The organism is Amycolatopsis sp. NPDC051061, assembly GCF_040682935.1.
Classification (GTDB): Bacteria; Actinomycetota; Actinomycetes; order Mycobacteriales; family Pseudonocardiaceae; genus Amycolatopsis.
The window spans coordinates 123,324-176,625 of record NZ_JBFBBZ010000021.1; the positions used below are offsets into that span (position 1 = coordinate 123,324).

The 53,302-nt window shown below is 71.2% G+C and carries 42 protein-coding genes (1 of these 42 running past the window's edge); 16 read left to right on the top strand and 26 right to left on the bottom strand.

Annotated features, from left to right (window positions below):
- A protein-coding gene (locus AB0N03_RS27235) for an RNA polymerase sigma factor (RefSeq protein WP_364377278.1) crosses the window boundary here: on the top strand, positions 1 to 507 show its end. Its footprint begins 888 nt before the window's first position; the window shows 507 of its 1,395 coding nt (coding positions 889-1,395); its start codon lies beyond the left edge, outside the window; its stop codon occupies positions 505 to 507.
- A 171-nt stretch (positions 508 to 678) separates the two neighbouring features.
- Here the strand turns inward: AB0N03_RS27235 and AB0N03_RS27240 are convergent, their stop codons facing one another.
- The 10 genes from AB0N03_RS27240 to malQ form a co-directional block, all read right to left on the bottom strand.
- The gene (locus AB0N03_RS27240) at positions 679 to 1,074 is read right to left on the bottom strand and encodes a hypothetical protein (RefSeq protein ID WP_364377280.1); all 396 of its coding nucleotides are present in this window, start codon (positions 1,072 to 1,074) and stop codon (positions 679 to 681) included.
- A gap of 198 nt (positions 1,075 to 1,272) precedes the next feature.
- A complete protein-coding gene (gene glgB / locus AB0N03_RS27245; protein ID WP_364377282.1) occupies positions 1,273 to 3,480 on the bottom strand; it encodes a 1,4-alpha-glucan branching protein GlgB in 2,208 nt (735 codons plus the stop codon).
- A gap of 4 nt (positions 3,481 to 3,484) precedes the next feature.
- Positions 3,485 to 4,858, bottom strand: a complete 1,374-nt coding sequence (locus AB0N03_RS27250; RefSeq protein WP_364377284.1) for a phosphotransferase — start codon at positions 4,856 to 4,858, stop codon at positions 3,485 to 3,487.
- A 5-nt stretch (positions 4,859 to 4,863) separates the two neighbouring features.
- Positions 4,864 to 6,672 (bottom strand): maltose alpha-D-glucosyltransferase, encoded by a 1,809-nt coding sequence (gene treS / locus AB0N03_RS27255; protein WP_364377286.1) that lies wholly within the window; start codon positions 6,670 to 6,672, stop codon positions 4,864 to 4,866.
- Positions 6,673 to 6,720: 48 nt separating this feature from the next.
- Positions 6,721 to 8,703 (bottom strand): maltotransferase domain-containing protein, encoded by a 1,983-nt coding sequence (locus AB0N03_RS27260; protein WP_364377288.1) that lies wholly within the window; start codon positions 8,701 to 8,703, stop codon positions 6,721 to 6,723.
- 282 nt (positions 8,704 to 8,985) lie between these two features.
- Positions 8,986 to 11,142, bottom strand: a complete 2,157-nt coding sequence (glgX, locus tag AB0N03_RS27265) for a glycogen debranching protein GlgX (RefSeq protein WP_364377290.1) — start codon at positions 11,140 to 11,142, stop codon at positions 8,986 to 8,988.
- Between the two features lie 51 nt (positions 11,143 to 11,193).
- On the bottom strand, positions 11,194 to 12,906 hold the full coding sequence (gene treZ / locus AB0N03_RS27270; RefSeq protein ID WP_364377292.1) for a malto-oligosyltrehalose trehalohydrolase: 1,713 nt from the start codon (positions 12,904 to 12,906) through the stop codon (positions 11,194 to 11,196).
- Complete coding sequence (treY, locus tag AB0N03_RS27275; RefSeq protein WP_364377294.1) at positions 12,903 to 15,188, bottom strand: malto-oligosyltrehalose synthase; 2,286 nt, start codon at positions 15,186 to 15,188, stop codon at positions 12,903 to 12,905. Before treY ends, treZ begins: the two co-directional genes overlap by 4 nt.
- Positions 15,185 to 17,305 (bottom strand): glycogen debranching protein GlgX, encoded by a 2,121-nt coding sequence (glgX, locus tag AB0N03_RS27280; protein ID WP_364377296.1) that lies wholly within the window; start codon positions 17,303 to 17,305, stop codon positions 15,185 to 15,187. Before glgX (AB0N03_RS27280) ends, treY begins: the two co-directional genes overlap by 4 nt.
- Before the next feature lie 92 nt (positions 17,306 to 17,397).
- Positions 17,398 to 19,350: a 4-alpha-glucanotransferase gene (gene malQ, locus AB0N03_RS27285; protein ID WP_364377298.1), complete on the bottom strand. Its 1,953-nt coding sequence runs from the start codon at positions 19,348 to 19,350 to the stop codon at positions 17,398 to 17,400.
- A 307-nt stretch (positions 19,351 to 19,657) separates the two neighbouring features.
- Here malQ and AB0N03_RS27290 point away from each other — a divergent pair, with 307 nt between their 5' ends.
- From AB0N03_RS27290 to AB0N03_RS27300, 3 genes are read left to right on the top strand one after another with little or no spacing between them, the layout of a single operon-like run.
- The gene (locus AB0N03_RS27290) at positions 19,658 to 19,837 is read left to right on the top strand and encodes a hypothetical protein (protein WP_364377373.1); all 180 of its coding nucleotides are present in this window, start codon (positions 19,658 to 19,660) and stop codon (positions 19,835 to 19,837) included.
- Positions 19,838 to 19,893: 56 nt separating this feature from the next.
- Entirely contained in the window at positions 19,894 to 20,058 is a 165-nt protein-coding gene (locus AB0N03_RS27295) for a LuxR C-terminal-related transcriptional regulator (RefSeq protein WP_364377371.1), read from the top strand.
- Between the two features lie 17 nt (positions 20,059 to 20,075).
- Positions 20,076 to 21,545 carry an amino acid permease gene (locus AB0N03_RS27300; protein ID WP_364377300.1) on the top strand — a complete coding sequence of 490 codons (1,470 nt, stop codon included), beginning with the start codon at positions 20,076 to 20,078 and terminating at the stop codon, positions 21,543 to 21,545.
- On the opposite strand, the gene AB0N03_RS27305 is transcribed toward AB0N03_RS27300, so the two are convergent.
- The 3 genes from AB0N03_RS27305 to AB0N03_RS27315 form a co-directional block, all read right to left on the bottom strand.
- On the bottom strand, positions 21,523 to 22,305 hold the full coding sequence (locus tag AB0N03_RS27305; protein ID WP_364377302.1) for a hypothetical protein: 783 nt from the start codon (positions 22,303 to 22,305) through the stop codon (positions 21,523 to 21,525). The two genes, AB0N03_RS27300 and AB0N03_RS27305, sit on opposite strands and share 23 nt — an antisense overlap.
- A 48-nt stretch (positions 22,306 to 22,353) precedes the next feature.
- Entirely contained in the window at positions 22,354 to 23,721 is a 1,368-nt protein-coding gene (locus tag AB0N03_RS27310) for a glutamine synthetase (RefSeq protein ID WP_364377304.1), read from the bottom strand.
- 528 nt (positions 23,722 to 24,249) lie between these two features.
- Positions 24,250 to 25,056: an EamA family transporter gene (locus AB0N03_RS27315; protein WP_364377306.1), complete on the bottom strand. Its 807-nt coding sequence runs from the start codon at positions 25,054 to 25,056 to the stop codon at positions 24,250 to 24,252.
- A gap of 342 nt (positions 25,057 to 25,398) precedes the next feature.
- On the opposite strand from AB0N03_RS27315, the gene AB0N03_RS27320 reads away from it, so the two are divergent.
- Entirely contained in the window at positions 25,399 to 25,575 is a 177-nt protein-coding gene (locus AB0N03_RS27320; RefSeq protein WP_364377308.1) for a hypothetical protein, read from the top strand.
- 139 nt (positions 25,576 to 25,714) lie between these two features.
- Here AB0N03_RS27320 and AB0N03_RS27325 read toward each other — a convergent pair whose 3' ends face one another.
- The 5 genes from AB0N03_RS27325 to AB0N03_RS27345 form a co-directional block, all read right to left on the bottom strand.
- On the bottom strand, positions 25,715 to 26,896 hold the full coding sequence (locus AB0N03_RS27325) for an ROK family protein (RefSeq protein WP_364377310.1): 1,182 nt from the start codon (positions 26,894 to 26,896) through the stop codon (positions 25,715 to 25,717).
- 11 nt (positions 26,897 to 26,907) lie between these two features.
- Positions 26,908 to 28,371 carry an ABC transporter permease gene (locus AB0N03_RS27330; protein ID WP_364377312.1) on the bottom strand — a complete coding sequence of 488 codons (1,464 nt, stop codon included), beginning with the start codon at positions 28,369 to 28,371 and terminating at the stop codon, positions 26,908 to 26,910.
- A 20-nt stretch (positions 28,372 to 28,391) separates the two neighbouring features.
- Positions 28,392 to 29,165, bottom strand: coding sequence for an ATP-binding cassette domain-containing protein (locus tag AB0N03_RS27335; protein ID WP_364377314.1), 774 nt, complete (start codon positions 29,163 to 29,165; stop codon positions 28,392 to 28,394).
- A gap of 143 nt (positions 29,166 to 29,308) precedes the next feature.
- Positions 29,309 to 30,448 carry a substrate-binding domain-containing protein gene (locus AB0N03_RS27340; RefSeq protein WP_364377316.1) on the bottom strand — a complete coding sequence of 380 codons (1,140 nt, stop codon included), beginning with the start codon at positions 30,446 to 30,448 and terminating at the stop codon, positions 29,309 to 29,311.
- Between the two features lie 770 nt (positions 30,449 to 31,218).
- Entirely contained in the window at positions 31,219 to 32,955 is a 1,737-nt protein-coding gene (locus tag AB0N03_RS27345; protein WP_364377318.1) for a DEAD/DEAH box helicase, read from the bottom strand.
- Between the two features lie 211 nt (positions 32,956 to 33,166).
- Here AB0N03_RS27345 and AB0N03_RS27350 point away from each other — a divergent pair, with 211 nt between their 5' ends.
- Together AB0N03_RS27350 and AB0N03_RS27355 are read left to right on the top strand one after the other, a co-directional pair.
- On the top strand, positions 33,167 to 34,330 hold the full coding sequence (locus AB0N03_RS27350; protein ID WP_364377320.1) for a YihY/virulence factor BrkB family protein: 1,164 nt from the start codon (positions 33,167 to 33,169) through the stop codon (positions 34,328 to 34,330).
- 89 nt (positions 34,331 to 34,419) lie between these two features.
- On the top strand, positions 34,420 to 37,572 hold the full coding sequence (locus tag AB0N03_RS27355; RefSeq protein ID WP_364377322.1) for an efflux RND transporter permease subunit: 3,153 nt from the start codon (positions 34,420 to 34,422) through the stop codon (positions 37,570 to 37,572).
- A gap of 117 nt (positions 37,573 to 37,689) precedes the next feature.
- Here the strand turns inward: AB0N03_RS27355 and AB0N03_RS27360 are convergent, their stop codons facing one another.
- On the bottom strand, positions 37,690 to 38,526 hold the full coding sequence (locus AB0N03_RS27360; RefSeq protein WP_364377324.1) for a hypothetical protein: 837 nt from the start codon (positions 38,524 to 38,526) through the stop codon (positions 37,690 to 37,692).
- A gap of 165 nt (positions 38,527 to 38,691) precedes the next feature.
- Entirely contained in the window at positions 38,692 to 38,934 is a 243-nt protein-coding gene (locus AB0N03_RS27365; protein ID WP_364377326.1) for a DUF3039 domain-containing protein, read from the bottom strand.
- A 67-nt stretch (positions 38,935 to 39,001) separates the two neighbouring features.
- On the opposite strand from AB0N03_RS27365, the gene AB0N03_RS27370 reads away from it, so the two are divergent.
- From AB0N03_RS27370 to AB0N03_RS27390, 5 genes are read left to right on the top strand one after another with little or no spacing between them, the layout of a single operon-like run.
- The gene (locus AB0N03_RS27370; RefSeq protein ID WP_364377328.1) at positions 39,002 to 39,790 is read left to right on the top strand and encodes a sporulation protein; all 789 of its coding nucleotides are present in this window, start codon (positions 39,002 to 39,004) and stop codon (positions 39,788 to 39,790) included.
- A complete protein-coding gene (locus tag AB0N03_RS27375) occupies positions 39,790 to 40,281 on the top strand; it encodes a TIGR03618 family F420-dependent PPOX class oxidoreductase (protein ID WP_364377330.1) in 492 nt (163 codons plus the stop codon). Before AB0N03_RS27370 ends, AB0N03_RS27375 begins: the two co-directional genes overlap by 1 nt.
- Complete coding sequence (locus AB0N03_RS27380; RefSeq protein ID WP_364377332.1) at positions 40,278 to 40,895, top strand: hypothetical protein; 618 nt, start codon at positions 40,278 to 40,280, stop codon at positions 40,893 to 40,895. Before AB0N03_RS27375 ends, AB0N03_RS27380 begins: the two co-directional genes overlap by 4 nt.
- Before the next feature lie 9 nt (positions 40,896 to 40,904).
- Positions 40,905 to 41,810: a pseudouridine-5'-phosphate glycosidase gene (locus AB0N03_RS27385; protein WP_364377334.1), complete on the top strand. Its 906-nt coding sequence runs from the start codon at positions 40,905 to 40,907 to the stop codon at positions 41,808 to 41,810.
- Positions 41,807 to 42,679: a carbohydrate kinase family protein gene (locus tag AB0N03_RS27390; protein WP_364377336.1), complete on the top strand. Its 873-nt coding sequence runs from the start codon at positions 41,807 to 41,809 to the stop codon at positions 42,677 to 42,679. The genes AB0N03_RS27385 and AB0N03_RS27390 overlap by 4 nt, the downstream gene beginning before the upstream one ends.
- Positions 42,680 to 42,687: 8 nt before the next feature.
- Here the strand turns inward: AB0N03_RS27390 and AB0N03_RS27395 are convergent, their stop codons facing one another.
- Both AB0N03_RS27395 and AB0N03_RS27400 read right to left on the bottom strand, forming a co-directional pair.
- Positions 42,688 to 43,002 carry a DUF3099 domain-containing protein gene (locus tag AB0N03_RS27395; protein WP_364377338.1) on the bottom strand — a complete coding sequence of 105 codons (315 nt, stop codon included), beginning with the start codon at positions 43,000 to 43,002 and terminating at the stop codon, positions 42,688 to 42,690.
- 37 nt (positions 43,003 to 43,039) lie between these two features.
- Positions 43,040 to 44,305, bottom strand: coding sequence for an amidohydrolase (locus AB0N03_RS27400; RefSeq protein ID WP_364377340.1), 1,266 nt, complete (start codon positions 44,303 to 44,305; stop codon positions 43,040 to 43,042).
- A gap of 28 nt (positions 44,306 to 44,333) precedes the next feature.
- Here AB0N03_RS27400 and AB0N03_RS27405 point away from each other — a divergent pair, with 28 nt between their 5' ends.
- From AB0N03_RS27405 to AB0N03_RS27420, 4 genes are all read left to right on the top strand, one after another.
- Positions 44,334 to 45,833: a methyltransferase gene (locus AB0N03_RS27405; protein ID WP_364377342.1), complete on the top strand. Its 1,500-nt coding sequence runs from the start codon at positions 44,334 to 44,336 to the stop codon at positions 45,831 to 45,833.
- Entirely contained in the window at positions 45,830 to 46,255 is a 426-nt protein-coding gene (gene dtd, locus AB0N03_RS27410; RefSeq protein WP_364377344.1) for a D-aminoacyl-tRNA deacylase, read from the top strand. Before AB0N03_RS27405 ends, dtd begins: the two co-directional genes overlap by 4 nt.
- 344 nt (positions 46,256 to 46,599) lie before the next feature.
- Positions 46,600 to 47,628 (top strand): sigma-70 family RNA polymerase sigma factor, encoded by a 1,029-nt coding sequence (locus tag AB0N03_RS27415; RefSeq protein WP_364377346.1) that lies wholly within the window; start codon positions 46,600 to 46,602, stop codon positions 47,626 to 47,628.
- Positions 47,629 to 48,107: 479 nt separating this feature from the next.
- Positions 48,108 to 49,763 (top strand): fumarate hydratase, encoded by a 1,656-nt coding sequence (locus tag AB0N03_RS27420; RefSeq protein ID WP_364377348.1) that lies wholly within the window; start codon positions 48,108 to 48,110, stop codon positions 49,761 to 49,763.
- 58 nt (positions 49,764 to 49,821) lie between these two features.
- On the opposite strand, the gene AB0N03_RS27425 is transcribed toward AB0N03_RS27420, so the two are convergent.
- The 4 genes from AB0N03_RS27425 to AB0N03_RS27440 all read right to left on the bottom strand — a co-directional run bounded on the left by AB0N03_RS27425 (position 49,822) and on the right by AB0N03_RS27440 (position 53,119).
- Entirely contained in the window at positions 49,822 to 50,508 is a 687-nt protein-coding gene (locus tag AB0N03_RS27425) for a hypothetical protein (RefSeq protein ID WP_364377350.1), read from the bottom strand.
- A 164-nt stretch (positions 50,509 to 50,672) separates the two neighbouring features.
- Entirely contained in the window at positions 50,673 to 52,076 is a 1,404-nt protein-coding gene (locus AB0N03_RS27430) for an MFS transporter (protein ID WP_364377352.1), read from the bottom strand.
- A gap of 66 nt (positions 52,077 to 52,142) precedes the next feature.
- A complete protein-coding gene (locus tag AB0N03_RS27435) occupies positions 52,143 to 52,580 on the bottom strand; it encodes an SRPBCC family protein (protein ID WP_364377354.1) in 438 nt (145 codons plus the stop codon).
- Positions 52,581 to 52,603: 23 nt separating this feature from the next.
- Positions 52,604 to 53,119, bottom strand: coding sequence for a hypothetical protein (locus AB0N03_RS27440; RefSeq protein WP_364377356.1), 516 nt, complete (start codon positions 53,117 to 53,119; stop codon positions 52,604 to 52,606).
- Positions 53,120 to 53,302 lie beyond the last annotated feature (183 nt).

Genomic DNA, 53,302 nt, shown 5'->3' on the forward strand with positions numbered 1-53,302 from the left:
GACCAGGCCCGCACCATCCGCATCCCGGTGCACATGGTCGAGGTCATCAACAAGCTCGGCCGCATACAGCGCGAACTCCTGCAGGACCTCGGCCGCGAGCCGACGCCCGAGGAGCTCGCCAAGGAAATGGACATCTCCCCGGAGAAGGTCCTGGAGATCCAGCAGTACGCGCGTGAGCCGATCTCGCTCGACCAGACGATCGGCGACGAGGGCGACTCGCAGCTCGGTGACTTCATCGAGGACTCCGAAGCGGTCGTCGCGGTCGACGCCGTGTCGTTCACGCTGCTGCAGGACCAGCTCCAGTCGGTGCTGCAGACGCTGTCCGAGCGCGAGGCGGGCGTGGTCCGGCTGCGCTTCGGCCTCACGGACGGCCAGCCGCGCACGCTCGACGAGATCGGCCAGGTGTACGGGGTGACCCGGGAGCGCATCCGGCAGATCGAGTCGAAGACGATGTCGAAGCTGCGCCACCCATCGCGGTCGCAGGTCCTGCGGGACTACCTGGACTGAGTCGTACCAACGGAAGAACCCCGTCACTCCGGTGGCGGGGTTCTTCCGCGTTCAGGCCCGGCCACGAACGGTAGCCGAGGCCACTGGCGTCCACAAAGGAGCAGCGCCACGAGGCCGAGCACAAGTCGCATGCCGGCAGCGTGCCCGGCGCGCGTACACGGTCCGTACAAGTCAGGGCACGGCCAGGCCGCGTTCTCGCAGGGACTCTTCGACGCGCAGGCGTTCGATCTCGCGGTCCATACCCTCGGGCAGCTCGGTGAGCCGGTGCGAAACGCCGATCTGGCGACAGGCCTGGATGAGCAGCTCGTCGTACGCCTGGCGCGTGCCGAGCCGGCGCGCGGCCGGGGTGCCGGACGGGTAGCCGGCGAGCAGCCGGTGCACCCGCCGCAGGTCCGCGGCGACGCGTTCGATCGGCGGGCCTTGGGGTTGCGGTGGATTCGCGCGCTTCTCGAGAAGCCATCGAAGCAGCCTCGGGGCGCGTAGCGCGCACCAGAACAGCACCGTGGGAGCGATGCAGACCACGGCGAACAGAATCAGGTTCGCGAGGACGCCTCCGGCGCCGGCCATGCACTGATGGTAAGCCCGCCAGGACACTCCGGCGGAGCCATTTTCCGTACCGGAACGGACGACACGCGTACTCAGCCGGACGACACGCGTGCGTGGACGGACGACACGCGTGATTGGAGGGTCAACTCGCGTGATTGAAGGGTCGACACGAGCACCGTCGCCGTGTCGACCCTTCAATCACGCGTGTCGACCTCTCGATCACGGGAGGTCGAGGGTCGGGGGCTCCTCTTCGATCAGCCAGAGCACCCCTGCCGGGGGGAGCTGGAGGACCGCCGAGGCCGGCTGGCCGTGCCACGCGTCCTCCGTCGCCTCCACCGCGCCCAGGTTCCCGACGCCCGAACCGCCGTACGCCTCCGCGTCCGTGTTGACGACTTCGCGCCAGCGGCCCGCGGCCGGCAGGCCGACCCGGTAGTCGTGGTGCGGCACCCCCGAGAAGTTCGCGACGCAGGCCAGCCGCGAACCGTCGGTCCCGATGCGCAGGAAGCTCAGCACGTTGCCGCTCGAGTCGTTCGCGTCGATCCAGCGGAAGCCGTCCGGCGAGGTGTCCTGGCTGAACAAGGCCGGCGAAGACCGGTACACCGAGTTCAGCGACCGCAGCAGGTCCTGCACCCCGCGGTGCAGCGGCTCGTCCAGCAGGTGCCAGTCCAGCGACCGCTGCTCCGACCACTCGGACGGCTGCCCGAACTCGCCGCCCATGAACAGCAGCTGCTTGCCCGGGTGCGCCCACATGAACGCCAGCAGCGAGCGCAGCCCGGCCGCCTTGTTCCACGCGTCGCCCGGCATGCGGCCCCACAGGGATCCCTTGCCGTGCACCACTTCGTCGTGCGAAAGCGGCAGCACGAAGTTCTCGCTCCACGCGTACACGAGCGAGAACGTCATCTCGTTGTGGTGGTACGCGCGGTGGATCGGCTCGTGCGACAGGTACCGGAGCGTGTCGTGCATCCAGCCCATGTTCCACTTGAAGCCGAACCCGAGGCCGCCCAGGTGCGTCGGGCGCGTGACGCCCGGCCACGCCGTCGACTCCTCGGCCACCATCACGACACCCGGGTGTCGCTTGTAGACGGTCGCGTTCAGCTCCTGCAGGAACTTCACCGCGTCCAGGTTCTCGCGGCCGCCGTACTGGTTCGGCAGCCACTCCCCTTCGTTGCGGGAGTAGTCGAGGTAGAGCATCGACGCGACCGCGTCCACGCGCAGGCCGTCGAGGTGGAACTCCTCGATCCAGTACAGCGCGTTGGCGACGAGGAAGTTGCGGACCTCGTTGCGGCCGAAGTCGAACACGAGCGTGCCCCAGTCGGGCTGCTCGCCGCGGCGCGGGTCCGCGTGCTCGTACAGCGCGGTGCCGTCGAACTTGGCCAGCGCCCAGCTGTCCTTCGGGAAGTGCGCGGGCACCCAGTCGACGAGCACGCCGATCCCCCGCTGGTGCAGGCGGTCGACGAAGTACCGGAAGTCGTCCGGGGAGCCGAAGCGCGACGTCGGCGCGTAGTAGGACGTCACCTGGTAGCCCCACGAGCCGCCGAACGGGTGCTCGGACACCGGCAGCAGCTCCACGTGCGTGAAACCGGTCTCGACCACGTAGTCGCCGAGCTGATCGGCCAGCTCGCGGTAGTCGAGCCCCGGCCGCCACGAGCCCAAGTGGACCTCGTAAGCGCTCATCGGCGCCGCGGCCCACTCGGTCGCCTCGCGCTGGGCGACCCACACGTCGTCGTCCCACATGTGCCCGGAGGTGGTGACGACCGACGCGGTCGCCGGCGGCTGCTCCGTGCCGAACGCCATCGGGTCGGCCTTCTCGCGCCAGTTCCCGTCGGCGCCGAGGATCCGGAACTTGTAGCAGGAGCCGGCGCCGACACCCGGCACGAACAGCTCCCAGACGCCCGACGAGCCGAGCGAGCGCATCGCGTGCCCGCGGCCGTCCCAGCCGTTGAAGTCGCCGATCACGCGGATGCCGCGGGCGTTCGGCGCCCAGACCGCGAACGACGTCCCCTCGACGACGCCGCCCGGCGTCTCATACGAACGGACGTGCGCGCCGAGCGCCTCCCAGAGCCGCTCGTGCCGGCCCTCGCCGATCAGGTGCAGGTCCAGCTCACCGACCGTGGGCAGCCAGCGGTACGGGTCGTCGGCGGTGACGGAGTGCCCGTCGTAGTCGATCTCCAGCCGGTAGTCGCCGGGGTGCTCCGGCACCGCGACGGCGAACAGCGCGTCGATCACCGGCTCCATCGGGTGCCGGTCCTCGCCGATGCGCAGGGCGACGGCCTTCGCGCCGGGCAGCAGCGCCCGGGCCACGAAGCCTTTGCCCACCGCGTGCACGCCCAGCACCGAGTGCGGGTCGTGGTGCGAGCCGGCGAGCAGCCGGTCGATGTCCGCGGCCGCCGGGGCCGCGGCCGGGAGGCCTTCCGGAACCGCGTTCACGGTGTCATCCCTCTCCGTCGGTGATCCGGGCGATCGAGGCGAGCGGCACGCCCAGCCAGTCCGGCCGGTTCGCGTGCTCGTAGCCCACCTCGTAGACCGCCTTGTCCAGTTCGAAGGCGCGCAGCAGCTCGCCCTGTTCGCGCGGGTCCGCCGCGACCGCGGCGTAGCCCTCGCAGAACGCCGCCCGGTTGCGCTGCGACCACTCCATCGCCCGCTCGGCCAGCGCCGGCTCGTCCGGCTGGCCCACCAGCATCTGCTGGGCCGCGTAGTCGAACGATCTCAGCATGCCCGCCACGTCGCGCAACGGCGACCGCAGCGCGTGGCGCTCCTCGACCGGGGCCGCCGGTTCGCCCTCGAAGTCGATCAGCAGCCAGCCGGTGACCGTGCGCAGCACCTGGCCGAGGTGCAGGTCGCCGTGGACGTACTGCATGGTCACCGAGCCGGGGGGCAAGGTGCGCAGCGTCTCGAACGCCGCCCGCAGCGCCGGGGCGTGCGCCGCCAGCGCCGGCACCCGGCCGGCGACCGCGTCGAGCCGGGAGACCATCGCCTTCATCGATCGCTCCAGCTCGTCGGCGTCGACCGCCTCGGTGCCGAGGGCTTCGGCCAGGTCCGCGTGCACCTCGGCCACCGCGCGCCCGAGCCGCTCGGCCTCGCCGGCGAAGTCGCCGCCGACCTCCTCGGCGTGCAGTTCGGACGCGGCCATCAGGTCGCGGACGCTGGTGGTCGCCATGGCCCAGCCGTCGACCGCGTCCGCGACGAACTGCTGGAGCATGCCGACCGTGGTCGGCTCGCCGTCGAGGTCGCCGGTGATCGAGCCGAGCGGCTGCGCGATGTGCTTGCTGCCGACGCCCTGCAGCGCGCGGTGCAGCAGCAGGTCCTTGTTCTTGCCCGGCGTCAGCTTCCGGAACAGCTTGAGGATGTACTGCCCGCCGTAGACCAGGGACGTGTTGCTCTGCTCCGACGTGATCGGGCGCGCGCGCAGGCCGGTCTCCAGCTCGATGCCCGGCTCGTGCTCGAACACGAGCGAGCCGACGCGGCCCTCGCGCGCCATGAGGTCCAGCAGCACACCGGTGACGTCGAGGTCGCCGGCCGCCTCGTAGGCGTTGAGGTCGCCGACGGCGCCGATCCAGCTGGTGGACGAGATCTCCGGCGGGTGCGTCCGCCGGCCCACAAGCAGCTGGTAGGGCTCGCGCCGGTCGTCCTGGGCGACCTCGACGACCACGTGCAGCAGCTGCGGGTCGCCTTCGACCAGCTCGGTCACGCCGAGCGGCCGGACGCCGGTCACCGGCCGGTCCTTGCCGGCGAACCAGCGCTGCTCCGGCAGCCAGTGCTTCAGGTCGCCGATCAGGTCGTCCACCAGCTCACGCGGGTCGGACAAGGGACTCACCTCGCTTCGCCTTCGTCTCCCGGGCTCGTCAGCTGGAACCAGTAGAAGCCGTGCCCCGGCAGCGTCAGCAGGTACGACAGGTCCCCGATGCTGGGGAACCGCACGCCACCGGTGAGCTCCACCGGCGTGCACCCGCGGTGCGCGGACAGATCCAGCTCCACCGGCTGCGGGAACCGGGAAAGGTTGTTCACGCAGAGCACGACGTCTTCGCCGCCGTCCGGGCGCAGCCACTGGCGCTTGTACGCCAGTACGCTCGGGTTGGACCCGCCGAGGTCGACGAACTCGCCTTCGGCGAACGCGTGGTGCTGCTTGCGCACCTCGATCATCCGCCGGGTCCAGTTGAGCAAAGAGGACCCGTTGTTCGACTGCGCCTCGACGTTCAGGCCCTGGTAGCCGTACACCGGGTCCATGATCACCGGCAGGTAGATCCGGCCGGGGTCGCAGGCGGAGAACCCGGCGTTGCGGTCCGGGGTCCACTGCATGGGGGTGCGGACCGCGTCGCGGTCGCCGAGCCAGATGTTGTCTCCCATGCCGATCTCGTCACCGTAGTACAGAACGGGCGAGCCCGGCAGGGACAGCAGCATCGCCGTGAAGAGCTCCTGCTGGTTGCGGTCGTTGTCCAGGAGCGGGGCCAGCCGCCGGCGGATGCCGATGTTGGCCTTCATCCGCGGGTCCTTGGCGTACTCCGTGTACATGTAGTCGCGCTCTTCGTCGGTGACCATCTCGAGGGTCAGCTCGTCGTGGTTGCGCAGGAAGATGCCCCACTGGGTGCCGCTGGGGATCTTCGGGGTCTGGGTGAGGATCTCCGAGATCGGGAACCGCGACTCCCGCCGCACCGCCATGAAGATGCGGGGCATCAGCGGGAAGTGGAACGCCATGTGGCACTCGTCGCCGCCGACCACCGGGTCGCCGAAGTACTCGACGACGTCCGACGGCCACTGGTTGGCCTCGGCGAGGAGAATGCGTCCGGGGTACTCGTCGTCGACGACCTTGCGGCAGCGCTTGAGGAACTCGTGCGTGCGCGGCAGGTTCTCGCAGTTGGTGCCCTCCTGCTCGAACAGGTACGGCACGGCGTCGAGGCGGAACCCGTCGATGCCCAGGTCCAGCCAGAACCGCAGGGTGTCGATCATCGCGTTCTGGACGTCGGCGTTCTCGAAGTTCAGGTCCGGCTGGTGCGAGAAGAACCGGTGCCAGTAGAACTGCCCGCGCACCGGGTCGTAGGTCCAGTTCGACGTCTCGGTGTCGACGAAGATGATCCGCGCGTCGGCGTAGCGGGAGTCGTCGTCGCTCCACACGTAGTAGTCGCCGTACGGACCGTCGGGGTCGCTGCGGGACTGCTGGAACCACGGGTGCGCGTCCGAGGTGTGGTTGAGCACCAGGTCGGTGATCACGCGGATGCCGCGCCGGTGCGCCTCGTTCAGCAGGAACACGAAGTCCTCGACGCTGCCGAACTCCGGGAGCACCGCACGGAAGTCGCTGATGTCGTACCCGCCGTCGCGCAGCGGCGACGCGTAGAACGGAGGCAGCCAGAGGCAGTCGATGCCCAGCCAGGCCAGGTAGTCCAGCCGGCCGGCCAGGCCGCGCAGGTCGCCGGTGCCGTCGCCGTTCGAGTCGGCGAAGGCGCGCACCAGCACCTCGTAGAACACCGCGCCCTTGAACCACTCCGGGTTGCTCGGCGCCTGCTGCGCCGAGCGGAAGTCGCCGGCCTGGGGCTCGACCAGCATGCCGTCGGCGGTCATCGCCTCACCGGTGTGCGGCACGCCCTCCAGCCCCAGTGCGGCGTCGGGCCGGGTTTCTTCCGCCATGTGCTCCACCTCGTCCCTCGATTCGCCGTCCTTCCCGTCCCGTCCTCGTCAGCCGGCCAGCCGGCGTCGCACCGACACGACGTGCGCCACGGCCCGCCAAGGCTCGAGCCGCACGAAGTTCGCCGGGCCCCAGTCCCACGTGTCGCCGGTGACCTCGTCGTGGGCGATCAGCCGCTCGTGCGCCTCGAACCCGAGCGCCGCCGTGTCGAGCCACAGCGTGCCCTCCTGCGTCCCGTACGGGTCGAGGGTGACGACTGTGACCACGGTGTCGCCGGTGGCCGGGTCCTGTTTGGAGTACGCCAGCAGCGCGTCGTTGTCGATGTGGTGGAAGTGCAGGGTGCGCATCTGCTGCAGCGCCGGGTGCGCGCGGCGGACGGCGTTGAGCTTCGCGATCCACGGCTCCAGCGACCGCCCTTCGGCGAGGGCGCGCTCGAAGTCGCGCGGGCGCAGCTGGTACTTCTCGGAGTCGAGGTACTCCTCGCTGCCCTCGCGGACCGGGACGTGCTCGAACAGCTCGTACCCCGAGTAGACGCCCCACGTCGGCGAGATCGTCGCGGCCAGCGCGGCCCGCAGCGCGAACATGCCGGGCCCGCCGCGCTGCAGCGACTCGTGGAGGATGTCCGGGGTGTTGACGAAGAGGTTCGCCCGGCCCTGGTTCCAGTGCTCGCGCAGGTCGATGGCGAAGTCGATCAGCTCCTGCTTGCCGGTCCGCCACGTGAAGTACGTGTAGCTCTGGGTGAAGCCGAGCCGGGCCAGGCCCCACAGCCGCGCCGGGCGCGTGAACGCCTCGGCCAGGAACAGGACGTCCGGGTGGGCGTCCTTCACCGACTGGATCAGCCAGGCCCAGAAGTCCGGCGGCTTGGTGTGCGGGTTGTCGACCCGGAAGATCTTGACCCCGTGGTCGATCCAGACCGTGATGACCCGCAGCATCTCTTCGTAGATGGCCTTGGGGTCGTTGTCGAAGTTGATCGGGTAGATGTCCTGGTACTTCTTCGGCGGGTTCTCCGCGTAGGCGATCGAGCCGTCCGGGCGGGTGGTGAAGAACTCCTGGTTCTTCAGGACCCACGGGTGGTCCGGCGCGGCCTGCAGCGCGAAGTCGAGCGCCACCTCCATGCCGAGCTCCTCGGAGCGGGCGACGAAGGCGTCGAAGTCCTCGAAGGTGCCGAGGTCCGGGTGGATGGCGTCGTGCCCGCCTTCGTCGGCGCCGATGGCCCACGGCGAGCCGACGTCGTCGGGCTTGGCGTCGAGGGTGTTGTTGGGCCCCTTGCGGTTCACGCGGCCGATGGGGTGGATCGGCGGCAGGTAGACGACGTCGAAGCCCATCTTCGCGACGCGGTCGAGCGCGGCCGCGGCGGTGGTGAAGGTGCCGTGCACCGGCTTGCCCTCGGCGTCGAGCCCCCCGGTGGAGCGCGGGAACAGCTCGTACCAGGAGCCGAACGCGGCCCGGCGGCGATCGACCCACACCTTGTGCGGCTTGCCCTTGGTGATCAGCTCCCGCACCGGGAACTCGTGCATGAGCTGGCGGATCTCGGGCGAGAGCGCGGGCCCGACCCGTTCGGCGAGGCCGCGCTCTTCGTCGCGCAACGCGGTCAGCGCGCCGGTCAGCAGCGCTTTCTCCGCCCGGCGGTCGGGGCGGCGGGAGACGCGCTCCAGCAGCCGGGCGCCGTTCTCGAGGTCGTTCGCCAGGTCTTCGGGACCCTGCCCGGCGGCGACCTTCACCTCGACGTTGTGCTCCCACGTCGCCCAGGGGTCGCCCCAGGCGTCGATGCGGTAGGTCCACATGCCGGTGGTGTCCGGGACGATCACCGCGGCGAACTCGTCGGGGTGGTCGGGGCCGCGCGGCACCATGCGGGTCTGGCGGGTCAAGCGGTCGTCCGGGCCACGCCAGGCGACGGTCGCCGCGACGGCGTCGTGGCCTTCCCGCCAGACGGTCGCGGTGACCGGGATGTGTTCCCCCACAACGGCCTTGACCGGATACCGGCCGCAGCTCACGCTGGGGGAGACGTCGTCGATGCCGAGCCGGCCGGTCATGGGCAACGCCCCTCGAAGTGTCGGTTTACGCGCAGGCGTTGTCAGTCTGCCCGACTCGATCAAGCGCCATCGAGGCAGGGCACTTCTAGTTGTGTACCCACTCGGGTGCGAGTGAAACGCTTCCCCCGCAACGAATTTCCGGCGGGTGTCCGGCAGGTTACGGCCGGCCCGTCGGCCCCCGGCGAGCCGGCACCCCCGACACGCGCACCCTGACGGCGAACACCCGTACCCGAATGGACGACACGGCCGCGGCGTCCGGACCTCGCCGTGCCGTCCGGTTCGTCAGGGGCCTTCGGTGGGGTGGTCCGAGGCCAGGCGCGGAGCGCGGAGGAGGAGCAGCGAACGCGACTGCAGCGTCAGCCGGCTCTTGGCCTCCAGCGGGCCCGGGTTGGCCGGGCTGCCGTCCGCGGTGCTCGTGTCGAGCGTCGGCTTGAACGTCTCGCCGTATTCGCGGTCCGGCAGCACGACTTCGGCCGCCTCCTCCCCCGCGTGCAGCCACATCAGCCACGAGTGGTCGGGCACCAGCTCGCCGTCGCGGTTGCGGGCCTGGCTGTTCGAGCCGTCGACCCACATGCCGAGCGTGTGCCGGTCCTCGAACCAGTCGGTCTCGCCGAACTCCTCGCCGTCGGGGCGGAACCAGACCAGGTCCGGCTTGCCGGTCGGCGTGGTCCGGCCTTCGAAGAACTCCGGCTGCCGCAGCGCCGGGCTCATCGACCGCAGCCGCACGACCCGGCGGGCGAAAGCCAGCATCGCCTCGGCTTCGGGGGCTTCGGCGTCATCGGGGGTCCAGTCCAGCCACGACGTCTCGTCGTCGAGGCAGTACGCGTTGTTGTTGCCGCCCTGGGTCCGCCAGAACTCGTCGCCCGCGGTGATCATCGGGGTGCCGGTGGACAGCAGCAGCGTGGCGAACATGTTCCGCACCTGCCGCGCGCGCAGCTCGCGGATCCCCTGGTCGGCGGTGCCGCCCTCGGCGCCGTGGTTCCACGAGCGGTTGTCGTTGCCTCCGTCGCGGTTGTCCTCGCCGTTGGCCTCGTTGTGCTTCTCGTTGTAGGACACCAGGTCCCGCAGCGTGAAGCCGTCGTGAGCGGTGACGAAGTTGATCGACTGCCACGGCCGGCGCAGGTTGTGGTCGTAGAGGTCCGACGAACCGGACAGCCGGTAGGCCAGATCGCGCACGCCGGTCGCGCCGCGCCAGAAGTCGCGCACCGTGTCGCGGAAGCGGCCGTTCCACTCCGCCCACTGGGCGCCGAAGCCGCCGACGCGGTAGCCCTCGCCGGTGGCGTCCCACGGCTCCGCGATGAGCTTGCAGCGCGTGAGCACCGGGTCGGTGGTGATCGCGGTGAGCAGCGTCGACGCGGGGTCGAACACGCCGCCGCGGGCCCGGCCGAGCGTGCTGGCCAGGTCGAACCGGAAGCCGTCGACGCCCAGTTCCTGCGTCCAGTACCGCAGCGAGTCGGTGACCAGCCGGACCACCGTCGGCGAGCCGGCCTCCAGGGTGTTGCCGCAGCCGGTGATGTCGGCCATGTGGCCGCGCTCGGTGTGCAGGTAGTAGGCGGGCGCGTTCAGCCCGCGGAAACTCAGCGTCGGCCCGTCGGGGCCGCCCTCGCAGGTGTGGTTGAACACGACGTCGACGATCACCTCGATGCCGGCCGCGTGCAGGGCGGCCACCATCAGGCGGAACTCCTCGACCTCGTGGCCGGGCTCGCTGGCGTAGGCGGCGTGCGGCGCGAAGAAGCCGAGCGGCGAGTACCCCCAGTAGTTGTGCCGCCCGGCCCGGACCAGCGACGGCTCGTCGAGGAACGAGTGCACCGGCAGCAGCTCCACCGACGTGACGCCGAGCCGGGTCAGGTACTCGACGGCCACCGGGTGGGCCAGGCCGAGGTAGGTGCCGCGCAGCGCCTCCGGGATGAACGGGTGCTGCTGGGTGAACCCCTTGACGTGCAGCTCGTAGACCACCGCCTCCTCGAACGGGACCTCCGGCTTCACCCCGGTGTCCGGCCCGCCCGGCGAGGACACCACCGAGAGCGGCACGCTGCCCAGGGAGTCCACTGTGGACATCGGGCCGCGCTCGGGGTCGCCGGTGAAGCCCTGGGCCGCGCGCAGATCGGTGAGCCCGCCGGTGATCTGCCGGGCGTACGGGTCGAGGAGCAGCTTGTGCGGGTTGCAGCGCAGGCCGCGGGCCGGGTCGTACGGGCCGTGGATGCGGTAGCCGTACCGCTGGCCCGGCGTCACCCCGGGCACCAGGCCGTGCCAGACGCCGAACGTGCGCTCGGTGAGCGCGATCCGCCGTTCGGACCCGTCGGCGTCGATCAGGCACAGGTCGACCGCGTCCGCGACGGCGGAGGTGATCGCGAACCGGACCCCACCCGCCTCGGGGTGGGCGCCGAGCGGGAACGGGCGTCCGGCGCGGACGTGCTGGGTCGAGGGTCGTGTCGCCATTCCTGAATCGTCCCAGATCCGGGTCACATCCCGCGCGATGTGCCGCCGGAGTTATCGGGTTTCGACCAGAACGAAACTGTCCGGCGGCAGCACCGCGGCCCCACCGTCCACGGTGGCCTCGGCCCAGGTCAGCAGGGTCGCCGTGGCGCCGAGCGGGAGCGTCACCGGGCCGGCTCCGAAGTTGACGGCCAGCCGCAGCCGCCCGCGGTGCAGCACCAGCCAAGATCCGTCCGGGGCGGCGTCGACCCGCAGGTCGGAGACCTGCGGATCGGCCGGCCCGGGGTGATCGCGCCGCAGCCGGATCAGCGTCCGGTACAGCTCGAGCATCTCGCGGTGGCCGGGCGTGTCCGCTTCGGCCCAGTCGAGCCGGGAGCGCTCGACCGTCGCCGGGTCCATCGGGTCGGGCACGTCGGACTCGCCCCAGCCGTGCCGCGCGAACTCGCGACGACGGCCCGTGCGGACCGCCTCGGCCAGCTCCGGGTCCGGGAAGGAGGCGAAGAACTGCCACGGCGTGCTCGCCGCCCACTCCTCCCCCATGAACACCATCGGGGTGAAGGGCGAGCAGAACAGGATGGCCGCGCCGCAGGCCAGCCGGTCTCGCGAGACGGTCGCGGACAGCCGGTCGCCGGTCGCGCGGTTGCCGATCTGGTCGTGGTTCTGCAGGTAGGCGAGGAAGCGGTGACCCGGCACGGTCCGGGTGTCCACCGGGCGGCCGTGGGTCCGCTCGCGGAACGACGACCAGGTCCCGGTGTGGAAGAACACGTCGCGCAGCACCCGCTCGACGGCGTCGTGGGCGGCGAAGTCCGGGTAGTAACCGGACGTCTCGCCGGTGAGCTTGACGTGCAGGGCGTGGTGGAAGTCGTCCGACCACTGGGCGTGCAGACCGTAGCCGCCGCGCTCGCGGGGCGTGACGAGCTTCGGGTCGTTGAGGTCGGACTCGGCGATCAGCGTCAGCGGCCGGTTCAGCGCCGCCGACAGCGTTTCGGTCTCGACGGCGAGCTGCTCGAGCAGGTGGACGGCCCGCCGGTCGAGCAGCGCGTGCACCGCGTCCAGGCGCAGCGCGTCGACGTGGAAGTCGCGGAACCAGCTCAGCGCGTTGTCCACGACGTACCGGCGGACCTCGTCCGAGCCGGCGCCGTCGAGGTTCAGGCCCGGACCCCACTCGTTCTGCCCGGCGAAGTACGGCCCGAACCGGTCGAGGTAGGCACCCGACGGCCCGAGGTGGTTGTAGACGACGTCGAGCACGACGGCCAGGCCGCGCGCGTGGGCCGCGTCGACGAACCGCTTGAAGCCGTCCGGCCCGCCGTAGGGCTCGTGGACCGCGCCCCAGAGGACGCCGTCGTAGCCCCAGCCGGCGGTGCCGTCGAAGGAGTTGACCGGCAGCAGCTCGACGTGGGTGATGCCGAGCTCGACGAGGTGGTCGAGGCGGTCGATCGCCGCGTCGAAGGTGCCGCCCTCGGTGAACGTGCCGACGTGCAGCTCGTAGACGACTCCGCCGGGCAGCTGCCGCCCGTGCCAGGCGTCGTCGGTCCATTCGAAGTCGGCGTGGTCGTAGACGCGGGACTCCTGGTGGACGCCGTGGGGCTGCCACCGCGACCGCGGGTCGGGCAGGCGATCGTCGGAGTTGTCCAGGAGGAAGGCGTAGTTGATGCCCTCGGCCTCGGCGTGCCACCAGCCGCCGTCACCGGCGGTCATCTCGTGCACGCCGGCGTCGACGCTCACCCGGACCCGGCGGGCCGCCGGGGCCCACACGCTGAACCTCATGCGTCTCCTCGCACCAGCAACGCCACGGGGTACCGCTCGAACAGAGTGGCGAGGTCACCGGTGACCTCGCGGCCGGTCAGGACGTCGGTCCAGACGCCGCCGGGCAGCGGCAGCACGGTGTCGCCCCAGCCGCCGGCGGCTTCGAGGCCGACCGGCAGCCGGGTCACGGCCACGGCCAGGTCCGCGCTTCGGGTGAAGGCGAGGCAGTGCTCCGCCGCGGCGCCCTCGGCCCGCAGCGGCCGGTAGCCGCGGAACAGCGCCGGGTGTTCGCGGCGCAGCCGCAGCGCCTTGTGCACGACGAGCAGCTTCGCCGCACCCGACGCGTCGATCTCCGGCAGCTCGCCGTCGACGACCCGCGCGAGGATCTCGCGCCGGACCGCGTAGTCGACCGGGCGGCGGTTGTCCGGGTCGACCAGCGAGAAGTCCCACAGCTCGGTGCCCTGGTAGACGTCCGGGACGCCGGGCGCGGTCAGCTGCACGAACTTCTGGCCGAGGGAGTTCGCGTAGCCGGGCTTCTCGATGCGCCCGACGAAGGCTTCGATCTCCGCGGCCAGCTCGGCGTCGCCCATGACGTCGTCGGGCCAGGCGGCGACGTCGGCCTCGAAAGCTTCGTCGTGGCTGGTCCAGCTGGTCCGGAGCTTGGCCTCCTTGGCCGCCTTGTCGAGGTAGTCCCGTAGCCGGGCCGGTTCGATCGGCCAGGTCGCGACGAGCGTCTGCCAGGCCAGGAGGTTCAGCGACGGCTCGTCGATCCCGCGTCGCGCGGTCCACCGCCGGACGGCCCCGGCGAACTCGCCGGGCACCTCCGCGAGCACGGCCATCCGCGCGCGGGTGTCCTCGGAGCGCTTGGTGTCGTGTGTGGTCAGCGTCGTCATCGCGGCCGGGTAACCGGCTTCGCGCTCGGCCGCCAGGCGGTGGAACTCCTCGACGCCGAGGCCGAACCGGTCCGGGTTGCCGCCGACCTCGTTGAGCGCGGCGAAGCGCGTGTAGCGGTAGAACGTCGTGTCCTCGGTGCCCTTGGCCACGACCATGCCGGAGGTCTGCTGGATCCGGGTGGCCAGCTCGCTCTCAGGGTTCTTGCGCACGTACGCGTCGAGGATGATCAGCGCGTCGGCGAGGTCGGGCCGCGTCCGGCGGGCACCGTCGATCGCGGCCGTCCAGTGCGCCGCGCCTTCGGGCAGGTAGGAGCGGTAGACGGGGAACGCGACCATGGTCTCCGCCACCGCCTGCCGCGCGGCTTCGGGATCGATGTCGGGCAGCAACGCCGCGATCCGCCGGACCTCGGCGACCAGGATGTGGTCGGTGACCAGGCGGCGGGCCTCGGCCTCGACGCGGTGGTAACCGGTCTTCACGCCCAGCTCCGTGGCCAGCGCCGTGAAGTCGGGCTCGGCGGCCGGGTCGACGAAGACGCCGGCGACCTCGCGCAGGGCGTCGTAGCCGGTGGTGCCGTCGACCGCCCAGCTCTGCGGCAGCGGCTCGCCCGGGTGCAGGATCTTCTCGGCCACGATCCACGCGCCCGGGGCGTTCTCGCGCAGCCGCCGGAAGTAGCCGCCCGGGTCGGCGAGGCCGTCCGGGTGGTCGACGCGCAGGCCGGTGACGTCACCGTCGGCCACCCAGCGCAGGACCTCCCCGTGCGTCTCGGCGAACACGATCGGGTCCTCGACGCGGACCGCGGCCAGGTTCGTGATGTCGAAGAACCGGCGGTAGGTGAGCTCCGCGTTGCCGCGGCGCCAGTCGACCAGGCGGTAGTGCTGACGCTCGTGGATCTCCCGCGGCGTCCCGCTTTCCGTGCCGGGGGCGATCGGGAAGCGGTGGTCGTAGTAGGCCAGCTCGCCGCCGTCGACGGTCAGCTCGGCGACGGCTCCATCGTCACTGTCGTCGCCGAGCACCGGCAGCAGGAGCGGGCCGCGGTCCCAGTCGACGTCGAAGAAGGACGCGAACTCCGAGTCGCGGCCGTGCGTGAGCACGTCCCACCACCACCGGTTGACCTTCGGCACCTCGACCGACATGTGGTTCGGCACGATGTCGACGACCAGGCCCAGCCCGAGCTCCTTCAGGAGCGTGCTGAGCTCTTGGCGGGCCGACTCGCCGCCCAGCGCGGGCCGCGCGCGCGTCGTGTCGACGACGTCGTAGCCGTGGGTCGAGCCGGGGGCCGCGTCCAGCACCGGCGACGCGTAGAGCGCGCCGATGCCCAGGTCACGCAGGTAGCCGGCGATGCCGGCGGCGTCGCTGAAGGAGAACTCCGGGCGCAGCTGCACCCGGTAGGTCGACTCCGGCACCGTCATACGGGCTCCGTCCGCTGCAGCACGATCAGGGAGCGGGCGGGCAGGGTGAGCTGGCCGCCGCCTTCGATGGGTTTCGCGTCGTGGGGTTCGACCTCGCCCGTCGCGGTGTCGACGACGACGGTCCAGGCCTCGCCGTAGCCGTTGCCCGGGAGCTTGGCGTCGATGTCTTCGTAGTGCGCGTTGAACGCGAGCAGGAACGAGTCGTCCTCGACGTGCATGCCGCGCGGGTCGAGATCGGGGATCGCCTGGCCGTTGAGGAAGACGACGACCGCCTTGCCGAAGCCGTCGTCCCAGTTCTGCTCGATCATCTCCTCGCCGGCCGGGGTGAACCAGGCGATGTCGCCGAGCTTCTCGCCCTTGCCGACCGGGCCGCCCTGGAAGAACCGGCGGCGGCGGAACACCGGGTGCCGGTGCCGGAACGCGCTCAGGCCGCCGGTGAACCGGACCAGGTCGGCGTGCTCGGTGGCCAGCGCCCAGTCCATCCAGGACAGTTCGGAGTCCTGGCAGTAGACGTTGTTGTTGCCCTGCTGGGTGCGGCCGAACTCGTCGCCGTGCAGGATCATCGGCACGCCCTGCGACAGCAGCACCGTGGCCAGCATGTTGCGCTGCTGGCGGACGCGCAGGTCGAGGACCTCGGGGTCGTCGGTGTCGCCCTCGACCCCGCAGTTCCACGACCGGTTGTCGTCGGCGCCGTCGCGGCCGTCCTCGCCGTTGGCCTCGTTGTGCTTTTCGTTGTAGGACACCAGGTCCCGCAGCGTGAAGCCGTCGTGAGCGGTGACGAAGTTGATCGACGCGAAGGGGCGGCGGCCGTCGTCCTGGTAGAGGTCCGAGGAGCCGGTGATCCGCGACGCGAACTCGCCGAGCGTCGAGGGCTCGCCGCGCCAGAAGTCGCGGACGGTGTCGCGGTACTGCCCGTTCCACTCCGTCCACAGCGGCGGGAAGTTGCCGACCTGGTAGCCGCCGGGACCGACGTCCCACGGCTCGGCGATCAGCTTCACCTGGCTCACGATCGGGTCCTGCTGCACCAGGTCGAAGAACGTCGACAGCCGGTCGACGTCGTAGAACTCGCGCGCCAGCGCCGAGGCGAGGTCGAAGCGGAAGCCGTCGACGTGCATCTCCGTCACCCAGTACCGCAGCGAATCCATGATCAGCTGCAGGGTGTGCGGGTTGCGCACGTTGAGGGAGTTCCCGGTGCCGGTGTAGTCCATGTAGTACTCGGGCTCCCCCTCCACCAGCCGGTAGTAGGCCTCGTTGTCGATGCCGCGCATCGACAGGGTCGGCCCGAGGTGGTTGCCCTCGGCGGTGTGGTTGTAAACCACGTCGAGGATCACTTCGATGCCGGCCTCGTGGAAGGCCTTGACCATGCCCTTGAACTCCTGGACCTGGCCGCCCTCGCCGGGCATCGCGGCGTAGGAGTCGTGCGGGGCGAAGTAACCGATCGTGTTGTAGCCCCAGTAGTTCGTGAGCCCCTTCTCCTCCAGCCCGTGGTCGGAGACGAACTGGTGCACCGGCAGCAGCTCCACCGCCGTCACGCCGAGCTTCTGCAGGTGCTCGACGACGGCGGGGTGCGCCAGGCCGGCGTAGGTGCCCCGCAGCGCTTCGGGCACGAACGGGTGGTTCACCGTCATGCCCTTGACGTGCGCTTCGTAGATGACCGTCTCGTTGTACGGCCGCTTCGGCTGACGGTCGTTGCCCCAGTCGAAGAACGGGTTCGCCACCAGCGAGTACGGCACCCGGCCGGCGGAGTCGTCGTCGTTGCGCTCGTCCGGGTTGGCGAACTGGTAGCCGAAGAGCGACTCGTCCCACTTCACGCCGTGCGAGACGGCCTTCGCGTAGGGGTCGATGAGCAGCTTGTTCGGGTTGCAGCGCAGGCCGCGGGCCGGGTCGTACGGGCCGTGCACCCGGAACCCGTAGCGCTGGCCGGGGCCGACGTTGAGCAGGTAGCCGTGGTGGACGAAGCCGTCCACCTCTTCGAGCGCGTACCGCGTCTCGTTGCCCTCGCCGTCGAACAGGCACAGTTCGACTCGCTCGGCCACCTCGGAGAAGAGGGCGAAGTTCGTCCCGACTCCGTCGTAGGTGGCGCCGAGCGGGTAGGGCGTTCCGGGCCAGGGCCGCACTGAGGTCTCCTCGAGCTGTTACAGGGGTGTACGGGCGCGCCCGCACTCGCGGACGCGCATCACTGCGGGGGTCGTGCGCCAGGGGGTACCCGTTACCCGGGCAACGGACGCGCCGCCGCCAGCGGCGCCACCGCGGCGCGCACCCCCTTCGCGGTGAAGAAGCCGTCGACGCTGACGGGAAGGGGAATCCGCCAGTTAGGGTACTGGTCGACCGTCCCGGGCAGATTCGGCTGCCGCACCTGGCCCGCGACGTCGGCCGGTGACGTCAGCACCAGCCGGGACGCGGCTCGCGCGAGGAGACTGTGCAGCGCGACGACCATGTCGTCGTCCGGAATCCCTTCCCGGGCAAGGAGTTCCCGCAACGCCTGGCGTTCCGCGGCGGCCGCGTTTTCTTCGGCTTCGACCCCGCGATCCAGCAGGCCCAGCTCGGCCCGGACCCGCACGTGCTCGCCCTCCAGCCAGCCGGAGACCGTCGGCAGGTCGTGGGTGGAGATGCTGGCCATGGCCTCCGGGTCCCACCCGTCCGGGCGCGTGAACGGCTTGCCCGGCGCGTCCCAGTCGCGTTCGAACCAAAGGACGGCCGAGCTGAGCATGCCGCGTTCGTGCATGGTCTCGGTGACGGTCTCCTCGACGGTCCCGAGGTCCTCCCCCACGACGACGGCGCCCGCGCGATGCGCCTCGAGCGCGAGCACGCCGACCATGGCCTCGGCGTCGTAGTGGACGTAGGTGCCGCGGTGCGCGGGCTCGCCCGGCGGGATCCACCACAGCCGCCAGAGCCCGGCGATGTGGTCGACGCGGATGCCGTCGGCGTAGCGCAGCACCCCCCGGATGACGTCCCGGAACGGCGCGTACCCGGCCTCGGCGAGCTTGTCCGGCCGCCACGGCGGCAGGTTCCAGTCTTGTCCTTGCTGGTTGAAGGCGTCCGGCGGCGCGCCGACGCGGACGTCGGCGGCGAAGACGTCCCGCACCGCCCAGGTGTCGGCCCCGCCGGGGTGCACGCCGACGGGCAGGTCGTGCACGATCCCGACGGTCATCCCGGCCTCGCGCGCCGCCTTGCGGGCGGTCTCCAGCTGCGCTCGGCAGAGGTGCTGGAGCCAGGCGTGGAAGCCGACGCGCTCCTTGAGTTCCTCGCGGGCCTTCGCCACCTCGGGTGTGGCAGGGTCCTGGAGCTCCACCGGCCAGTCCCGCCAGTCGGCGCCGTGCTGTTCGGCCAGGGCGCAGAAGAGGGCGAAGTCGTCGAGGTCGGCGTCCCTGGGCAGGTCTTCGACGCGGTGCGGCCACAGCAGCTCGAGCGCGGCGCGTTTCGCCGTCCAGACGGCGTCGTAGTCGATGAGTTCGCCGTCCCGGTCCGGGGCGAGGGACCGCACGGCCTCCTGCGTCGCGGCATCGGCTTGCGCGTAGGTGCCGGTGGCGGTGACGCGCAGGTAGACCGGGTTGGCGAACCGCCGGCTCGCGGGCGAGTAGGGCGACCGCTCGACGGGGTGGGCGGGGCTGAAGGCCTGCACGGGGTTGACGAGCAGGACGCCGGCGTCCAGTTCCGAGGCCGAGCGGGCGGCGAAGGTCGCGAGGTCGCCGTAGTCGCCGATGCCCCAGGAGCCGGCCGAGTGCAGCGCGTAGAGCTGCAGCATCCAGCCCCAGGCGGGCGGGACGTCCGGCAGTGTCCCGGGCACGACGGCGAGCACGACGTCCTGGTCGGCGGTGACGATCCGGTGCCAGCCGAGCGGCAGGTCGGCGGGGAGATCGCCGGCGGTGACCCGCCGGCCCCCGTCTTCGAGGAAGATCTCGGCATTGGTACCGAGCGGACGCGTGGCGCCTTGCTTGAGCACGATGGTCGGCGGCAGCTTGCCGGGGGTTTCGCGGGCACCGAGCGCGCGGGCGATGGCGTCGTCACTGCCGGCATCGACCCCGAACTGGCCCAGGACGGCGACGACGACGTCGTCTTCGACTTCGACCCAGACCTGGTCGGCGTTCTCGTACCGGGTGGCGACGCCGTAGCGGTCGGCGAGCTGGTGCAGGGCGCTGCGGGCGGGGATGTCGTCGGGCACGGGACAAGCATTCCGGTGCCCGGCCGATCGCGCCATCCGCAGGGGGTGACGTCACTCCGGGCACCCGGTCGAGGGGGATGGCGGGAGCGGTCGGCGGCCCGTGCGGAGGCGCTTGCCGGGTGCCGGGAGCGCCTGCGGTTTGGCCGGCGCTGCCGCGCTCGCCGGGGCGAGGATCCGGCCGGGTCGGGGTGCCTTACTCCCGCCGTCAGCTCTGACGGCGACCAACCCGCCCGCATCCCGCCAGCCCCGCTGGTCGCTCCGGCGAGCAGCCGATCCGCCCCCTCCCCTTCCCGCGAACGGCCTCGTCATGATCCTCGACAACGCCGAAGGCGTGCGGGTCGTCGGGCAAGCCGCCGACGGCGCCGCCGCCGCCGTCCGGCAGGCCGGCGAGGGGGTGCTCGCCCCGCAGATCACGCGGCGGCTGATCACCGCGTTCGCCGCCGGCAGCCGCGAACCCGCACCACGCCCCACGGTCTCGATGACCTGACCGAGCGCGAACGCGAGGTCCTCGCCTGCCTCGGCGAAGGCCTGTCGAACACCCAGATCGGCACGCGGCTCTACATCGGCGAGACGACGGTGAAGACGCACGTCTCGCGCGTGTTGGGCAAGCTCGACCTGCGCTCGCGCACCCAGGCGGCGATCCTCGCCCGGGAGAACGGCCTGACCCGCGAAAACCCGGCGTCCGCCGTTCTGCGGAAACCTCCGTGACCTTCTAACTTCTCCTCATGGGTGTGCGGAGAACGTTGAACGTGGACGACGTGCTGAAGCGCCAGGACTCCGGGGAGCTCAAGCGGCGGCTGCGCGGGCGCGACCTGGTCGGGTTCGGCGTGGGGATCATCATCGGCACCGGCATCTTCACCCTCGCGGGCGTCGAGGCGAAGACGCACGCCGGGCCCGCGGTGACGCTGTCGTTCGTGCTCGGTGCGGTCGTCGCGGGGCTCGCGGCGCTCTGCTACGCCGAGCTCGCCTCCAGCGTCCCGACGGCCGGAAGCGCTTACACGTACGCCTTCGCCACCCTCGGCGAGGTGTTCGCCTGGATCATCGGCTGGGACCTGCTGCTGGAGTTCGCGCTCGGCGCCGCCGTGGTGTCGCGCGGGTGGTCCGGCTACCTGGCCAACCTGCTCGGGCTGTCACCGGAATGGTTCGGCGAGGACGCGAAGGTGAACGTCGGGGCGGTGCTGATCATCGCCGTGCTGACCGTCATCGCCGTGCTGGGCATCAAGGAGTCGGCCTGGCTGACCAACCTGCTCGTCTGCGTGAAGGTCGCCGTCTGCGTGCTGGTGCTGGCGGTCGGCTTGTTCTTCGTCAAGGGCGCGAACCTCACGCCGTTCATCCCGGCCGCGAAGCCGCCCGAGAACGGCTCCACGGTGCTGGAGCAGCCGATCGTCCAGGCCGCGCTCGGCCTGGAGCAGTCGGTCTACGGCATCGCCGGGATGGTCACCGCCGCCGCCATCGTCTTCTTCGCCTACACCGGTTTCGAAGCGCTCGCGAACCTCGGCGAGGAGACGCTGAACCCGCGCAAGGACCTCCGGGTCGGCATCCTCGGCGCGCTCGGCGTGTGCGCGCTGCTCTACATCGGGGTGTCGATCGTGCTGACCGGCATGATCCCGTTCACCGACATCGACACCGGCGCGCCGCTGGCGGACGCGTTCGACAAGGTCGGCCAGCACTGGGTCGGCGCGCTCATCTCGCTCGGCGCGGTGACCGGGCTGACGTCGGTGATGATGGTCGAGCTGGTCACGATCGGGCGGATCGGCTTCGCCATGGGCCGCGACGGCCTGCTGCCGAAGGCGCTCGGGCGCACGCACCCGCGCTGGGGCACCCCGCACCGGATGACCATCGGCGGCGCCGTGCTGATCGCCGTGCTGGCCGCGTTCATCCCGATCTCCGAGCTGGCCGACATGGTGAGCATCGGCGCGCTGTCGGCGATGATCATCGTGGCCGTCGCGGTGCCGGTGCTGCGCCGCCGCCGGCCGGACCTGGACCGCCCGTTCTCCGTGCCGTTCTCGCCGGTGGTCCCGATCCTGGCGGCGCTGGCGTGCCTGTACCTGATGCTCAACCTCAACGTGCTCACCTGGATCCGGTTCGCCGTCTGGCTGGTGATCGGCCTGGTCATCTACTTCGCCTACGGCCGCCGCCACTCCCGCTTCGCGCCCGAGAACGCCGAAGCGGTCAGTCCCAAAACGACGGAGTGAGGCCGGCGACGCGGGCCGCCTCGCGCGTCACGGCGACCTGGTCCGCGTCGACGACCACCAGCACGCCCAGCCCGGCCAGCGCCGCGGCGACCCATTCGACGGGCTGGTCGTGGATCCCGTTGTCCCCGAACGACGGGTAGGTGTCCACAACGGACAGCAGCGTGCCTTCCGCACCGATCCGGATGCCCGCCACGAGCACGAAGTGGCCGCCCGGCGGACGCCAGCGGGACGTCCACAGTGGCGGGACGCCGGTGTCGAGGTAGTCGAGCAGCGCGCGTTCCGGGGTGTCGTGGGCACCGAGCTCGGCGCTGTCGATCCGGGCGATCACCGCGACGCGCGGCACGTCCCAGAGGCCGACCAGCAGGTCGAAGAGCGTCTCGGTGGTCCACTCCCCCGTCACCGGTACCGCCGCGAGGGCGCCGCCCGACAGCGCACCGAGCGCCGTCGCCAGCCCGGACACCCGGGTCCCCGCGGCGGCCGGGTCGTCGACGAGCGGTACGGGCAACCGGAACTCCGGCCGGCCGGTCTCGCCCGGCGGGCGCACGACCGGCCCGCGGACCGTCCCCGCGGCCACCGCGACGGCGTCCTGGTCGAGCACGTCGAGCCCGGCCGCGCGCAACGCCGCGAGCCCGCAGAACGCCGCGGCCAAGCCGTCCTTCTGGGGCAGCTCCGCCTGCGCGACCGCGGCCAGCCGGGCCCCGCCCGGCAGCCACCGCACTCCGGACAGGTCGAGCTGCCCGCCGTCGATCCCCGAAGACATCGGTCCTCTCAGCGGCTTCCCGGATTCATTGGGGTCATCTTCCCAGCCTCAATAACGCCACAGGTGGGCGGCGACGATCTCGTCGGCCGTGCGCTCGGCCGCCCACGCCGCGTCGGACGCGCGGACCGCGCGGAAGGCCCCGAGCAGGTCGTCGCCGAGCACCCCGGCGACCCGCGGTGAGGCCATCAGCGCCGTGTCCTGCTCGGCGGTGTCGGCCGGCAGCCTGCGCACCCCGCTCGTCTCCCGCTCGCCTTCCGTCCAGCCGCCCGGGTCCTCGGCGATCGGGCCGGGCAGCGCGGCGGCGTCCGAGATGCCGGCCATCCCGGCGGCCAGCACCACGGCCAGGGCGAGGTAGGGGTTGGCGGAGGCGTCGGACGTCTTGAGCTCGACGTTCGCGTGGTCGGTGCCCAGCAGCCGCGAGCCCGGGACGTACCGCAGCGGCGCCTCGCGGTTCTCGACGCCCCAGAACGCGTACGCGCCCGCGAAGTAGCCAGGGCGCAGCCGCAGGGTCGACGGGACGCTAGGCGCCGTGATCGCGGTCAGCGCCGGCAGGTCACGCAGCAGCCCGGCCAGGTAGCCGGCGCCGTCACCGGTGGGTACGCCGGCACCGTCGGCGTTGTCGGCGTCGAGGAGGTTTCGGCCCTTGCGGCGGACCGAGGTGTGCAGGTGCCAGCCGTTGCCGGCCGCGCCGAGGCCGACCAGCGGCGCGAAGCTGACGACGAGGCCGTGCGCGTGCGCGGCGGCGTGGATGGTCTGACGGGCCAGCAGCTGGTCGTCGGCGGCGGAGACCGGATCGGTCGCGGCCAGCGACAGCTCGACCTGCGCCACGCCGTACTCGGCGTGCAGCTGGCCGATCCGCAGGCCGTTGGCGGCGAAGTCGTGCAGGAGGGCGGCGACGAAGCCGTCGAGCCCGACGAGGGCGTGCGGGCTGTAGGCCGGCCCGGGGTGCCCGGGCGTGCTGACGACGTCGGTGCTGCCCGCGGGCGCGACGGCGAACTCCAGCTCGTAGCCGGCGCGGAACTCGAGCCCGCGCCGCGAGCCCTCGGCGACCTGCGCTTCGAGGACGGTGCGCTGGCAGTAGGGCCAGGGGTCGCCGCTTCGAGTGAGCTGCCGGACGGGCGCCCAGGCGAGCGCGGGCTGCCCGGCGAGCCGCCGCAGCCGGTCGACGACGGGCACGAGCCGGATGTCCCCGGAGGGCGTGGCGAGGCCGGCGTGCCCGTAGGTGATGGCGTCGTGGCTGTCGAAGACGGCGAAGAGCGAGGTGGCTCCGACGCCCCGGGTGGCGGCGTCGGCGAGGCCGCCGATGGGGACGATGCGCGAGCGCGGGATGCCGTTGTTGTCCGCCCAGGCGAGGTGGACCCCTGCCACCCCGGCGGCGGCGAAGTCCTTCGCCGCGGCCGACGCCGCCTTGGTCATGGCACCCGCCTCCTCCGGCCGCAAACAGACCCCGCCCATCCCAGGGGGCCGAGCCCCGCTCCAGCGTATCGGGCGAGTCCGACGAAAAGGCCGGGGAAAGCGGCAACCGAGGTGGGTTGTCCACATCACGGCCGGGCTGTGGACAACCCCGGCCACCGTCAACTCGGCGGCGGCCGCACGGGCTCACCCCGGCGGCACCGGCACCGGCCTGTGGGTAACCCGGCAACCGCCGGTCCGGCGGCTCCGGCGCTCGCCTGTGGGGCAACCCGGCAGCACAGGCACCGGCCTGTGGGCAACCCCCGCAACCCCGCAGTCCGGCGGCGGCGGCTCAACCCGGTGGCACCGGCACCAGGCGAATCTCGCCAGCTGTCACCCCGGTGGCACCGGCACCGGCACCGGCACCGGCACCGGCACCGGCACCGGGCGAATCTCGCCGGCTACCACCCCGGTGGCACTGGCCTGTGGTAACCCGGCAACCGCCCAGCCCGATGACTCCGGCGCCAACTGCACGGGCAACCTCGGCACCCGTCACCCCGGCGGCTCCGGCACCGGCCGTACAGCCTCATCCCGGCTCCGCAGCGCCACCCCGCCCACCACCGCCAGCGTCCCCAGCGCCTCCGGCCACGAAGGCACCTGCGCCAGCAGCACGAACCCCATCACCCCGGCCGTGACCGGCAGCAACGCCAGCAACACCGCGAACCGGGCCTGTCCGAGCCGCCGCAGGACCACCTGGTCCAGCGCATACGGCACCACCGTCGACAGCACCCCCACGCCCACCCCGAGCAGCAGCATCCGTGGCGAAGACCACACCTCGCCCGTCCCGACGGCGAGTGGGGACAGCACCACCGTCGCCGCCGCGAAGCCGATGGCCAGGCTGTCGATCCCCGATCCCTCGGACGAGGCCACTCGCTTGCCCAGGACGATGTAGCCCGCCCAGGCCGCCGCCGCGCCCAGGGCGAAAACGACCCCCGCCAACGAACCCGCGAGCTGGACGTCCGCGATCGCCCCCACTCCGCACGCCACCAGGACCACCGCCAGCACGTCCCGGAGCGAGCGGGACCCGAACGCGGCCACCAGGACCGGGCCGATGAACTCCATCGCCACCACCGTCCCCAGCGGGAGCCGGGCGATCGCCTCGTAGAAGAGCACGTTCATGCCCGCCGTCACGACGCCGAACGCGATCGCCAGCGCCAGCCGGCGGCCCCGCCAGGCAGCTCGTCCGGGGCGGCGCCAGGCCAGGAGCACCACCGCCGCGCCGAGGCAGCGCAGCCACGCCACCCCGGCGGGCGTCGCGTGGCCGAAAAGGCCGACCGCGATGGCCGCTCCGGCGTACATGGAAATTCCGCTGAGAACGAACAACAGCGGAGCGGGGACCCGGGAAACCCGTCGAGGCGAAGTCACCGTACTCACCACCCCATGGTGCCTGACCACGGAAAACGTCACTCTCCGGGTATTCGTCTCCTGCATTGCGGGATGTGGTTACGGCATCCGGGGTAAATCGGCGTGACTCAGGTCCCACCGGCGCGGGAACACTTGCGAGCCGCGAAACGTCTGGAAGAGTGGAAGCACGAACACCGCGGAGCCGAAGGCGATCGCCGCCACCGGCATCAGTCCCGAAGTGGGCGTAGCTGGATCGATGGCACCGGGCAACCGGTGCCGGGACGGAGGGAGACCCCCATGACAACGCCGACGCTCACCCGCCCCGAACTGACCGCCGCCGACCGCTGTGACCGGTGCGGAGCTGCAGCTCAGGTACGAGCCATCCTCAAGGGTGGGGAACTGCTCTTCTGCGGGCACCACGCCCGCGCGCACGAGGCCAAGCTCAAGGAACTGTCCGCCGACATCCAGCGGTAACCACTCCGAAACGCCCGAAGGCGGCCGGTGCGCACAGGCACCGGCCGCTTTCGTTTTTCTGCAACTTGCAAAGTGCGTGGCGAATATCACGGTAAGGCCGCGGAAGATAGCTATTCCGGACACGAAACCGGACAGGAAATCAGACAGAATCCAGCACGACTTCGAACGCCACTTCCGCCGCTCCCAGCAGCTTCACGTCGGCCCCCAGCGCCGAGCTGATGATCCGGGTGCCGCCGACCGCCCGGCTCACCAGGCTGCGCCGGCGGACCTCCGTGCCGACGTGCCGCAGCACCGCCTCCGGCAGCACCGTCAGCAGGTCGCCGAGGATCACCAGCTGCGGGCCGAGCAGGTTGACGACGTTGATCAGCCCCAGGGTCAGCCACTCGGCGAACTCCGCCAGCCGCGACAGCGCCGCTTCCGGGTTCCGGCCCAGCTCGCGCAGCTCGAACAGGATCGCGCCGCGCGGGGTGTCCTCCGGCAGGCCGAGCGCCCGGCACAGCGCCGCCTCGCCGACCTCGGTCTCCCAGCAGCCGCTGCTGCCGCAATAGCAGTCCCGCCCGTCCGGTCGGATCACCATGTGCCCGATCTCGCCGACGTAGCCGGAGCCGCCGCGCAGCGCCGATCCCTCGGCGATGACACCGCCGCCGACCCCGACGTCCGCCGAGATGTACACCACGTCGGACGCCCCGCGGGCCGCGCCGCGCAGGTGCTCGGCGACCGCGCCGAACTCGGCGTCGTTGCCGACCAGGATCGGGATCTGCAGCACCGCGCCGAGCCGCTCGCCGAGCGCGACGTCGGTCCAGCGCAGGTTCGGGGCTTCGTGCACGTACCCGTCGGCCCGCCGGACGACGCCCGGCACCGACACCCCGGCCGCGACCGGGGTCACGTCGAGGTCGCCGGCCAGGACGGCCGTCGACTCGATGACGTGGGTGATGACCTCCTCGGGCCGGCCCATCCGGCCACGCAGGTTCCAGCTGTTGCGGCCCAGGATCTGGCCGCCCAGCCCGACCAGGGCGATCGCGACGTGCTCGACCTGCAGGTCGACCGCGAGCACGACCGCCGCGTGCGGCTGGGGCAGGACCAGGAGCGAGGGGCGGCCCGCCCCTCGTCCCGGCCTCGGCACCTTCTCCTCGACGACGCCGGCTTCGGCGAGCCCGTCGACGAGGGTCTTGATCGTGCTCCGGTTGAGCCCCAGCTGGGTGGCCAGGGTCGCCCGGGTGCTCGGCCCGCCGACGTGCAGCAGGCGGAGCAGGGTCGTGCGGTTGTGCCGGCGCACCTCGTCCGGTCGTGCAACGGGTGTGCTGGTCACGGACCTGATCATTCCATGCTGGTTCAGCGCGTGGACGCAGCCGCGCGGCGCCGGGACAGCGCGTCGACCGTGGCGGCGAGCAGCAGGACCAGACCGGTGACGATGTTGACCACCGCGGCCGGCTGCTTGAGCAGGCCCAGGCCGTTGATGACCACGGCGATCACGAGGCCACCGACGACGGCGTCGGCCACGCGGCCCTTGCCGCCGAACAGCGACGTGCCGCCGATGACGGCCGCGCCGACCGAGTACAGCAGCGTGTTGAGGCCACCGGACTGCGGGCTGACCGAGCCGACCTTCGACGCGGCGACGATACCGCCGATGGCCGCGACCGCCGAGCCGATGACGAACACGCTCGCCCGGACCTTCGGCACGTCGATACCGGCGCGGCGGGCGGCTTCCTTGTTGCCACCGACCGCGTAGACGTACCGGCCGTACTTGGTCCGGTTGAGCACGTAGGTCCCGGCCACCAGGAGCACCAGCATGACCGGGATGACGTACGGGATGCCCTGGATCGTCACGACGGCCTTGTTCGACGAACGGTTGATCGTCAGCAGCCAGGTCCCCAGCGCCGACAGCACGACGAGCGCGCCGACCTTGACCAGCACCAGCGTCGTGGGCTGGACGACCAGGCCGCGCTGGAGCCGCCGGAAGTGGCTGAGCAGCGTGATCACCGCGAACCCACCGGCGGCGACGAGGAAGAAGATCCAGCTGCCGAGGACGTCCAGGTTGCCGTTGGCGATCTTGTACAGAACGTCCGAGTTGGTGATGCCGATCGTGCCGCCCTCACCGATGAACTGCAGCAGGACGCCCTGCCACACGATGAACAGCGCCAGCGTCACGACGAAGGACGGCATGCCGATCTTCGACACCAGGAAGCCGGTGATGCAGCCGATCGCGGTGCCGACGCAGATGGCCAGCAGGATCTCCAGCCACGCGTTGGCGGGGACGCCGATCGCGACGATCAGCAGACCGACCAGCGACAGCGCGGCGCCGCCCCAGATCCGCTGGTAGGCCGACAGCAGCACGGCCGCGGCGAGGACCCCGATGAACGCGATGAACACGCCGGAGCCCAAGGTGCCCAGCAGGTTCCCGGCGTGCACGTAGTGCAGGGCCATCACCGACGCGGCGGTGCCGGAGGCCACACCGGCGGCGAGGTCGATCTCGCCGAGCAGCAGGACGAAGACGATGCCCATCGCGATGATGATCACGCCCGCGCCCTGCGGGAACACGTTGGCGATGTTGGCCAGCGTGAAGAAGTTGTCCGACAGCGCGCTGAACAGGATGACCAGCACGAGCAGGCCGAACAGCGACGGCAGCGAGCCGAGCTCGCCGGCTCGCAGGCGGGCGAAGTAGTCGCGCAGCGCTTCGCCGGTTGACATCGATGTCGTGTCGATGCCGAAGTCGGTGATCGCCGCGGTGGGGTTCTGGGTCTGCGCGAGCGCGTCGGCGGGGGTGCCGACCTCGTGCTTGGCAGGGGTTTCAGTCATTTCCGGTTCTTTCTTCCCGCTCACAGGACCACGGCTTCGGGCCGGGCCAGGCCGAGGTCACCGGAGCGACCCGCGGTGATCAGCTCCACGACCTGGCCGTGGGTGACGTCCTTCGTGTGCACCTCGGTGACGAGCCGGCCGAGGTAGAGCACCGCGATGCGGTCGGCGACCTCGAACACGTCGGCCATGTTGTGGCTGATCAGCACGACCCCGAGGCCCTGCTCGGCCAGCCGGCGGACCAGGTCGAGCACCTGCCGGGTCTGCGCGACGCCGAGGGCGGCGGTCGGCTCGTCCAGCACGACGACCTTGCTGTTCCACAGCACCGACTTCGCGATGGCCACGGTCTGGCGCTGACCACCGGACAGCGAGGAAACCGGCGTCCGGACCGACTTCACGGTCCGCACCGACAGGGAGGCCAGCGTTTCGCGAGCGGCCTTCTCCATGCTGGCTTCGTCGAGCTTCCACGAATTCCCGCGCTCGCGGCCCAGGAACATGTTCTGCACGATGTCGAGGTTGTCGGCGAGTGCGAGGTCCTGGTAGACGACCTCGATGCCGAGGTCCGCGGCGTCGCGCGGGCCGCGGATGTGGGTGTCCTTGCCGTTGAACCGCACGGCCCCCGAGTCGTACGGGTGGATTCCGGCGATGCACTTGACGAGGGTCGACTTGCCGGCGCCGTTGTCGCCGACCAGGGCGGTGACTTCGCCCGCGCGCACGTCGAAGTCCACGTCGTGGAGGACGTGGACGGGCCCGAAGCTCTTGTTCAGGCCCTTGATCTCGAGGATGGGCTCACTCATGGATGGCATTTCTCCGAATTTCTGATGCCCTTTGCCGCCGCTAGGGCCAGGCGATCCCCGCGAACGGGGAGTGGGGACCGGGCCGGGACGCGCCGTCGGGGTGCGCGTCCCGGCCCGGCTGTTCATTGGGTGCTACGGGCGACTCAGGAGATGCCGAGCGTGGCGCACTTGGCGGCGAGGTCGCCACCGCAGATCTCGCTCGCCTTCACGTAGCCCTGGGTGACGACGGTCTTGACGTCCTTCTCCAGGATCGTCTGCGGCGTCCGCAGCACCGACTTGATGTCGCGGTTGCCCTTCGGGTCGTGCAGCTTGCTCGTGGCGATCGCGTCCGCAGCGGCGGTGTCACCCTTGGCGAGGGCGGCGGCCAGCTTGGCGGTGGCCTCGGCCTCTTCCTTGATCGGCTTGAAGACCGTCATGTACTGGTCGCCGCGCATGACCGCCATCAGGCCGTCGGCGGTGGCGTCCTGGCCGGTGACCGGGACCTTCCCGTTGAGGCCGTTCTTCTTGAGGATGGTGATGACCGCGCCGGCCAGGCCGTCGTTCGCCGCGACGACGCCGTCGACCTTGCCGCCGTTGGAAGTGAAGATCTGCTCGAACTTCGTGCCGCCGAGCTGGTTGTCCCAGTCGTCGATCGGCTGCTTCTGCAGGAGCTTCAGCGTGCCCGCCGAGTACAGCGGCGTGAGGACGGACTCCTGGCCCTTGGTGAACAGCGTGGCGTTGTTGTCGGTCGGGGCGCCCTCGATCTGGACGACACCCGCGCCCGGCTTGCTCTTCAGCGCGTCCGCCATGGCCTGGCCCTGCAGCTGGCCGACCTTCTCGTTGTCGAACGAGACATAGTAGTTGGCGGAGCCGCCGAGGCTCGGGCGGTCGTAGTCGATGACCGGGATGCCCGCGGTCTTCGCCTTGGCCTCGACCGCGGCACCGACGGCCGGGTCACCGGGGGCGATGATCAGGACCTTGACGCCGGAGCTGATGAAGCCGTCCGCCAGGGTGGAGAACTTCTGGTTGTCACCCTGGGCGTTCTGGACGTCGACCTCGAAGCCCTGGGCCGTCAGCGCGGCCGTCAGCATCGGCTTGTCGAACGCTTCCCAGCGGGCCGAGGTGGCGGTCTCCGGCAGGATCACGCCGACCTTGCCGCTGGCTCCGCCGGCGGCGGCCGGGGCGGAGGAGGAGGCGGAGTTGCTCCCCGTGCCCCCGCTGTCTGAACTGTTGGTACCACAAGCGGTCAGCACCAGGCCGGTGCTCACCGTCGCGGCGAGGAGGGTAAGGGTTCTGCTGCGCATCCTCGTTCCTTCCGGATCCAAGCATTGGTGACGAGTGGGCCGTCGACGTCGTCTCGGGCCCTGCGAGGCGGTGATCCGGAGGGTCCCGGCGCACCGACGCGCATATGTTGTGGGCGACAACATATGCCGCTGAGCGGCTGCGGGGAAGATAGCTGGATCGATTAAATGACACCAATTGGACACGGTTCGGCAACACGAGCTGAGGGTCGCCCGGAAAGAGTAGATCCGCTGACGATGTGATCGCCAGCACTCACCGTGTGTTACATCCAGGTTTCTTGCGAGGGTGAAGATACTCCGCTGGTGTACACCGAGTGCGATCCGGCGCGAAGTGGTGGTGAACCCACGGCAAACGCGCGGGATTGGTCGCCGACTTGCGAACTTCGGACCCGGACGTGCCCGAAGCGCCACCGGCCGGGGGACACCCGGGCAGCCGGGAGACGACCGATCGGGCACGCAACGTCACGAAGTTGTGGAAGGTCCGGCGCGGCCTCGCTGGAACGGACGGTGACGAGCGAGTTCAGCCTCCTGGGCGACACCGGCGGCCGGGACGGACCGGAGTGGACGGCTCCGAGCCGGGGCAGGCGATCACGCGCCGAGCCGACGCCCCGGAGCCGGAGACGACCGCCCCAAGGCCACATTGGTTGCGTCTGACGCACCCAAGGGGCCCTTCGGTGCGTCAGACGCACCCAAGGCCGCCTTGGGGCGCTCGACCCGGCGGGAGGAGGCCGATCCGCTCTGCTTCTGCCGGCCCCGGCGCGGGAAACCGCGCCTCACCAGGTCCGGAGCGTGACGATCCGTTCCTCGAGCTGTTCCACCGTCGCCATGGCGGTCACCGGGCCCCCGCAGACCCGCCGGAGCTCGTTGTGGATCGCTCCATGCGGCTTCTTCGTGCGGTGGTGATACATCCCCACCAGCGCGTTCAGCTCCTTGCGGAGCGCTCCGAGGCGCTCGCTCACCGACTGCGGGCGGGCCGGCGGCGGCGCGGCCTCTTCCTTCGCGGGCTTGCGGCGCTTCCCGTCCGCGATCTGCTCTTCCTGCCGCTTGCGCAGCAGCGCGCGGACCTGGTCGGGCTCCAGCAGCCCCGGCAGGCCCAGGTACTCCTGCTCCTCGTCCGAGCCCGAGAACACCGCCGTGCCGAACGAGTTGCCGTCGTAGATGACCTGGTCGAGCTCGGCCGAGGCGCCCAGCGAGGTGAACGCCTTCTCCTCCTCGCCCGGCTCGTCCTCGGTGCGGTTCGCCTGGGCGAGGAGCTCGTCCTCCCAGCCCTCCTGTTCGCGGTGCGGCTTGCCCAGCACGTGGTCGCGCTGCGCCTCCAGCTCGCTCGCGAGCTCCAGGAGCACCGGCACCGACGGCAGGAACACGCTCGCCGTCTCACCCTTGCGACGGGCTCGCACGTACCGGCCGATCGCCTGGGCGAAGAACAGCGGGGTCGACGCGCTCGTCGCGTACACGCCCACGGCGAGCCGCGGGACGTCGACGCCCTCCGAGACCATGCGGACCGCCACGATCCAGCGTTCGTTCGTCTCGGAGAACTCCTTGATCCGGCCCGAGGCCTTCGGATCGTCCGAAAGCACCAGCGTCGGCATCTCACCCGAGATGCGTTCCAGGATCTTCGCGTACGCGCGCGCCGACTCCTGGTCGGTCGCGATCACCAGGCCGCCCGCGTCCGGCACGCTCTGGCGGACCTGGGACAACCGGGTGTCGGCCGCGTGCAGCACCGCCGGGATCCACTCGCCGGACGGGTCGAGCGCGGTGCGCCACGCCCGGGCGTTCTGCTCCGCCGTCAGCGGCTCGCCGAGCCGCGCGGTGAACTCCTCCCCCGCGCTCGTGCGCCAGGAGGCCTCGCCCGAGTAGGCGAGGAAGACGACCGGCCGGACCACGCCGTCGGCCAGCGCGTCCGCGTAGCCGTACGAGTGGTCGGCCTTGCTGCGCTGGAAGCCACCCGCGTCCGGCTCGTAGGTGACGAACGGGATGGCCGAGTCGTCGGAGCGGAACGGCGTCCCGGTCAGCGACAGGCGCCGCACCGCCGGGGTGAAGGCCTCGCGGATCGCGTCGCCCCACGACTTCGCGTCGCCGCCGTGGTGGATCTCGTCGAGGATGACCAGCGTCTTGCGGTTTTCGGTGCGCACGCGGTGCAGCGTCGGGTGCGCCGCGACCTGCGCGTACGTCAGCGCGACACCGTTGTAGTCCGACGACGTGACGCCGGTGGTGTTGCGGAAGTTCGAGTCGATCTGGATCCCGGCCAGGGCCGCCGCGGCGGCCCACTGGTGCTTCAGGTGCTCGGTCGGGGTGACGATGGTGACGGCCTCGATGGTGCGGTCGCTCAGCAGCTCGGCGGCGATCCGCAGGCCGAACACCGTCTTGCCGGCACCGGGCGTCGCCACCGCGAGGAAGTCCTTCGGCTTGCGCGTCAGGTACTTGGTGAGCGCCCGCCGCTGCCACGCACGCAGCGGCCGCGCGGTCGAGTCCTTCTCCGCGGGAGGCGCCCCGAGCTGCGTCTCCGTCATGCCGGTCCCCCTCGCTCAAGTGCTTTGACGTGCGAAAACCCTCACTGTGGTACCGACTTCCGTGTCGGCGGCTGCGGTGAGGGCACTGGAGCGAGTCTACCGGCCGGGTCCGACAGTTCCGGGCACCGGCACGGGTGATGTCCCCCGACACGCCCGGCCGCAGGGGGCGTGACGAGCCAAATCAGCACCGATGGACCATGCTGGACACGTCATGGGTGAGGTGCAGCCGTCCGCAGCGACGAAGGTGGCCCGCAAGGGGCCGTGGCGCCTCCTCACGCGCACGCTCGGCAAGGCCTGGGAGGGCAACATCTTCTCCGAGGCCGCCGAAGCGGCCTTCTGGCAGACGCTCTCGCTGCCCCCGCTGCTGCTGGGGCTGCTCGGCAGCCTGGGCTTCGTCGGCGAGTGGTTCGGTCAGGACGTCGTCACCCAGGTGCACGACCGGATCATCGGCTTCTGCAAGACGGTCTTCAGCAGCAACGCCGTCCACGACATCATCGAGCCGACGGTGAACAGCATCCTCACCGTCGGCAAGGGCGAGATCGTCTCGGTCGGCTTCCTGATCTCGCTGTGGGCGGGTTCGTCGGCGATGTCGTCGTTCGTGGACGCGATCACCGTCGCCCACGACCAGTACGGCGTCCGCAACGACGTCTGGCAGCGGATCTTCGCGCTGCTGCTGTACCTGTGCGGCCTGGTCATCCTGGTGGTCGGGCTGCCGCTGCTGGCGATCGGCCCCGACCTGCTGCCGGAGTTCTTCCCCACCGACTGGCGCCCGACGGTGACGTCGTGGGTGAGCGCGCTGTACTTCCCGACCCTCGGGGTGATGATCACCCTCGCGCTGACCACGCTGTACAAGCTCGCCTTGCCGCGGAAGCTGCCGTGGCACCGCGGGCTGCCCGGCGCGGGGCTCGCGATGGTCGTGTTCCTGCTCTCCTCGGTCGGCCTGCGCATCTACTTGAACTGGATCACCAAGACCGGCTACACCTACGGCGCGCTCGCCGCCCCGATCGCGTTCCTGCTGCTGATGTTCTTCATCGGCCTGGCCGTGGTTGGCGGGGCCTACTTCAACAGCGCGATCCAGGAGCTGTGGCCGGCGAAGGCGACCCGGCGGCAGCGGCGCAAGTGGCGGCGGCTGGAGATGGAGCGCGCCGCCGAACGGCTGCGCTCGGAGGACGGCCGCAAGCTGTGGGAGCGCACGACCACACCGCTGCGGCGCCCGCGCCCCGAAGAGGTCTCCTCCAACGGTGGCGCGCCGGACGAAACCCCTGGACCGTCCGAAGAGGACGAGCCGTCACCGAGCGCGCCCGGCCCGGCACCCAGCGCTGCTGAGGGTCGCGTCTCCTCCCAAGGGACGACCCGGAATCCACCCTCAGACTGAGTCGCCCCTCAGATCGGACATGAGAAGCTCCTCGGGTCACTGACGCAGGCGTCGGTCGCCGCGTCGTTCCCGAGGGGGTTTCCAAAGTCATGTCCGTGCTGGCCAGATTGAGCCTGCGCAACCGAAGCCTGATCGGCCTGCTCGCGCTCGTGGTCGTCGGTTTCGGTGCTTTCGCGCTGCCGCAGATCAAACAGCAGCTGTTCCCGTCGCTGCAGTTCCCGCAGGCCCAGATCGTCACCGCGTACGCCGGCGCGTCGCCGGACGCGGTCGACCGGCAGGTCACCGAGCCCCTCGAAGGCGCCCTGCAGGGGTTGAAGGGCCTCGAGGACATCAATTCGACGTCGTCGGACGGCGTTTCGCGCGTCGTCACGCAGTTCGAGTTCGGCACCGACCTCGACGCGGCGGTGTCCCGGATCCAGCAGGCGGTGAACCAGGTCCGGACGCGGCTGCCGCAGAACTCCGAGCCGTCCGTGTCCGCCGGCAGCACCGACGACCTGCCGGTCGTGCTGGTCGCCGCGGGCACTTCGGGCGACCCGCAGAAACTCGCACCCGCGCTGACCGACCAGGTCGCGCCGGAGCTGCGGAAGATCGACGGCGTCCGCACCGTCACCGTCACCGGCGTGCAGCAGTCCCGCGTCACCATCACGCTCGACTACGCGAAGCTGGCCGCCGCCGGCGTCGACCCGGCGTCGATCGCGACCACGCTGCAGACCGCCGGCGCCGCCGTGCCGGCCGGCACGCTGACCGAAGGCGACAAGACGCTGTCGGTCCAGGTCGGCGGCGGACAGACCACTGTGGACACCCTCCGCAACCTGTACCTCACGCCGAGCGGGGCTTCGGCGTCCCGGCCGGGCACCCCGGCGCGCGGGCCGGTCAAGCTGGGTGACGTCGCCGACGTCCAGAGCGGGTTCGCGCCGCCGACGTCGATCACGCGCACCAACGGCAAGCCGAGCCTCGGCCTCTCGATCACCATGGTGGACAACGGGAACGCCGTCGCGATCTCCGACGCGGTCCGCGACAAGCTGCCGGACCTGGGGAAGAAGACCGGCGCCGAGATGAGCGTCGTGTTCGACCAGGGCACGCCGGTGAAGGACGCGATCAGCGGCCTGACCACCGAAGGCCTGCTGGGCCTGGCGTTCGCGGTCATCGTGATCCTGTTGTTCCTTCTGTCGGTGCGCTCGACGCTGGTGACCGCGGTCTCGATCCCGCTGTCGGTCGTGGTCGCGCTGCTGGCGCTGTGGACCGGCGACCTGTCGCTGAACCTGCTCACCCTCGGCGCGCTGACGATCGCGATCGGCCGGGTGGTGGACGACTCCATTGTCGTGCTGGAGAACATCAAGCGGCACCTGGGTTACGGCGAAGAGAAGCAGCGGGCGGTGCTCGACGGCGTCCGCGAGGTGGCCGGCGCGGTGACGTCGTCCACGTTGACGACCGTCGCGGTGTTCCTGCCGCTCGCGTTCGTCGGCGGGTTCGTCGGCGAGCTGTTCTCGCCGTTCGCGATCACCGTGACGGTGGCGCTGCTGGCTTCGCTGCTCGTCTCGCTGACCGTGGTTCCCGTGCTGGCGTACTGGTTCCTGAAGCGGCCGGAAGTCCCGGCGGATCCCATCGAAGCCGAGCGGGCGCGCGAAGCCGCCCTCGAGAAGGAGCGCCGCGGCTTCCTGCAGCGGGCCTACCTGCCGGTGATCCGGTTCGCGACCAAGCGGCGGCTGACCGTCGTGCTGCTGGCGCTGCTGATCTTCGCCGGCACCGTCGGGCTCGCGACGCGGCTGAACACGAACTTCCTCGACCAGTCCGGCGGCACCACGCTGAACATGACGCAGAAGCTGCCCGCGGGCACCAGCATCGAGGCGAAGGAGAAGGCGGCGACGGCCGTCGAGCAGGCGCTGGCCGCGGAGCCGGCGGTGCAGACCTACCAGGTCAGCGTCGGCGGCGGTGGCGCGTTCGGCGGCTTCGGGGGTGGCGGCACGTCGACGAGCATCTCCGTCACCGTCGCGAAGGACACCGAACTCGAGGCGCTGTCCGGCCGGCTGCGGTCGAAGCTGACTTCCCGGCCGGAGCTGGGCGAGATCAAGATCGGCGCGGACGCGTCCGGGTTCAACTCCGACCAGGTCTCGGTGACGGTGACCGCGCCGTCGGAGGCCGCGCTGAAGCCCGCGTCCGACCAGGTGCAGCAGGCGCTGCGCGGGGTGTCCGGGCTGACCGAGGTGACCAGCGACCTGGCCGTCGGCTCGCCGCGGGTGCAGGTCGAGGTGGACGACGCCGCGGCCGCCGCGCACGGGCTGTCGGCGAGCACCATCGGCCAGGTCGCCAACCAGGCGATCGCCGGCCGCACGGTGACGCAGCTGCCGGTCGGCGGCCGGCGCACGGACGTCGTGCTGCGCGCCGGCACCGCGCCGGCCACGGTCGACCAGGTGAAGAGCCTGCCGATCCCGGGGCCCACGGGCGTCGTCCGGCTCGACGAGGTCGCGAAGGTGTCCACTGTGGACGGGCCGGCGTCGGTGCACCGCACCGGCGGCGACCTGAGCACGACGGTCACGGCGAAGAACACCGGCGACAACCTGAGCAAGACCACCGCGGACATCCAGTCCAAACTGGACGGGCTGACGTTCACCGGCGGCGCGTCCTACTCGCTCGGCGGCGTGAGCCAGGACCAGCAGGAGGCGTTCTCGAACCTGTTCCTGGCGCTGCTGGCGGCGATCGCGATCGTGTTCCTGATCATGGTGGCGACGTTCCGCAGCCTGATCCAGCCGCTGATCCTGCTGGTGTCGATCCCGTTCGCGGCGACCGGCGCGATCGGGCTGCTGCTGGCCACCGGCACGGCGCTCGGCCTGCCGGCGCTGATCGGGATGCTGATGCTGGTCGGCATCGTCGTGACCAACGCGATCGTGCTGATCGACCTGATCAACCAGTACCGGGCGGAGGGGATGAGCGTCGCGGACGCGGTCACCGAGGGCGGCCGGCGCCGGCTGCGCCCGATCCTGATGACCGCGGCGGCGACGATCTTCGCGCTGGTCCCGATGGCGCTGGGCATCACCGGGCAGGGCGGGTTCATCGGCCAGCCCCTGGCGATCGTGGTGATCGGCGGCCTGGTCAGCTCGACGCTGCTGACGCTGGTGCTGGTCCCGACGCTGTACACGATGGTCGAGACCCGCAAGGAGCGTCGTCGCGCCCGCCGCGACGCTCGCCGGACCCCGGCGAAGGCCCCGGAGTCGGAGTCCCTGGACCCCGCCCCCACCGCCTGACCGGACCGCAACGGCGAACTCGCGTACCTGGACAGTCGGTTCGCGTACCTGGAGGGTCGGCTCGCCAGCCGACCCCCTGGATACGCGAACCGACCCTCTGGGTACGCGAGTTCGCCGTTACTGGCGGAAGCGGTAGGTCATGCTGTCGAAGAGGATGCAGATGCTCGGCGACATCACGATCACGCGCAGGGTGGCGTCGCGCTCGTCGAAGTCGATGCCCTCGACCTCGAAGTTGCCGCTGCAGCCGCTGCGCAGCGGCAATTGCCCCAGCGACGTCACGTGCCCGGCGACGTCCGAACCGGACAGCGGACCGGCCAGATCCACCTGCAACAGCGGCTTCGTCGTGCCGAAGAGGCTGCCGTCCGGGTCGTCGGACGCGCAGAGCAGGCGGGTCGCCGTCCGGAAGTCGCAGCCCTGGACGTCGCGGACCGGGTGGTCGAGGCGGATCGTGCCCGCGAGGGGCAGGTTCCGGGCCGGGTCGGTGGCTGCCACGCCGGGCATCGGGTGGACCAGGAGGCGGTCCATCGTGCCCCACTCCCCCGCCACCATCCACCGGGCGTCCGGGGACACCGCCGCGAACGAATTGTTCGAAGCTTCCCCGGACTCGAGGTTGTGCTGGTAGTTCTTCCACGAGCCGTCCGGGGCCTGGACGCGGAAGAGCTTCGCGCCCCGGTCGTCACGCTGGTAGGGCTCGACGTACCAGCCCTGCGCGGACCCCGGGTCACCGATGTGGTTCCACCCCTGGGTCGAAAGGTCCGCGGGGATCGTGCTGATCCCGGTGTAGCGGATGGTGGTGCCCGAGGGGCGGACGATCGTGGCGAGCCCCTGGCTCTCGTCGAGGGCGCGGGCTTGGTCCCGGCCCACCTCGGACCAGCCCGTGACGGCCTGCGCCAGTGCGGGCGAGAAGGCAGTGAGCAGGGCGACGACGGCGACGACGATCCCGGTTCTGCGCATGTGCGACTCCGGTGGGTGAGGGAACCTGGCCCGCTGGATTTACCAGGTCTCCCGCCCCGCGCGCACCCGTCTTATGAAGGGTTTTCACGTTTGTTCGGGGATCTGTCCCCTTTCGGACATGCGAAAACCCCGGCCGACGCGGTCAGCCGGGGGATCACCATGGGGTCACTCCCCCGGGCGCAACCCGTCGAAGATCTTCTTGCAGTCCGGGCAGACCGGCGAACCGGGCTTCGGCGACTTCGTCACCGGGAAGACCTCGCCGCAGAGCGCCACCACGAAGTTGCCCATGACCGCACTCTCGGCGATCTTGTTCTTCTTCACGTAGTGGAACATCTTCGGGGTGTCGTCGTCGGTGGCGTCCGTGCCCTCGGGCGTGGTTTCCGGCTTCGTCAGCGTCTCGGTGCTCACCCGCCCATTGTGCCCGACTCCCGTCGAACCTCGTACGAAAGCCCCTCGACCTGGCAGGATCGGCGGCATGTTCCAGAAGGTGCTCGCGACGTTCGGCTCGGGCGGCGCGAAGATCGACGCCCGCCTCCTCGACCGGACCGCCTCCCCCGGCCGTCCCCTGCACGGCGAGGTGCTGCTGGCCGGCGGCGAGGTCGACCAGGAGATCAAGGGCCTCGCGGTGACCCTGCTGGCCCGCGTCCAGGTCCCTGGCGAGGACAAGATCGAAGACCTCCCCTTCGGGTCCCAGCACCTGGTCGGCGCCGAGGTCATCCGCGCCGGCCAGCAGGTCCGGCTCCCGTTCGAGCTGCCGCTGCCCTGGGAGACGCCGATCACCAGCGTCTTCGGCAAGCCGCTCACCGGGATGGCGGTCGGGGCGCGGGCCGAGCTCGACCTCGCCGCGGCCGTCTCCGACCCGTTCGACGCCGACGCCGTCGCGATCGAGCCGCTGCCGGCGCAGAAGCGGGTCCTCGACGCGCTGAGCCGGATCGGCTTCGTCTTCCGCGAGGCGATCCTCGAGCAGGGCCGGATCAACGGCGCGAACCAGCAGCTCCCCTTCTTCCAGGAGATCCGCTTCGCGCCTTCGCCCCGCTTCGCGAGCGTGTTCACCCAGCTCGCCGTCACGTTCCTGGCCTCGTCGGAGCGCACCGACGTCGTCCTCGAGGTCACCAAGCGGGTCCGGGTCAGCAAGAGCGGCGGCTTCGGCGGCCGGGGGCAGGACTTCCTCGGGATGTTCACGATGAAGCCGGACGTGAACTGGGAGAAGCAGCTCGACGACTGGCTCGATCAGGTCGCCCGCCCGCGCGGCATCTTCGACTGATGGCCACGCCCCGCGCGGAGCGGCCGCACCTGCCCGGTTACGGGACCGCGGCCGGTTCCGCGGGGCTGCTGCCCTGGTCGTGGGCGGAGACGCGGCTGCGGGAGTCGCACGACTTCTGGCTGGCGACCGTCACCCCCGCCGGGCGCCCGCACCTGATGCCGGTCTGGGCCGTGTGGACCGGCGAGGTGCTGTGGTTCTCCTCGTCCCGGCGGTCGGTCAAGGCCCGGAACGTCGCCGCGGGCTCGGCGGTGTCGATCGCCACCGACGATCCGTACGAGCCCGTCGTGGTCGAAGGGACGGCCGAGATCGTCACCGACGCCGAAGCACTGCGGTCGTTCCTCGACGCGATGAACACGAAGTACGCGACGGCCTACGGCGAAGACTTCCTCGACCCCGGTGCCAACGCCTCGATGCGCCTGCGGCCCGAGAAGGCGTTCGGCTTGCGGGAGAAGGACTTCACCGGCACGCCGACGCGCTGGACGTTCCCGTGAAGTGGGCCGAAGCGATCACCGCGCTGGGTGGCACGTCCGACGCCTGGCCGCGGCTCGAAGCGCGCTACGGCGAACCCCACCGCCGGTACCACACCCTCGAGCACGCGGCCGCCGTCGCGCGGGACTCCGCGTGGCTGGCTGAAAGCCTCAGCGGCGTCGAGCGCGCGATCGTCGCCGTCGCGGCCTGGACGCACGACGTCGTGTACGACGCGAAGCCCGGCGAAGACGAACGCGCCAGCGCCGCCTGGGCCCGCGAAGCATTGGACGGGGTCGCCGAAGCACACATCGAGCGCGTCGAAGGCCTGATCCTCGCCACGATCAAGCACGACGCACCACCCGACGACCGCCTCGCGACCGCGCTCCTCGACGCCGATCTCGCCATTCTCGGCGCGCCGAAGGAGCTGTACGCGGCGTACGCCGAGGCCGTGCGCGAGGAGTACGCGAAGTACCCCGACGACGTCTGGCGCGAAGGCCGCGTCGCCGTCCTCGAAGGCATGCTGGCCCGGACGCTCTACCGCAGCGAAGCCGCGCGGACACGCTGGGCGAGCGCCGCGCGGGCGAACCTGGCGGCCGAGCTGACCCACTGGCGCCGCGGGCCGGGCGATCACCGATGATGGTTCCTCGTGACCACCCCACTCAACCTGCACGAAGAGGTCGCCTCGGCGCTGCGTGACGGGCACCCCGTCGTCGCGCTGGAGAGCACCATCCTGTCCCACGGCCTGCCGCCGGGCCGCAACCTCGACGTCGCCCGCCGCCTCGAGCGCGTGGTGCGCGACGGCGGCGCCGTCCCGGCCACCATCGCGGTGCTCGACGGACGCGTCGTCGTCGGCCTCTCCCCCGCCGAGCTCGAGCGCGTCTGCGCGCCGGACGCGGGCCTGGACAAGCTGTCGCTGCGCGACCTCGGCCCGGCCGTCGGCCTCGGCCGCTCCGGCGCGACGACCGTCGCGAGCACGTCGGCCCTCGCGGCCGCGGCCGGCATCGGGATGTTCGCCACCGGCGGGCTCGGCGGCGTGCACGTCGGCGCGGCGCAGTCGTGGGACGTCTCGGCGGACCTCGGCGTGCTGGCGAAGGTGCCGACCGTCGTCGTCTGCTCCGGGGTGAAGTCCGTGCTCGACATCCCGGCGACCCTGGAGGTGCTGGAGACGAACTCGGTGCCGGTGCTGGGCTACCGCACCGACGACTTCCCGGCGTTCTACCTCCGCTCGTCGGGGCACGCGGCCGGCTGGCGGGTCGACGACCCAAAGCAGGCCGCCGCCGTGATCGCCGCGCACCGCGCCTACGCGAATTCCGGTGTGCTGCTGGCGAACCCGATCCCCGAAGCGTCCGAAATGGACAAAGAACTGCACGACCGCCTGCTGGCGGAAGGCCTCGCGCTCGTGACCGAGCAGGGCGTGCACGGCGCCGACGTCACGCCGGTGCTGCTGGAGCACTTCCACACGGCGAGCGCAGGCGTGAGCATCGACGCGAACGAAGCCTTGGTGCTCAACAACGCGAAGCTCGCGACCGAGGTCGCGGTGGCACTGGCATGAGCGGGATCGTGGTGGTCGGCGACGCGGCTCTCGACGTGATCGCCCGGCACGACAAGCCGTTGCCGCACGGCGGCGACGCCCGCGCGAAGATCCGCTTCACCGGCGGCGGCTCGGGCGCCAACACGGCGCTGTGGCTGCGTTCCCTCGACGCGGAGACGACGTTGGTCGCGCGGATCGGCGACGACCCGGGCGGCCGCCTGATCAAGGCCGAGCTGGAGGCCGCGGGCGTGCGATGCGCGTTCGCGGTCGATCCCGAGGCGCCGACGTGCTGCGTCGTGGTGATGGTCGACGGTTCCGGGCAGCGGAGCATGCTCGCCGACCGCGGCGCGAACCAGCGCTTCGCCCCCGAAGACGTCACCGCCGAGGCGCTGGCCGGGGCGAGCCACCTGCACCTGTCCGGTTACGTGCTGCTCGACCCGCCGTCGCGCGCGGCCGGGCTGGCGTCACTGGCCGCCGCGAAGGAGGCCGGGCTGACGACGTCGGTCGACCCGCAGGCCGCCGCGCACATCACCGACCCGGCCGCGTTCCTGGACGACGTCCGCGGGGTCGACCTGCTGCTGCCGAACACCGAGGAGCTGGTGGCGCTGACCGGTTCGGCGGACCCGGCGTCGGCCAAGGAGCTGCTCGGCGCGGTCGGCGCGGTGGTGGTCACCGCCGGGCTGAACGGCGCCAGCTGGGTCGACGCCGGTGGCGTCACGAGCGTGCCCGCGATCGAGGCCGAGTGCGTCGACTCGACGGGCGCGGGGGACGCGTTCGACGCGGGGGTGCTCACCGGCTGGCTGGCCGGGGAGTCCACTGTGGACATCCTGCGCCACGGGACGCGGCTGGGCGCGCTGGCCGTCGGGAAGGTGGGCCCGCAGCCGGGGTGAGGCGCTTCTCAGCCGTCGATGACCCGGTGGCTGGTGCTTTCGATCGCCTTCGCCTCGCGCTGGTAGGTCGAGACGTTCTCGGACTTGCGGGGCGGGCGGTCGTTCGCGATCAGGACCGCGATCCACGGCAGCGGGACCGAGATCGCGAGGAACCCCAGCGCCAGCCACCACGTGTGGTAGGTCAGCCCGGCGAGGATCAGGCACGGGATGCGGCACGCCATCATGATCACGTACTTGCGCTTGCGTGCCGCGAACTGCTCTTCGTACGACCGGGCCGCCCCGGTGATCAGCACCGGGTCCGAGTCGTTGGCGGGCGTCGTCACTGCACCACCTCCGTACCCATCGTCCCACCCGCGGGGCTCATCCGACACCTGGGTGGGACAAGCGGCTCAACGCGGCGGCGGCGAGCGTCTCGATGCCTGTGCGCAACGTCGGGTGCAGCACCGGGGCGAAGCGCGGGGAGTGGTTGGACGGGACGTCGCGCTCGAACCGGCCCTCGGTCATCGCCGTGATCACCGTCTCTGCGTCGAGGCCGCCGACCAGCCAGAACACCGACGGGACGCCGGCCGCGCGGCCGAACTCGCTGAAGTCCTCGCTGCCGGTGACCAGCGGCGCCCCCAGCACCGCCTCGGCGCCGAAGTGGCCGCGGAAGACCTCCGTGAGCGCGTCGTTGGCGGCTTCGTCGTTCTCGGTGATCGGGTAGGAGCCGGACCGGACGATCTCGGGCGGCTTCGGCGCCCCGGCGGTCGCCGCCTCGCCGTTCACGATGCGCTCCACCGCGGCGAGCACGCGCTCGCGGACGGCCTGGTCGAAGGACCGGACGTTCACCTCGAGCACGGCGTCGTCGGCGATGACGTTGCTCGCCGTGCCCACGTGCAGTGAGCCGACGGTGACGACGGCCGAGTCGGTGGCGGCGATCTCGCGCGAGACGATCGTCTGCAGCTTGAGCACCACGGACGCGGCCAGCACGGCCGGGTCGACGGTCGTCTCCGGGCGCGAGCCGTGGCCGCCGCGGCCGTGCAGGGTGATGCGCAGGGTGTCGGTCGCGGCCATGATCACGCCGGGCCGGGTGAGCACCCAGCCGGCCGGGCCGGGCACCAGGTGCTGGCCGAACACGACGTCGGGCGTCCCGGCGCGGTCGAACAGGCCGTCGCGGACCATCCGCACCGCGCCGCCCGCGCCCTCCTCTCCCGGCTGGAAGACCACCTGCAGCGTGCCGGACCAGGTGTCGCGGCCCTTCGCGAGCAGCGCCGCGGCGCCGGAGAGCCAGGTCGCGTGCATGTCGTGCCCGCACGCGTGCATGACCGGGACGTCCTTGCCGTGCTCGTCGGTGCCGCGGGCGGTGCTCGCGTACGACAGCCCGGTCTTCTCCTCGACCGGCAGCGCGTCGATGTCGGCGCGCAGCAGCACCGTCGGGCCCTCGCGGTTGCGCAGCACGCCCAGCACCCCGGTGCCGGCGATGCCGGTGTGCACCTCGTAGCCGTCGCGCTCCAGCCGCCGGGCCAGCTCGGCCGCCGTCCGGGTTTCGGCGAAGGACAGCTCGGGGTGCCGGTGGAGGTCGATGTACAGCGCTTCGAGCTCGGGCAGCGCCGCGTCGAGCGGGGCGAGGACGCGTTCAAGGGTCACGGAGGCCATCGTGGCAGCATTACCCACCGTGAGCACGCGAAGCGTACTGCCCGACCTGTCCGACGACGTCTGCGCGCGGCTGCGCGAAGCCTTCCGGCGCACCTCCTACGACGCCGACGGCGTGGTGACCGCCCTCGGCGGGGCCGCGCACGCGGCGCTGGGCCGCGGCGAGCCGGTGCCGGCCGAGCGCGCGACCCGGGACGCGGGCGACCTCGGCACGCTCATCCGGCTGTTCCTGCTGGGCGGCGTCGAACCGGAGACCGCGGTCAAATCCGCCTTCGCACCGCTCTCCCCCGAAGACGCGGTCGCGGCCGGGGTGCTGAGCGCGGTCCAGGACGGCTACCGCGCCGCCCTCGACATCCGGCCGCACGGCGACGACGACGGCTCCTGGTGGGTCGTGTCCGACCTCGACGCCGACGTGCTCGGCACCACCGTGCCCGAGGACCACGTGCTCGGCGTCGGTCACGCGTCGCTGTCGCTGATCCGCGCGACCAGCCGCCGCCCGGTCGGCACCCTGCTCGACCTGGGCACCGGCAACGGCGTCCAGGCGCTGCACGCGACCCGGCACGCGCAGCGCGTGACCGCCACCGACGTCTCCTCGCGGGCCCTGGCGCTGGCCGCGGCGACGTTCCGGCTGAACGAGCTGGACGTCGAGCTCGTGCACGGCGAGTGGTTCGCGCCGGTCGCGCGGCGGAAGTTCGACCAGGTCGTCTGCAACCCGCCGTTCGTGGTCGGGCCGGCCCGCGTCGACTACACCTACCGCGACTCCGGGCTGGCCGGCGACGACGCGAGCGCGCTGGTCATCCGGCAGCTGCCCGGCTTCCTCAACGAGGGCGGGGTGGGCCAGCTGCTCGCCTCCTGGCTGCACACGGGTCGCGAAGACTGGGCCGACCGGGTGAGCCGCTGGCTGCCCGCCGAGACCGACGCCTGGTTCGTCCAGCGCGACGTCGCCGACCCGGCGCTCTACGTCGGCACCTGGCTGCGGGACGCGGGCCTCGACCCGCGCTCGCCGGAGGGCCGGGTGAAGGCGGCGGCGTGGCTCGACTGGTTCTCCGCGAACGACGTCCGGGGCATCGGGTTCGGCTTCGTCACGCTGCGGCGCGCGGCCGGGCGCACCCCGACCGTGGTGTGCGAGGACCTCCGGCAGGCCTACGACGACCCGCTGGGGCCGGAAGCGGCGGGCTGGCTGGACCGCGTCGACTGGCTGCGCAATTCCGGTTCACTGCTCGATGTCCGTTTTGTGGTGCCCGACACCGTTTTGCTGGAAAGCGTCGAAGAACCGGGCGACGAAGGCTGGACGACCACCATCCGGCGGTTGCACCGCACCGACGGACCGGGCTGGCAGCACGAGGTCGACGACCTGGCCGCGCGGCTGCTGGCGGGCTGCCGCGGCACGTTGCCCCTGGAGGACCTGATCGAGCTCCTCGCGGCCGCGCAGGGCCTGGAGGCTTCGGAGCTCGCGGCGGCCGCGCTGCCCGTCGTCCGGGAGCTCGTCCGGCACGGCATGCTCGTCCCGGCGGCCCGGTGAGGGCGGTCGCGGCCCGGGTGACGCGGGCGGACGTGACGGTCGAAGGCGAGGTCGTCGGCGCGATCACCGGCCCGGGTTTGCTTGTGCTGCTGGGAATCCACCTGGACGACGACGCGCCGAAGGCCGCCGTGATGGCGCGCAAATTGCACGAGCTGCGCGTGTTGCGTGACGAGGAATCATGCGCCACGGCGAATGCGCCGCTGCTCGTGGTGAGCCAGTTCACGCTCTACGGCGACACGAAGAAAGGGCGCCGGCCGTCGTGGACGCGGGCCGCCCGGCCGGAGGTCGCCGAGCCGTTGGTGGACGCCGTCGTGGCCGAGTTGCGCGGCCGCGGCGCCACCGTCGCGACCGGCCGTTTCGGGGCGATGATGGCAGTCTCGAGCGTGAACGACGGTCCGTTCACGGTTCTCGTAGAGGTCTAGACCACCCGGAATCGAGGCTGCGGCGCGCAGCGCCTCCGTTGAGGGCGGCGGCGGGGGCATGGATGGACGGTTCACCTCCTGACCGGATTCACATGGGATTCTCAGGTTCTCCGAGCACGGACCGTTCTCAGCAAAAGCTCAGCAATGGTGGAGCAACCGGAGCGCGTCCGCAGCCGTCTCCTTTTCAGGCGAGCCGGGAACGTTTTGGGAACCCGGAGCGTTGTGCCAGATGTCCAGCCAAGCCGGCCGGACCGGCGTACCGGGTTCCACAGGCCCCGGTCCGCGGGTACGCACCCGGTGGGACGACCGCAGCAACACGTTCAGCCCGTGACCGGGGAGGCAGAATGTCAGTCCAGACTCTCGAACGCGAGTCGCGCGGGATTCGCGAGCGCATCCCGGCTCAGGTGTCCGAGGAGCCGGTGAGCGTGGGGGCGCTCGCCGACGGCGACCTCGACGCCCCGAGCCCCGCCGCCGACCTCGTGCGTGTCTACCTCAACGGCATCGGTAAGACGGCGCTGCTGTCCGCGGCCGACGAGGTCGAGCTCGCCAAGCGCATCGAGGCCGGGGTGTTCGCCCAGCACATGCTCGACACCGGCGAGAACCTCACGACCAAGCGCCGCACCGAGCTGTCCGCTCTGGTGCGCGACGGCCACGTGGCCAAGAACCACCTGCTGGAGGCCAACCTCCGCCTGGTGGTCTCGCTCGCCAAGCGCTACACCGGCCGGGGGATGCCGCTGCTCGACCTGATCCAGGAGGGGAACCTGGGTCTGATCCGCGCGGTGGAGAAGTTCGACTACTCCAAGGGGTTCAAGTTCTCGACCTACGCCACCTGGTGGATCCGCCAGGCCATCACCAGGGGGATGGCCGACCAGGGGCGCACGATCCGGCTCCCGGTCCACCTGGTGGAACAGGTGAACAAGCTGGCCCGCATCAAGCGTGACCTGCACCAGCAGCTCGGGCGCGACGCGACGCACGAGGAGCTGGCGGCCGAGTCGGGCATCCCGGCGCACAAGATCTCGGACCTGCTCGACCACTCGCGTGACCCGGTAAGCCTGGACATGCCGGTCGGCGCCGAGGAGGACGCCCCGCTGGGCGACTTCATCGAGGACTCCGAGGCGACGGACGCCGAGAGCGCCGTCATCTCGAGCTTGCTCCAGGACGACCTGCGCCGGGTGCTCTCGACGCTGGACGACCGCGAGCAGCACGTCATCCGGCTGCGCTACGGCCTCGACGACGGCCAGCCCCGCACGCTCGACCAGATCGGCAAGCACTTCGGGCTCTCCCGCGAGCGCGTCCGCCAGATCGAGCGCGAGGTCATGTCGAAGCTTCGCCAGGGCGAGCGCGCGGACCGGCTTCGCGCCTACGCCAGCTGATACCTCTGATCGCTCTGTGTCGAAGGGGCGGGTGCACTGCGCACCCGCCCCTTTCGCATGCCCGCGACCAGCACTTCCGCGGTTCGTGAGGCCGGCTCGGAAAATTCTCCACGAATCAGGGGTTTCGTGGTCACCGGACCGGGGTAGCAACCCCTCGCCGACACCCGTTCGGCCGCGTTGACTTATGACCTTCGTCACGCCACATTCGTGGAGCGGCTTGCGGTAGCGGCACTGACCACGCGACCGGGTGTGCACGCACCCGGCCGCTCTCCCCGGGAGGTCGGGTCCGTCGGGGTGGACCCGGCCTCCCGACCATTTCGTCCGCGGAGGGTCGGCTCGCGCACCGGGGTTGCTCTCCGGCCGGCCCGGCACACGCGTGGGGTGGGTGGGTCACTTCACAGTGATCGCATGCCTCTTCGGCGTGGCGCTTCCCGCTGCGTAGGGTGGACCGATCCCGGAGCTGGCAAAGGAGCCTGGCAGTGCCGTCCACCACCCCGTTTCAGCACACCGAAGTCCTCCCCCTCGGCAAGGACACCACCACCGAGTACCGGCTGGTCACCGACGAAGGCGTCGAGACCGTCGAAGCCGCCGGGCGGACGTTCCTGCAGGTCGATCCCGCCGCGCTCACCACCCTCGCGCGCACCGCCATCACCGACATCCAGCACCTGTTGCGCACGTCACACCTGCAGCAGCTGCGCGCCATCGTCGACGACCCCGAAGCCAGCGGCAACGACCGCTTCGTCGCCATGGACCTGCTGCGCAACGCCGCCATCTCCGCCGGTGGCGTCCTCCCGATGTGCCAGGACACCGGCACCGCCATCGTCATCGGCAAGCGCGGCGAAGGCGTCCTCACCGGCGGGGACGACGAGCGCGCTCTCTCGCAGGGCATCTTCGACGCCTACCAGCAGCTCAACCTGCGGTACTCGCAGATGGCGCCCGTGAACTTCTGGGACGAGCGCAACACCGGCACCAACCTCCCCGCGCAGATCGAGCTGTACCACAAGGAGGGGGACCCGACCTACGAGTTCCTCTTCATGGCCAAGGGCGGCGGCAGCGCCAACAAGACGTTCCTGTACCAGGAAACGAAAGCCGTCCTGAACCCGAAGCGGCTCGCGCGCTTCCTCGACGAAAAGCTGCGCAGCCTCGGCACCGCGGCCTGCCCGCCCTACCACCTCGCGATCGTCGTCGGCGGTATGTCCGCCGAGTTCACCCTGAAGGTCGCGAAGCTCGCCTCCGCGCGCTACCTCGACAACCTCCCGGCCGAGGGTTCCGAGCTGGGCCACGCCTTCCGCGACCGGGACCTCGAGCAGCAGGTCCTCGAGATGACCCGGCAGTTCGGCATCGGGGCGCAGTTCGGCGGCAAGTACTTCTGCCACGACGTCCGTGTCATCCGGCTCCCCCGCCACGGCGCGAGCTGCCCGGTCGGCGTCGCCGTGTCCTGCTCCGCCGACCGCCAGGCCAAGGCCAAGATCACCGCGGACGGCGTCTTCATCGAGCAGCTCGAGCGCGATCCGGCCCGCTTCCTGCCCGACGTCACCGAGGAAGACCTCTCCGACGACGTCGTCAGCGTCGACCTCAACCAGCCGATGGCGGAGATCCGCGCGCAGCTCTCGCAGCTGCCGGTCAAGACGCGGCTTTCGCTGACCGGGCCGCTGGTCGTCGCCCGCGACATCGCGCACGCGAAGATCGCCGAACGCCTCGACGCCGGCGAGGAAATGCCGGACTACCTGAAGAACCACCCCGTCTACTACGCCGGTCCCGCGAAGACGCCGGAGGGCTACGCGTCCGGCTCGTTCGGGCCGACGACGGCCGGGCGGATGGACTCCTACGTCGAGCAGTTCCAGGCCGCCGGCGGCTCACTCGTCATGCTGGCCAAGGGAAACCGCTCGAAGCAGGTCACCGACGCGTGCCGCTCGCACGGCGGGTTCTACCTCGGCTCGATCGGCGGCCCGGCCGCGCGGCTCGCGCAGGACTGCATCAAGAAGGTCGACGTCCTCGAGTACGCCGAGCTCGGCATGGAAGCCGTCTGGAAGATCGAGGTCGAGGACTTCCCGGCGTTCATCGTCATCGACGACAAGGGCAACGACTTCTTCGCCACCACCGGCGACCCGGTGCTGCAGATCAGCTTCCGTTGAAGCACAAGGGAAGGGGACACCGGCCCGCCGCCGATGCCCCCTTTCCTTCCCTGCTCCCTCAGCCGACGCGCTCGATCCGTGCGCGCCGGATGAGGAACTTTCCGGGTTCCCGAACCTGTTCGAAGGCCGCGTTGTTGAGCAGCGTGCAGCTGCCCGACACCGAGGTCACCTCGACCGTCGTGGACTTCGAGTTGTCCAGGTTGGTCACCTTCAGCTTCGTCCCCGCCGGGAACTGGTTGCTCGACGCGGCCGGCGCGCCGGCTTCGCCCGAGAGCGTCACGGTGGAGCCGGCGCACACGACGTCGCCGGTCGCGCCCGGGTCAGCCGCGTCGGCCTGATCGCCGGCCGCGGCGCCGTTCTGGTTCTGGTTCATCTGGCTCTGCTGGTTCTGCTGCGCGGGCGCCTGCTGGGCCGGAGCCTGCGCGGCCTGGCCGTTGTTCGCCGCGACGTTCGCCGTGCAGCCCGCGACCTGCCGCCGCTGCTGGATCAGGTCGACCACTGCCTGGCGGTTGGCGATCCGCGCGGCCGACTGCGCGTCCGGGTTCGCCTGCTGGCCCGCGATGAAGGTCAAGTTGTTCTGCAGGGCGGTGTCGAGCCCGCCACAGTCCTCCTTGGGCGCTTCCGCCGCATTGCCCGCGGGACTGCTCAGCGCGATGGCGGCCGCGGTGATGCCGGAAACGCCCAGCAACGCGGCCAGCCCGACGGTCGCCTGCTTGCGGTGCCGACCACTGCTCAACCGGGGCATGGGCCCCTCCTCTCTGATCGCCACCTCACTGATGGATACGGCTCGGTAACAGCGGCGGTTCACCGAGATTTCGAAAGAGTTTTCGACGACTTCGACAGCGGTCGTCCACCATGGTCCGGACCAGTCGTCGAAAAGGTGGCGCTCAGCAGGGGATCGCGCGGAGGTCAGGCCGCCGGCGCGTCGTCGTGGTCCGGACCACTCACGCGCGCCGCGGTCGCGAGCGCCCAGCGGCCCGTCGTCACCAGCCCCAGCGCGAACACCAGCGCGCCGCAGCCCGCGACGATCAGCCACACCGTCCGGCCCGTTCCCGGCGGCGTCCCCGCGCTCCCCGCCACGACCGCGCCGACCACCGCCACCCCCAGCGACGTCCCCACCTGGCGGCTCGTCGACGCCACCGCCGCCGCGAGGCCGGCCTGCTCGCGCGGCATCCCGGACACCGCCGCGTTCGTGATCGGCGCGTTGAGCAGGCCGTACCCGATGCCGAAGCACACGTAACCCACCACCAGCAGGGAAATCGGCGTCTCCGGGCCGATCCCCGCCAGCACGACGCCGGACGCGCCGATCCCCGCGCCGGCCACCAGCAAGGGCAGCCGCGGGCCGCGAGTCCCGGTCATCCGGCCCGACAACGGCGCGCCCACCGCGGTCAGCACGGCCATCGGCAGGGTCAGCAATCCGGCGTGCAGCACCGAAAAGCCCCGCGTCTCCTGGAGGTAGAGGGTGGTGAGGAACAGGAAGCCCGACAGCGCCGCGAATCCCGCGACCGCGGTGAGCGTCGCACCCGAGAACGGCACGCTGCGGAAGAACCTGAGTTCCAGCAAGGGATCCCGGCGCCGTCGCTCGTACGGCAGCAGCACCACCAGCGCCGCGGCGGCGACCGCGAAGCAGCCAACCATCACCTGCGTGCCCGAGCCGGGGCCTTCGATGATCCCGTACGTCAGCGAGGCCAGCACGACGATCACCAGCAGCTGTCCCACCGGGTCGAGCCGGCGCGGGCGCGGGGCGCGGGACTCGGGCACGAACAGCGCCGTCAGCACGATGGCGGCCACGCCGACCGGGACGTTGATCCAGAAGATCGAGCGCCAGCCCGCCCAGGCGACGAGAACGCCGCCGAGCACCGGCCCCACCGCCAGGCTCAGGCCGTTCACCCCGGCCCAGACGCCGATCGCGCGGGCGCGGTCACGGGGATCGGTGAAGACGTTGGCGACGATGGACAGCGCGACCGGGTTGAGCATCGACCCGCCGATCGCCTGCAACGCGCGGAAGGCGACCAGCAGCCCGATGTTCGGCGCGAGCCCGCACAGCAGCGAGCCGAGGCTGAACAGCGCGAGCCCGGTCTGGAACGTCCGGCGCCGGCCGATCCGGTCCGCGGTCGAGCCCGAGAGCATGAGCAGGCTCGCCAGCACGAGCGTGTACGCGTCGATCGTCCACTGCAGACTCGAGACCGACGCGCCCAGCTCACGGCGGATCGACGGCAGTGCGAGGTTCACGATCGTGTTGTCGAGCCCGACGATGAACAGGCTCAGGCAGCAGATGGCCAGGACCACCCGCCGTCGCACCGGCTGCGGCACCGCACTCCCAAACTAGTTGCACGGACAATATTAAGCACTGTACAACTAATTGTGCTGGGGTCCCCGTCAGGCCGGGAACAGCTCCGTCAGCCGTGCGAGGGTCTTCTCGATGCCCTCGGCGTTCTTGCGCGGGAACGGGCTGAGGCTGATGGCCAGCGGGAACTTCGCCGTCGACCAGTCGAACGTCTCGGTGACCTCGGTGCGGCCGCCGTCGAGGGGTTCGAGGCGCCAGCGCCAGCGGTGGCCGTTGAAGTGGCGCCAGGCGATAAGCCGGCCTTCTTCGAACTCGACCACGGTGTTGAGGACCTTGTACGACGCGCCGATCTTCATGTCCATGCCGAACCGGACGCCGAGCGCGAGCCGGTCCGGGCCGCCGGACTGGGCGGCCCGGACCGTGCCGGATCCGTCGATGAGCGGGTGCTGGGCCGGATCCGCCAGGAGCCCGAAGATCTTCTCCGGGGTCGTGGCGACGATCGCGGTGCGTGAGACCTGGCGGCTTCCCATCACCCGAGCCTAAGCCAGGATGATCACTTCGGCGGCGTGGTCTTCAGCACGACCGTGCGCTGGTCCAGCGGTGCGGCCAGCGCGACCGAGATCACCGGGTACCGGATGTCCATGGTGCACATCTGGCCGGTCTGGGCCTTGGTCTCGCTCAGGTTGACCACGACGTGGTCGCCCGCCTGCTCGGCCGCCTCGCCGAGCGCGTGACCGCAGCCGCCTTCCTGCGCGCGGATGTTGAGGATGGTGCCGCCGTTGGCCGTCCACACCTCGTGCGGGTAGTCGGCGGGCAGCGCCGCGGCGTCGACCTTGTTCGGCGGCACGGGGGTGCTGCCCTCGGGCACGGTCAGCCGGGGTTTGCCCGGCGGGTTCGCCGACGGCGGCGCCGGCAGTACCGACTCACTCGGCGACGTCGACACGCTGCCGGTGGGGGCCGCGGAGGTCCCCCCGGCGGCGGGCTGGCTGATGGGCACGTTCTGGCCGGCGCAGGCCGTCGCCATCAGCAGGATCGCGCCTGTCCCGGCCACCTTCGCTAAGTACCTCATGTGCTGAAGACGGAAGGGGGACGGTGCGGGGTTGCACGGAAGATCGGCCCGGTCGCGGAACGTGGGATCGGCACTGGTGGGTCCGGCCCACGTACCTGGAGAGTCGGCTCGCGTACCTGGAGAGTCGGCTCGCGTACCTGGAGAGTCGGCTCGCGAACCGACCGTCCGGGTACGTGAGCCGAC

Bases quoted from the DNA above. Each gene is read 5' to 3' on its own strand.
- AB0N03_RS27340 (WP_364377316.1), bottom strand. From the start codon at position 30,448: ATGCGCAGCAGAACCCTTACCCTCCTCGCCGCGACGGTGAGCACCGGC.
- AB0N03_RS27315 (WP_364377306.1), bottom strand. From the start codon at position 25,056: ATGTACGCCGGAGCGGCCATCGCGGTCGGCCTTTTCGGCCACGCGACG.
- AB0N03_RS27310 (WP_364377304.1), bottom strand. From the start codon at position 23,721: ATGACCAAGGCGGCGTCGGCCGCGGCGAAGGACTTCGCCGCCGCCGGG.
- AB0N03_RS27355 (WP_364377322.1), top strand. From the start codon at position 34,420: ATGTCCGTGCTGGCCAGATTGAGCCTGCGCAACCGAAGCCTGATCGGC.
- treZ (WP_364377292.1), bottom strand. From the start codon at position 12,906: ATGAGGTTCAGCGTGTGGGCCCCGGCGGCCCGCCGGGTCCGGGTGAGC.
- AB0N03_RS27325 (WP_364377310.1), bottom strand. From the start codon at position 26,896: ATGATCAGGTCCGTGACCAGCACACCCGTTGCACGACCGGACGAGGTG.
- treS (WP_364377286.1), bottom strand. From the start codon at position 6,672: ATGGCGGAAGAAACCCGGCCCGACGCCGCACTGGGGCTGGAGGGCGTG.
- AB0N03_RS27350 (WP_364377320.1), top strand. From the start codon at position 33,167: ATGGGTGAGGTGCAGCCGTCCGCAGCGACGAAGGTGGCCCGCAAGGGG.
- AB0N03_RS27260 (WP_364377288.1), bottom strand. From the start codon at position 8,703: ATGACCGGCCGGCTCGGCATCGACGACGTCTCCCCCAGCGTGAGCTGC.
- AB0N03_RS27375 (WP_364377330.1), top strand. From the start codon at position 39,790: ATGGCCACGCCCCGCGCGGAGCGGCCGCACCTGCCCGGTTACGGGACC.
- AB0N03_RS27330 (WP_364377312.1), bottom strand. From the start codon at position 28,371: ATGACTGAAACCCCTGCCAAGCACGAGGTCGGCACCCCCGCCGACGCG.
- AB0N03_RS27300 (WP_364377300.1), top strand. From the start codon at position 20,076: ATGGGTGTGCGGAGAACGTTGAACGTGGACGACGTGCTGAAGCGCCAG.
- glgX (WP_364377290.1), bottom strand. From the start codon at position 11,142: ATGGCGACACGACCCTCGACCCAGCACGTCCGCGCCGGACGCCCGTTC.
- AB0N03_RS27240 (WP_364377280.1), bottom strand. From the start codon at position 1,074: ATGGCCGGCGCCGGAGGCGTCCTCGCGAACCTGATTCTGTTCGCCGTG.
- AB0N03_RS27415 (WP_364377346.1), top strand. From the start codon at position 46,600: ATGTCAGTCCAGACTCTCGAACGCGAGTCGCGCGGGATTCGCGAGCGC.
- AB0N03_RS27390 (WP_364377336.1), top strand. From the start codon at position 41,807: ATGAGCGGGATCGTGGTGGTCGGCGACGCGGCTCTCGACGTGATCGCC.
- AB0N03_RS27360 (WP_364377324.1), bottom strand. From the start codon at position 38,526: ATGCGCAGAACCGGGATCGTCGTCGCCGTCGTCGCCCTGCTCACTGCC.
- AB0N03_RS27435 (WP_364377354.1), bottom strand. From the start codon at position 52,580: ATGGGAAGCCGCCAGGTCTCACGCACCGCGATCGTCGCCACGACCCCG.
- AB0N03_RS27320 (WP_364377308.1), top strand. From the start codon at position 25,399: ATGACAACGCCGACGCTCACCCGCCCCGAACTGACCGCCGCCGACCGC.
- AB0N03_RS27440 (WP_364377356.1), bottom strand. From the start codon at position 53,119: ATGAGGTACTTAGCGAAGGTGGCCGGGACAGGCGCGATCCTGCTGATG.
- AB0N03_RS27335 (WP_364377314.1), bottom strand. From the start codon at position 29,165: ATGAGTGAGCCCATCCTCGAGATCAAGGGCCTGAACAAGAGCTTCGGG.
- AB0N03_RS27345 (WP_364377318.1), bottom strand. From the start codon at position 32,955: ATGACGGAGACGCAGCTCGGGGCGCCTCCCGCGGAGAAGGACTCGACC.
- treY (WP_364377294.1), bottom strand. From the start codon at position 15,188: ATGACGGTGCCGGAGTCGACCTACCGGGTGCAGCTGCGCCCGGAGTTC.
- AB0N03_RS27305 (WP_364377302.1), bottom strand. From the start codon at position 22,305: ATGTCTTCGGGGATCGACGGCGGGCAGCTCGACCTGTCCGGAGTGCGG.
- AB0N03_RS27290 (WP_364377373.1), top strand. From the start codon at position 19,658: ATGATCCTCGACAACGCCGAAGGCGTGCGGGTCGTCGGGCAAGCCGCC.
- AB0N03_RS27425 (WP_364377350.1), bottom strand. From the start codon at position 50,508: ATGCCCCGGTTGAGCAGTGGTCGGCACCGCAAGCAGGCGACCGTCGGG.
- AB0N03_RS27370 (WP_364377328.1), top strand. From the start codon at position 39,002: ATGTTCCAGAAGGTGCTCGCGACGTTCGGCTCGGGCGGCGCGAAGATC.